At 61.7% G+C, this 56,286-nt stretch carries 54 protein-coding genes and 2 tRNA genes (2 of these 56 running past the window's edge); 16 read left to right on the top strand and 40 right to left on the bottom strand.

Annotation, left to right across the window (positions count from 1 at the left end):
* Both IQ25_RS14775 and gyrA read right to left on the bottom strand, forming a co-directional pair.
* Positions 1–224, bottom strand: partial view of a DUF952 domain-containing protein gene (locus tag IQ25_RS14775; RefSeq protein ID WP_144907046.1) — the 5' portion only. It extends 130 nt beyond the left edge of the window; the window shows 224 of its 354 coding nt (coding positions 1–224); the start codon lies at positions 222–224; its stop codon lies beyond the left edge, outside the window.
* On the bottom strand, positions 221–2,950 hold the full coding sequence (gyrA, locus tag IQ25_RS14780; protein ID WP_144907047.1) for a DNA gyrase subunit A: 2,730 nt from the start codon (positions 2,948–2,950) through the stop codon (positions 221–223). The genes IQ25_RS14775 and gyrA overlap by 4 nt, the downstream gene beginning before the upstream one ends.
* Positions 2,951–3,266: 316 nt before the next feature.
* Here gyrA and IQ25_RS14785 point away from each other — a divergent pair, with 316 nt between their 5' ends.
* On the top strand, positions 3,267–4,577 hold the full coding sequence (locus tag IQ25_RS14785) for a tetratricopeptide repeat protein (RefSeq protein ID WP_144907048.1): 1,311 nt from the start codon (positions 3,267–3,269) through the stop codon (positions 4,575–4,577).
* An 85-nt stretch (positions 4,578–4,662) separates the two neighbouring features.
* Here the strand turns inward: IQ25_RS14785 and IQ25_RS14790 are convergent, their stop codons facing one another.
* Positions 4,663–5,313, bottom strand: coding sequence for a carbonic anhydrase (locus IQ25_RS14790; RefSeq protein WP_144907049.1), 651 nt, complete (start codon positions 5,311–5,313; stop codon positions 4,663–4,665).
* A gap of 66 nt (positions 5,314–5,379) precedes the next feature.
* Here IQ25_RS14790 and lipA point away from each other — a divergent pair, with 66 nt between their 5' ends.
* Together lipA and IQ25_RS14800 are read left to right on the top strand one after the other, a co-directional pair.
* Positions 5,380–6,324: a lipoyl synthase gene (gene lipA, locus IQ25_RS14795; RefSeq protein ID WP_144907118.1), complete on the top strand. Its 945-nt coding sequence runs from the start codon at positions 5,380–5,382 to the stop codon at positions 6,322–6,324.
* Between the two features lie 2 nt (positions 6,325–6,326).
* Positions 6,327–6,788 carry a type II toxin-antitoxin system RatA family toxin gene (locus IQ25_RS14800; RefSeq protein WP_144907050.1) on the top strand — a complete coding sequence of 154 codons (462 nt, stop codon included), beginning with the start codon at positions 6,327–6,329 and terminating at the stop codon, positions 6,786–6,788.
* Here IQ25_RS14800 and IQ25_RS14805 read toward each other — a convergent pair.
* Genes IQ25_RS14805 through IQ25_RS14815 form a run of 3 tightly spaced genes read right to left on the bottom strand, consistent with a single transcriptional unit; the run spans position 6,749 to position 8,997 of the window.
* Positions 6,749–7,252, bottom strand: coding sequence for a CinA family protein (locus IQ25_RS14805; RefSeq protein WP_144907051.1), 504 nt, complete (start codon positions 7,250–7,252; stop codon positions 6,749–6,751). The two genes, IQ25_RS14800 and IQ25_RS14805, sit on opposite strands and share 40 nt — an antisense overlap.
* Positions 7,253–7,262: 10 nt before the next feature.
* Complete coding sequence (locus tag IQ25_RS14810) at positions 7,263–7,814, bottom strand: hypothetical protein (RefSeq protein ID WP_144907052.1); 552 nt, start codon at positions 7,812–7,814, stop codon at positions 7,263–7,265.
* Positions 7,815–7,836: 22 nt separating this feature from the next.
* Positions 7,837–8,997 carry a bifunctional 2-C-methyl-D-erythritol 4-phosphate cytidylyltransferase/2-C-methyl-D-erythritol 2,4-cyclodiphosphate synthase gene (locus IQ25_RS14815; RefSeq protein ID WP_144907053.1) on the bottom strand — a complete coding sequence of 387 codons (1,161 nt, stop codon included), beginning with the start codon at positions 8,995–8,997 and terminating at the stop codon, positions 7,837–7,839.
* A 115-nt stretch (positions 8,998–9,112) separates the two neighbouring features.
* On the opposite strand from IQ25_RS14815, the gene dusB reads away from it, so the two are divergent.
* The 7 genes from dusB to hflX all read left to right on the top strand — a co-directional run bounded on the left by dusB (position 9,113) and on the right by hflX (position 18,522).
* Entirely contained in the window at positions 9,113–10,159 is a 1,047-nt protein-coding gene (gene dusB, locus IQ25_RS14820; protein ID WP_144907054.1) for a tRNA dihydrouridine synthase DusB, read from the top strand.
* A complete protein-coding gene (locus tag IQ25_RS14825; protein WP_144907055.1) occupies positions 10,156–11,274 on the top strand; it encodes a two-component system sensor histidine kinase NtrB in 1,119 nt (372 codons plus the stop codon). Before dusB ends, IQ25_RS14825 begins: the two co-directional genes overlap by 4 nt.
* The gene (locus IQ25_RS14830; protein WP_144907056.1) at positions 11,271–12,713 is read left to right on the top strand and encodes a sigma-54-dependent transcriptional regulator; all 1,443 of its coding nucleotides are present in this window, start codon (positions 11,271–11,273) and stop codon (positions 12,711–12,713) included. Before IQ25_RS14825 ends, IQ25_RS14830 begins: the two co-directional genes overlap by 4 nt.
* Positions 12,714–12,823: 110 nt before the next feature.
* Positions 12,824–15,019 (top strand): sensor histidine kinase, encoded by a 2,196-nt coding sequence (locus IQ25_RS14835; RefSeq protein ID WP_246415571.1) that lies wholly within the window; start codon positions 12,824–12,826, stop codon positions 15,017–15,019.
* Between the two features lie 13 nt (positions 15,020–15,032).
* On the top strand, positions 15,033–16,418 hold the full coding sequence (gene ntrX, locus IQ25_RS14840) for a nitrogen assimilation response regulator NtrX (RefSeq protein WP_144907058.1): 1,386 nt from the start codon (positions 15,033–15,035) through the stop codon (positions 16,416–16,418).
* A gap of 179 nt (positions 16,419–16,597) precedes the next feature.
* Positions 16,598–17,173, top strand: a complete 576-nt coding sequence (gene hfq / locus IQ25_RS14845) for an RNA chaperone Hfq (RefSeq protein WP_144907059.1) — start codon at positions 16,598–16,600, stop codon at positions 17,171–17,173.
* A complete protein-coding gene (gene hflX / locus IQ25_RS14850) occupies positions 17,170–18,522 on the top strand; it encodes a GTPase HflX (protein WP_144907060.1) in 1,353 nt (450 codons plus the stop codon). Before hfq ends, hflX begins: the two co-directional genes overlap by 4 nt.
* On the opposite strand, the gene mazG is transcribed toward hflX, so the two are convergent.
* From mazG to IQ25_RS14895, 10 genes are all read right to left on the bottom strand, one after another.
* Positions 18,479–19,276, bottom strand: coding sequence for a nucleoside triphosphate pyrophosphohydrolase (mazG, locus tag IQ25_RS14855; RefSeq protein WP_144907061.1), 798 nt, complete (start codon positions 19,274–19,276; stop codon positions 18,479–18,481). The genes hflX and mazG overlap by 44 nt on opposite strands.
* A gap of 113 nt (positions 19,277–19,389) precedes the next feature.
* On the bottom strand, positions 19,390–19,560 hold the full coding sequence (locus tag IQ25_RS21050; RefSeq protein ID WP_158637758.1) for a hypothetical protein: 171 nt from the start codon (positions 19,558–19,560) through the stop codon (positions 19,390–19,392).
* A 9-nt stretch (positions 19,561–19,569) separates the two neighbouring features.
* On the bottom strand, positions 19,570–20,337 hold the full coding sequence (locus IQ25_RS14860; RefSeq protein WP_144907062.1) for an MBL fold metallo-hydrolase: 768 nt from the start codon (positions 20,335–20,337) through the stop codon (positions 19,570–19,572).
* Positions 20,334–21,110 carry a TatD family hydrolase gene (locus IQ25_RS14865; RefSeq protein WP_144907119.1) on the bottom strand — a complete coding sequence of 259 codons (777 nt, stop codon included), beginning with the start codon at positions 21,108–21,110 and terminating at the stop codon, positions 20,334–20,336. The genes IQ25_RS14860 and IQ25_RS14865 overlap by 4 nt, the downstream gene beginning before the upstream one ends.
* The gene (gene metG / locus IQ25_RS14870) at positions 21,110–22,675 is read right to left on the bottom strand and encodes a methionine--tRNA ligase (RefSeq protein ID WP_144907063.1); all 1,566 of its coding nucleotides are present in this window, start codon (positions 22,673–22,675) and stop codon (positions 21,110–21,112) included. Before metG ends, IQ25_RS14865 begins: the two co-directional genes overlap by 1 nt.
* Positions 22,676–22,724: 49 nt before the next feature.
* On the bottom strand, positions 22,725–23,696 hold the full coding sequence (locus IQ25_RS14875) for a DNA polymerase III subunit delta' (protein ID WP_258537045.1): 972 nt from the start codon (positions 23,694–23,696) through the stop codon (positions 22,725–22,727).
* Positions 23,693–24,319 (bottom strand): dTMP kinase, encoded by a 627-nt coding sequence (gene tmk, locus IQ25_RS14880; protein WP_144907064.1) that lies wholly within the window; start codon positions 24,317–24,319, stop codon positions 23,693–23,695. Before tmk ends, IQ25_RS14875 begins: the two co-directional genes overlap by 4 nt.
* A complete protein-coding gene (locus tag IQ25_RS14885) occupies positions 24,316–25,506 on the bottom strand; it encodes a D-alanyl-D-alanine carboxypeptidase family protein (RefSeq protein WP_258537046.1) in 1,191 nt (396 codons plus the stop codon). Before IQ25_RS14885 ends, tmk begins: the two co-directional genes overlap by 4 nt.
* Before the next feature lie 42 nt (positions 25,507–25,548).
* On the bottom strand, positions 25,549–26,364 hold the full coding sequence (locus tag IQ25_RS14890; protein ID WP_246415572.1) for an SPOR domain-containing protein: 816 nt from the start codon (positions 26,362–26,364) through the stop codon (positions 25,549–25,551).
* A 121-nt stretch (positions 26,365–26,485) separates the two neighbouring features.
* Positions 26,486–27,514, bottom strand: coding sequence for a lytic murein transglycosylase (locus IQ25_RS14895; protein WP_181447257.1), 1,029 nt, complete (start codon positions 27,512–27,514; stop codon positions 26,486–26,488).
* A gap of 117 nt (positions 27,515–27,631) precedes the next feature.
* Here IQ25_RS14895 and IQ25_RS14900 point away from each other — a divergent pair.
* A tRNA-Ser gene (locus IQ25_RS14900) sits at positions 27,632–27,721 on the top strand.
* 14 nt (positions 27,722–27,735) lie between these two features.
* Here the strand turns inward: IQ25_RS14900 and IQ25_RS21055 are convergent.
* Positions 27,736–27,879, bottom strand: coding sequence for a hypothetical protein (locus IQ25_RS21055; RefSeq protein ID WP_158637759.1), 144 nt, complete (start codon positions 27,877–27,879; stop codon positions 27,736–27,738).
* A gap of 78 nt (positions 27,880–27,957) precedes the next feature.
* Between IQ25_RS21055 and IQ25_RS14905 the strand changes: the two genes are divergently transcribed.
* Complete coding sequence (locus IQ25_RS14905) at positions 27,958–28,686, top strand: hypothetical protein (protein ID WP_144907067.1); 729 nt, start codon at positions 27,958–27,960, stop codon at positions 28,684–28,686.
* Positions 28,687–28,773: 87 nt separating this feature from the next.
* Here the strand turns inward: IQ25_RS14905 and lpdA are convergent, their stop codons facing one another.
* Genes lpdA through IQ25_RS14920 form a run of 3 tightly spaced genes read right to left on the bottom strand, consistent with a single transcriptional unit; the run spans position 28,774 to position 31,910 of the window.
* Positions 28,774–30,189 (bottom strand): dihydrolipoyl dehydrogenase, encoded by a 1,416-nt coding sequence (lpdA, locus tag IQ25_RS14910; protein WP_144907068.1) that lies wholly within the window; start codon positions 30,187–30,189, stop codon positions 28,774–28,776.
* A gap of 13 nt (positions 30,190–30,202) precedes the next feature.
* Positions 30,203–30,589 (bottom strand): acyl-CoA thioesterase, encoded by a 387-nt coding sequence (locus tag IQ25_RS14915; RefSeq protein ID WP_144907069.1) that lies wholly within the window; start codon positions 30,587–30,589, stop codon positions 30,203–30,205.
* A gap of 22 nt (positions 30,590–30,611) precedes the next feature.
* Positions 30,612–31,910 (bottom strand): pyruvate dehydrogenase complex dihydrolipoamide acetyltransferase, encoded by a 1,299-nt coding sequence (locus IQ25_RS14920; RefSeq protein ID WP_144907070.1) that lies wholly within the window; start codon positions 31,908–31,910, stop codon positions 30,612–30,614.
* 169 nt (positions 31,911–32,079) lie between these two features.
* Between IQ25_RS14920 and IQ25_RS14925 the strand changes: the two genes are divergently transcribed.
* On the top strand, positions 32,080–32,538 hold the full coding sequence (locus tag IQ25_RS14925; protein WP_144907071.1) for a universal stress protein: 459 nt from the start codon (positions 32,080–32,082) through the stop codon (positions 32,536–32,538).
* Here the strand turns inward: IQ25_RS14925 and IQ25_RS14930 are convergent, their stop codons facing one another.
* The 9 genes from IQ25_RS14930 to radA all read right to left on the bottom strand — a co-directional run bounded on the left by IQ25_RS14930 (position 32,539) and on the right by radA (position 43,633).
* A complete protein-coding gene (locus IQ25_RS14930) occupies positions 32,539–34,821 on the bottom strand; it encodes a ribonuclease R family protein (RefSeq protein ID WP_144907072.1) in 2,283 nt (760 codons plus the stop codon).
* A gap of 39 nt (positions 34,822–34,860) precedes the next feature.
* The gene (locus IQ25_RS14935) at positions 34,861–36,180 is read right to left on the bottom strand and encodes a M28 family peptidase (protein ID WP_144907073.1); all 1,320 of its coding nucleotides are present in this window, start codon (positions 36,178–36,180) and stop codon (positions 34,861–34,863) included.
* Positions 36,181–36,259: 79 nt separating this feature from the next.
* On the bottom strand, positions 36,260–37,807 hold the full coding sequence (gene proS / locus IQ25_RS14940; RefSeq protein WP_144907074.1) for a proline--tRNA ligase: 1,548 nt from the start codon (positions 37,805–37,807) through the stop codon (positions 36,260–36,262).
* 72 nt (positions 37,808–37,879) lie between these two features.
* Positions 37,880–38,431, bottom strand: a complete 552-nt coding sequence (gene phaR, locus IQ25_RS14945) for a polyhydroxyalkanoate synthesis repressor PhaR (RefSeq protein WP_144907075.1) — start codon at positions 38,429–38,431, stop codon at positions 37,880–37,882.
* 78 nt (positions 38,432–38,509) lie between these two features.
* Complete coding sequence (alr, locus tag IQ25_RS14950; RefSeq protein WP_338112205.1) at positions 38,510–39,580, bottom strand: alanine racemase; 1,071 nt, start codon at positions 39,578–39,580, stop codon at positions 38,510–38,512.
* On the bottom strand, positions 39,564–41,165 hold the full coding sequence (locus IQ25_RS14955) for an MFS transporter (protein ID WP_144907122.1): 1,602 nt from the start codon (positions 41,163–41,165) through the stop codon (positions 39,564–39,566). The genes alr and IQ25_RS14955 overlap by 17 nt, the downstream gene beginning before the upstream one ends.
* Positions 41,166–41,269: 104 nt before the next feature.
* Complete coding sequence (locus tag IQ25_RS14960) at positions 41,270–41,698, bottom strand: iron-sulfur cluster assembly scaffold protein (protein WP_181447258.1); 429 nt, start codon at positions 41,696–41,698, stop codon at positions 41,270–41,272.
* The gene (locus IQ25_RS14965) at positions 41,699–42,253 is read right to left on the bottom strand and encodes a CvpA family protein (RefSeq protein ID WP_144907077.1); all 555 of its coding nucleotides are present in this window, start codon (positions 42,251–42,253) and stop codon (positions 41,699–41,701) included. It abuts the gene before it with no gap.
* A 12-nt stretch (positions 42,254–42,265) separates the two neighbouring features.
* On the bottom strand, positions 42,266–43,633 hold the full coding sequence (gene radA / locus IQ25_RS14970; RefSeq protein WP_144907078.1) for a DNA repair protein RadA: 1,368 nt from the start codon (positions 43,631–43,633) through the stop codon (positions 42,266–42,268).
* A gap of 132 nt (positions 43,634–43,765) precedes the next feature.
* On the opposite strand from radA, the gene IQ25_RS14975 reads away from it, so the two are divergent.
* Positions 43,766–44,272 carry a hypothetical protein gene (locus IQ25_RS14975; RefSeq protein WP_144907079.1) on the top strand — a complete coding sequence of 169 codons (507 nt, stop codon included), beginning with the start codon at positions 43,766–43,768 and terminating at the stop codon, positions 44,270–44,272.
* A 12-nt stretch (positions 44,273–44,284) separates the two neighbouring features.
* On the opposite strand, the gene IQ25_RS14980 is transcribed toward IQ25_RS14975, so the two are convergent.
* The 3 genes from IQ25_RS14980 to efp form a co-directional block, all read right to left on the bottom strand.
* Positions 44,285–44,368 (bottom strand) — tRNA-Leu (locus IQ25_RS14980).
* 40 nt (positions 44,369–44,408) lie between these two features.
* Entirely contained in the window at positions 44,409–45,233 is an 825-nt protein-coding gene (locus IQ25_RS14985; protein ID WP_144907080.1) for an inositol monophosphatase family protein, read from the bottom strand.
* 3 nt (positions 45,234–45,236) lie between these two features.
* Positions 45,237–45,800 (bottom strand): elongation factor P, encoded by a 564-nt coding sequence (gene efp / locus IQ25_RS14990; protein WP_144907081.1) that lies wholly within the window; start codon positions 45,798–45,800, stop codon positions 45,237–45,239.
* Between the two features lie 102 nt (positions 45,801–45,902).
* Between efp and IQ25_RS14995 the strand changes: the two genes are divergently transcribed.
* A complete protein-coding gene (locus tag IQ25_RS14995) occupies positions 45,903–46,280 on the top strand; it encodes a hypothetical protein (protein ID WP_144907082.1) in 378 nt (125 codons plus the stop codon).
* On the opposite strand, the gene IQ25_RS15000 is transcribed toward IQ25_RS14995, so the two are convergent.
* The 3 genes from IQ25_RS15000 to thiE all read right to left on the bottom strand — a co-directional run bounded on the left by IQ25_RS15000 (position 46,277) and on the right by thiE (position 50,148).
* A complete protein-coding gene (locus IQ25_RS15000; protein WP_144907083.1) occupies positions 46,277–48,226 on the bottom strand; it encodes an OPT family oligopeptide transporter in 1,950 nt (649 codons plus the stop codon). The two genes, IQ25_RS14995 and IQ25_RS15000, sit on opposite strands and share 4 nt — an antisense overlap.
* Positions 48,227–48,290: 64 nt before the next feature.
* Positions 48,291–49,448, bottom strand: coding sequence for a L,D-transpeptidase family protein (locus tag IQ25_RS15005; protein WP_144907084.1), 1,158 nt, complete (start codon positions 49,446–49,448; stop codon positions 48,291–48,293).
* Positions 49,449–49,503: 55 nt separating this feature from the next.
* Entirely contained in the window at positions 49,504–50,148 is a 645-nt protein-coding gene (gene thiE, locus IQ25_RS15010) for a thiamine phosphate synthase (protein WP_144907085.1), read from the bottom strand.
* Between the two features lie 80 nt (positions 50,149–50,228).
* Here thiE and IQ25_RS15015 point away from each other — a divergent pair, with 80 nt between their 5' ends.
* The gene (locus IQ25_RS15015; protein ID WP_144907086.1) at positions 50,229–50,591 is read left to right on the top strand and encodes a hypothetical protein; all 363 of its coding nucleotides are present in this window, start codon (positions 50,229–50,231) and stop codon (positions 50,589–50,591) included.
* Positions 50,592–50,654: 63 nt separating this feature from the next.
* Here IQ25_RS15015 and IQ25_RS15020 read toward each other — a convergent pair whose 3' ends face one another.
* The 5 genes from IQ25_RS15020 to tkt form a co-directional block, all read right to left on the bottom strand.
* Positions 50,655–51,560 carry a fructose bisphosphate aldolase gene (locus IQ25_RS15020; protein ID WP_144907087.1) on the bottom strand — a complete coding sequence of 302 codons (906 nt, stop codon included), beginning with the start codon at positions 51,558–51,560 and terminating at the stop codon, positions 50,655–50,657.
* 174 nt (positions 51,561–51,734) lie between these two features.
* Positions 51,735–52,922, bottom strand: a complete 1,188-nt coding sequence (locus IQ25_RS15025; RefSeq protein WP_144907088.1) for a phosphoglycerate kinase — start codon at positions 52,920–52,922, stop codon at positions 51,735–51,737.
* Positions 52,919–53,389 carry an MOSC domain-containing protein gene (locus IQ25_RS15030; protein ID WP_144907089.1) on the bottom strand — a complete coding sequence of 157 codons (471 nt, stop codon included), beginning with the start codon at positions 53,387–53,389 and terminating at the stop codon, positions 52,919–52,921. Before IQ25_RS15030 ends, IQ25_RS15025 begins: the two co-directional genes overlap by 4 nt.
* A gap of 12 nt (positions 53,390–53,401) precedes the next feature.
* On the bottom strand, positions 53,402–54,409 hold the full coding sequence (gene gap / locus IQ25_RS15035; protein ID WP_144907090.1) for a type I glyceraldehyde-3-phosphate dehydrogenase: 1,008 nt from the start codon (positions 54,407–54,409) through the stop codon (positions 53,402–53,404).
* Positions 54,410–54,430: 21 nt separating this feature from the next.
* Positions 54,431–56,286 carry the 3' portion of a transketolase gene (gene tkt / locus IQ25_RS15040; protein ID WP_144907091.1) on the bottom strand. It continues 112 nt past the right edge of the window, so 1,856 of the gene's 1,968 nt are visible here — the last part of the coding sequence; its start codon lies off the right edge, out of view; the stop codon is at positions 54,431–54,433.

Below are 56,286 nucleotides of genomic sequence, written 5' to 3' on the forward strand. Positions count from 1 at the left end.
TTCACCGCATCACCAAGCACGGCGAGATCGACTGCCACGACGTGCAGATCAGTCTGTCCGGCGAAGTGCTTGTCGACAGTCTCGGTCAGTTGCGCTTCGGTCGAAAGGTGAATGTAGCCATCCGCAAGATCGATCGGCGCGCCCTTGAACACCCCATTGGTTTCCAACTGCGCCATCTGCGGCGCGGTCAGCACCTTGTAGGCAATGAGCGGAAAATCGCTCATTCGTTGACGGTGTCTTCGCCTTCAGCAGTATCGACCGCACCGTCCTCGGAACCCTCTTCATCCGCAAGGCGCACGGCGCTGACCACGTGCTCGTCGCCGGAAACGTTGAACAATCGGACACCTGCCGAGCCACGACCGATCACGCGCAGTGTCGTCAAGGGCAGACGGATGAGTTTGGCCTGATCGGTGACAAGCATGAGCTGGTCAGCCTGCGTTGCAGGGAAGCTCGCCACAACCGGCCCGTTGCGGGCGATGTTGTCGATATTCGTAATGCCCTGTCCGCCACGACCGGTGCGACGGTATTCATAGGCTGAGGAGAGCTTGCCGTAGCCATTGGCACAAACCGTGAGGATGAACTGCTCGCGCGAGGCAAGTTCTGCCATGCGCTCGGCTGGTGTCGTGGGCTCGCCTTCCTTCTCACCCTTCCAGGGGGCGAAGCGGAGATAATCCTCTCGTTCCTCCGGACTGGCGCCGACGCGGTGGAGGATCGAGAGCGAGATGACCTCGTCGTCACCCTTGAGCGTCATGCCGCGCACACCGGTGGAAGTGCGGCTTGTGAATTCTCGGACTTCATCACCGGCGAAGCGGATGGCTTTACCCGAGCGGGTCGCCAGCAGAACGTCGTCGCTAGCTTCGAGCAACGCGACACCGATCAGGCGATCATCGCTGTCCTCTTCGAACTTCATCGCGAACTTGCCGTTCGACGGGATGTTGGCGAAGGCGTCCATCGAGTTGCGGCGGACATTGCCCTTTGCCGTAGCGAAAACCACCGAGAGCTTGCCCCACTCGGCTTCGTCTTCCGGCAACGGCAGGACAGTGGCGATTGTCTCGCCCTGATCCAATGCCGGCAACATGTTGATGACAGGTCGCCCGCGCGTGGTCGGCCCACCTTCGGGAAGGCGCCAGACCTTGAGGCGATAGACCTTGCCTGCGGTCGAGAAGAACAGGACCGGCGTGTGGGTGCTGGTGACGAACATCGTCGCCACGGCATCCTCGTCCTTCGTCGCCATGCCCGAGCGGCCCTTGCCGCCACGGTTTTGCGCGCGGAATGTCGAGAGCGGGGTGCGCTTGATGTAGCCGTCGAGGGTGATGGTCACGACCATGTCCTCGCGCTCGATCAGGTCCTCGTCCTCGATGCCATCAGCAGCAGGCGCGATCTCCGATAGTCGTGGCGTTGCAAAGGCCTGACGAACCGCAACCAGTTCGTCGCGCATCACGCCGTAAAGCTTCACGCGGTCAGACAGAATCTCAAGCAGCTCTGCAATCGTGCGAGCCAGGCCTTCGAGTTCCTCGCCAATCTCGTCACGGCCGAGCGCAGTGAGGCGATGCAGGCGCAGGTCGAGGATGGCGCGCACTTGCACTTCGGAAAGGCGATAGGTTGCGGAATCAACCGAACCCATGTCCTCGATAGCCTCGACCAGCCTGATGTACGGCGCAATCTCGCCCATCGGCCATTCGCGCGAAAGCAGCGCTTCACGGGCGATGGACGGGTTCGAAGAGCCACGGATGATGCGCACGACTTCGTCGAGATTGGTCACCGCGATGACCAGGCCCAGCAAGATATGGGCCCGATCGCGCGCCTTGTTGAGTTCGAACTTGGTGCGGCGGGTGATCACTTCCTCGCGGAAGCGGACAAAGGCCTCGATGATGTCCTTGAGGTTCAGGACCTCCGGGCGACCGCCGCGGATTGCCAGCATATTTGCCGGGAAGCTAGATTGCGCAGGCGTGTTGCGCCAGATCTGGTTCAAGACCACTTCGGGCGTCGCATCGCGCTTGAGATCGATGACTACGCGTACGCCTTCGCGGTTCGATTCATCGCGGATATCCGAAATGCCTTCGATCCGCTTGTCCTTGGCGGCTTCGGCAATCTTCTCGACAAGACCAGACTTGCCCACCTGATAGGGAATGCTGGTCAGCACGATCGAGCGGCGATCGCCCCGCGTTTCCTCGATCTGGTGCCGTGCTCGCATGATGATCGAGCCGCGGCCTTCATGATAGGCCTTGCGCGCGCCGGAAAGGCCAAGGATCAGCGGTGCCGTCGGGAAGTCAGGTCCCGGAACGATCTGGATCAGCTCATCGATCGTGATCAGCGGGTTTTCAATGTAAGCGAGGCAGGCGTCGATCACCTCGCCAAGATTGTGCGGCGGAATGTTCGTCGCCATGCCGACGGCAATGCCGCCCGCGCCATTGACCAGCAGGTTCGGGAAGCGTGCCGGGAGGACCTGCGGTTCATGCTCCGAACCATCGTAGTTCGGAATGAAGTCGACCGTGTCCTTCTCGATGTCGGCCAGCAGCGAATCTGCGACCTTGGCAAGACGCGCTTCGGTGTAGCGCATCGACGCCGGCGGATCGGGGTCCATCGAGCCGAAGTTGCCTTGGCCGTCGATGAGCGGAAGCCGCATCGACCAGTCCTGCGTCATCCGCGCCAGTGCATCATAGATCGCACTGTCGCCATGCGGGTGGTACTTGCCCATGCAGTCGCCAACGATACGCGCGGACTTGCGATAGGCTTTGGTGGAGACGAACCCGTTCTCGTGGCTGGTCCACAGGATGCGACGGTGGACCGGCTTCAGGCCATCACGCACATCGGGTAGCGCGCGGCTGACGATCACGCTCATCGCGTAATCGAGGTAGCTGGTCTTCATCTCGTCGACGATGTCGATCCGCTGGAACTCACCTTCGGGCGAGGGGGCAGGGGGGTCGATGATCGTGGTGTCGTCGCTCACGGGAACTGCTTTTCGTTATAGAGACAAAGGGTGGATAACGGCCCTAGGACAATTGCCGTGCGATAGCCAGCAAGAGGGGCTCGATCGCCCGGAAACGTCTATGGTTTTCCACACCTGCGACCAAGTGCATGAATATTGGGACGAGGTGCCATTCAATCGCGGTTCACCGTGAAAAGGGTAGCGCACAAACCGTTGCCAAGGGCCAAATTCCGCGCCACTAGCGGGATCGACCAGAGGTGAGAGGACACCGGGGTGCGAAGGTGTCGGGGCAGGGTCGCTCCCGCGGACGCATCCGGTCGAACAGGAGACGATTTCTATGCGTGCTACTTTCGGACTGATTGGCAAGACGGCCATGGCCCTCGCGCTTTCGGCCGGCGCACTGTCGGTCACGTCGACCGCGGCTTTCGCCAAGGACAAGGAACCCAAGGCTGAGAAGGCCAGCTACTCCAAGGAATTCGTGACCGCAGCAGGACCAATTCAAAAGACTGTCACTGCATTGGATGAAGCCAAGAAAAAGGGCGCGGATGCCGGTGCACAGAAGGCTCTTCTGGCCAATGCTCCGGCTGAACTTGCAGCAGCCGAAGCCGCAGTGAAGACCCCGCTCGACCGCATGGCAGCCGGGGGCTGGGCAGTGAGCATCGGCGGCGTTCTCAATGACGTTGCGATGCGCCAGCGCGGCATTCAGAACATGCTCGACAGCGGTCAGGTACCTGCAGCAAACGTTACCGAATACCAGTTCTATCTCGGTAACTTCGCATACTCGAACAAAGATTTCGCAACCGCTGTAAAGGCGCTGACGTCAGTTGTTCAGGCAAACTACAAGGATGACACGGCGGCAGAGCTCCTTGCGGACTCCTATGCGCAGCAGGGCCAGAACCCGCAGGCTCTCGAAGCGCTGAAAATGGCAGTTGCAGCGCGCAAGGCCGCAGCGCAGCCGGTACCTGAAGGCTGGTTCAAGCGTGCAAACCTGATTGCCTACAAGAACAAGCTCGGGCCGCAAGCGATCGAATGGTCGACCCTGATGGTCGAGAACGACCCGACGCCGCTCAACTGGCTCGGTGCCGGTCAGCTCGTCCGCGAGTTCAGCCAGTTCACCAACCAGGAATCGCTGGATCTCGGCCGACTGCTTCTGCGTTCGGGCGGTTTCCAGAATGATCCGAAGTACGTCGAGCGCGAATACGTCGAGTACATCGAGGCAGCTGACCCTCGCCGTCTGCCGGGCGAAGTGCTCAAGGTTGCGAATATGGGCGTGCAGGCCGGTATCCTGAAGGCAAGCGATCCTTTCGTATCCGACGCAATGAGCCAAGCCAAGGGACGCATCGCGCCCGACAAGGCTTCGCTCCCTGCGCTCGACAAGGAAGCTCGCGCCGCCAAGGACGGCAAGAGCCCGATGGCCATGGCTGATGCCTACCTTTCGTACGACGAAGCCGCAAAGGCCGAGGAGTTCTACAAGATGGCGATCGAGAAGGGCGGCATCGACAAGGATCGCGCCCTGACCCGGCTGGGCATCGCCCAACTCGATCAGGACAAGTTCACTGATGCCAAGGCGACATTCGCCCAGGTCGGAGGCGCTCGCGCAGCCCTTGGCCGTCTGTGGCTCGCCTACGCGAACACCCAGGCCCAATGATCGCCGCGGGCGAGTAAACTGAACAACGAAAGGGCGGCCCGAAAGGGTCGCCCTTTTTCATTTCCTGCTACAGTTCTTCTATTGATCAGCTCGCTGGCGAGAACTCTCCGCTAGCTTCATCCAGGACGTGAAGGATGCCGTCCGAGATTGCGAAGAACGCACCTCTCAACCGCAGTTCGCCACTGGCTTCCTTGCGACGAATGCAGGGGAACGTGCGCAGGTTGGTGATACTGGCACGGACTCCCGCCTGCTCCATCGCGCGCTCCGCCCCGCGACCTTCGGTGCCGTAATTCGCCACGACTTCTTCGCGAACGTCATCGAGCAACGCGATCCAGTCGGCGACGAAACCGCCTTCGCCCGGCTCGGTCCCTTTGAGGCTCTGTGTCAGCGCCGCCTTGCAGCCACCGCACATCCCATGCCCCATGACCACGACTTCCTTGACCTTGAGCACCTGTACTGCGAACTCGAGCGCCGCCGAGACGCCGTGGTGGCCAGGAGTGGTTTCGAACGGCGGGACCATGGCAGCCACGTTGCGCACGACGAAGATTTCGCCGGGGTCGACATCGAAGATCTGGGCGGGATCCACCCGGCTGTCGGAACAGGCGATGATCATCACCTGCGGCTCCTGACCTTCGCGAAGTTCGCGCCAGCGTTCCAGCTTCGGCGTCCAGCCATGTTCGCGGAAACGGCGGTAACCTGCGAGCAGGCGGTCGAGTTCGGGTGAAGGCTGGGTCATGACTGCGGCTAATGGCGGTATAGATTGGGTCTTTCAAGTGGTGGCGTAACGGCTTATCTGGTCGCCATGAACGAGCCGGCCCAGAACCTTCGCCCTGAACGCCAACGCAAGCCTGACTGGATCCGCGTAAAAGCGCCAACCAGTAAAGGTTATGGCGAAACTCGCGCCCTAATGCGTGAGCTTGGCCTTAACACCGTGTGCGAAGAAGCAGCCTGCCCGAACATCGGCGAATGCTGGACCAAGAAGCACGCCACCGTGATGATTCTTGGCGATGTCTGCACGCGTGCTTGTGCGTTCTGCAACGTCAAGACCGGCATGCCTCGCGCCGTGGACCCTATGGAGCCACTCAATGTGGCGACCGCTGCGGCCAAGATGGGGCTCGAACACATCGTCATCACATCGGTCGATCGTGACGATCTGCCCGATGGCGGGGCGGGTCATTTCGTCAAGGTGATCAAGGCCCTGCGCGATCTCACGCCCAATACCACGATCGAAATTCTGACTCCGGACTTCCGCAACAAGATGGAAGCTGCTGTTGAATCGATCGTCGACGCGGGGCCCGACGTCTACAATCACAACCTTGAAACGGTGCCGCGCCTTTACCCAACCATCCGTCCTGGTGCGCGGTACTACGCCTCACTGCGCTTGCTCGAACAGGTAAAGCGCCACGATCCACGCATCTTCACAAAGTCAGGTATCATGCTCGGCCTTGGCGAGGAGCGACTCGAAGTACATCAGGTGATGGACGATATGCGTTCGGCACAGATCGACTTCCTGACCATGGGTCAGTATCTCCAGCCTACCCCGAAACATGCCAAGGTGATCGACTTCGTGACGCCAAAGGCGTTCGAGGCTTATGGCTCGATTGCTCGCGCGAAGGGATTCTTGCAGGTCGCAGCCAGCCCGCTGACCCGGTCGAGCTATCACGCTGGCGATGATTTTCGGCAGATGCGCGCAGCGCGCGACGAGCAACTCTCCAAGCTCGCCCAGAAAGCCGAAGCACAGGCCTGAGCTTGCCCCGCATAACCGAAACCCGCACCCTGCAGTGGTCGGCCGAACAGATGTTCGACCTCGTTGCAGACGTGCGCCGGTACGCAGAATTCCTGCCTTGGGTCGTTGCTACGCGGATCAAGTCTGACAGCGAACGTGAAATGATTGCCGACATGCTTGTGGGCTTCAGCGCTTTGCGCGAAAAGTTTACCTCTCGCGTGCTCAAGGAGCGGCCTCGTTCGATCAAGGTCGAATACATCGAAGGTCCGTTGAAGCGCCTCGAGAACGACTGGACTTTCCGCAGCAATCCCGAAGGCGGCTGCACGATTGAGTTCTGCGTCGACTTCACGTTCCGAAGCGCGATCTTTGAGAAGCTTGCAGGTCAGTATCTCGACGCGGCATTCCGCAAGATGGTCGCCGCGTTCGAGAAGCGTGCAGAACAGCTTTACGGCAGCAACAGTTCCAGCGCTGTAAGCGTCGCCTGAAAGCGCACTTCGGCGCGCGTGCTCTCAGGATCGAAGCTCTTCAATTCGGCATTGGTCGCCTCGGGGTCCTCGCCACGCTTGGCGCAGGCGAACACGACCGTGCCAACTGGCTTTTGATCAGAGCCACCATCGGGTCCGGCGACGCCGGTAATGGCCACGGCGACATCTGCGCCTGACTTCTTCAGCGCGCCCTGCGCCATGGACCAGGCAACGGCGATCGAGACTGCGCCGAAGGTGTCGATCAGATCTTCCGAAACACCGAGAAGCTGGTTTTTCGCCTCGTTCGAATAGGTTACGAAACCACGGTCAAGTACGGCTGAACTGCCCGGTACTTCCGTCAAGGCGGCAGCGACAAGCCCGCCGGTGCAACTCTCGGCTACAGCTACCTTGCGTCCGATTGCGGAATTCTCTTCGACAACCCGGCGCGCGAGAGCACCGATTTCGACGGGAAGCAGGCTGTCCATTGGCATGGTCTCAGGCCGCCGTTTTGCAGATGGGGAAAGACGATGCTTTGCCGGGCTTCGGCTTGTCTGCCAGCACGAGAACGAATGTAACGAGTTCAGCCGTGTTCTCCGGCGGCAGCGGAGAAAGCAGGCGTACTCCGCGCTCGATCGCAGTGCACTGCTGGGGCTTGATCTCGCCGCTCACCAGTTCGCTAACCATCGCCTCGACGAAAGGCTGTACCGCGTTGTCGGGCAGGTTCTTCATCATATCGGCCATCTTCGGGTCCTTGCTCCCGCCAAGCTTGAGGAACGCCGTTTTGGCCATGGGCCAGTTATCGTCCTTGCGCGCAGCATAGCGGTTCAGGAATTCGTTGCCGCGCGTCGCGAAGTATCCGTTCGCTGAAAGATGTGGCTTGCAGCTCTTGATGGTGCCGTCGATCACCGAGGGCAGGGCATAGCCGACAAGGGCGGTCACTTCGCCTTCGCTCAGGCACGGTGCAGATTCAGTCGCGGCATTCGCGACCTGTCCCTGAGCCATAGCCAAGGCGGCAATTGCTGCAGCGGCTCTACGATTTGACATCATGATTCGTCTGCTCCTGCGGTGATCAGCGTGCAACAACTGTTGCAACGGCCTGTGCGGCGATACCTTCGCCTCGGCCAGTCAGGCCCAGACGCTCCGTGGTGGTCGCCTTGACCGAGACAGCGTCCAAGTCAATCCCGAGAATCCGTGCAAGCGCTTTGCGCATGGCAGTCTTATGCGGTCCGATCTTCGGTGCCTCGCAGATGATCGTGACATCCACATTGCCAATGTCATAGCCGGCATCGCGGGCAAGATGCGCCGCATGCGCCAAGAAGCGGTCTGACGAAGCCCCCTTCCACTGCGGATCTGATGGCGGGAAATGGTCGCCGATGTCACCAAGCGCGACAGCACCCAGCAGTGCATCGACCAGCGCGTGGATCGCAACATCCGCGTCGGAATGCCCCGAAAGACCTTTGCCATGCGGCACTTTCACCCCGCAGAGCCACAACTCCTCTCCCTCGACAAGCCGGTGAACGTCAAACCCAATGCCGGTGCGAGTAGCCCGTATCATGCCCTGCTCCTCGAGATCGGCGGCAAACGTGACCTTGCGTAAAGCTTCGTCACCCGTTGCCAGCAGGACTTCATGTCCCGCGGCAACCGCCACCTGCGCGTCATCACCTGCATCGGGCTCGCCCTGCCAGGAACGGTGTGCATCCAGGATAGTCGAATAATCAAAAGCCTGTGGGGTCTGGACACGATACAACTCTTCGCGTTCGACCTTTCCGGCCATTGCCCCACGTTCTCCACGGATCATGCTATCGACAACCGGGAGCACCGGAATGGTCGCAACCCCACGCTGCAACGCTTCTATCAGTCCGCCGATGACCGCTTGAGAGAGTAAGGGCCGGGCGGCGTCGTGGATCAGGACTTGCGATGGAGCGTCAGGTTCCAGGGCTTCGAGCGCCACGCGCACGGATGCCTGCCTGGTTTCACCACCGAGGACAAAACGAACATCCGCCAGCCCGCCCAGCGAAGTCGCCGCAACCTCTTCCCATCCCTCTGGAATCGCAACCATGATGGGGCGGATTCCGGCTTCGACCAGAGCTTCGACCGAGTGGCGCACGAGCGGCTTTCCCCGCCACTCAACAAACTGTTTCGGCACCATTCCGCCCGTCCGCAGCCCCTTGCCAGCGGCAACGACAACGGCTGCAGTCGATCGTGAGGAAAGAGAAAGGGCATCGGTCATCCGCCGGGCCTCTACCAGCGTCGTAGGGGAGGGGGCAACTGCGCAGACCAATCGGCTTGCCGTTTCAATTGCGATCGACTAAGCGCTGCCTGTTTTTTAGGCAGATTGATCCCCGATGTTCGATGTTCCCGCTCCGCCCGTGCTGAAGCCCATTCAGGTTGGCTCCGTTCAGGTTGATTGCCCAGTCGTGCTCGCGCCAATGACGGGCGTATCGGACCTTCCATTCCGCACGATCGTCCGCCGGTTCGGCTCGGGCCTAAACGTTACCGAAATGATTGCCAGCCCGGCGGCCATTCGCGAGACACGGCAGTCGATCCAGAAAGCTGCGTGGCATCCTATGGAGGAACCGGTTTCAATGCAGCTGGTTGGCTGCGATCCGGCGCAGATGGCAGAGGCTGCCAAGCTTGTCGAACAGCAAGGCGCTGCAATCATCGACATCAACATGGGCTGCCCGGTGCGGAAGGTGGTGAATGGCGACGCCGGCTCCGCGCTCATGCGCGACATTCCCTTGGCCACCCGGCTGATCGAGGCGACGGTCAAGGCGGTCAAGGTGCCCGTCACAGTCAAGATGCGCATGGGCTGGTGCCATGACAGCCTCAACGCCCCGGAGCTCGCGCGCATTGCCGAAGACATTGGCGCAAAGATGATTACTGTCCACGGTCGCACCCGCAATCAAATGTACAAGGGCAATGCCGACTGGGGCTTCGTGCGCCGGGTAAAGGAATCGGTCACGATCCCGGTTATCGTCAACGGCGACATCTGTGGAATCGAGGACGTTGCTACTGCCATCGAACAGAGTGGAGCCGACGGCGTGATGGTCGGGCGCGGCTCTTACGGCCGCCCGTGGCTGCTCGGCCAGATCATGCATTGGCTTCACTCCGGTGAACGTAGGGAAGATCCAACTCTACCCGAACAGTACGCGCTGATCGTGGAACACTACGAGGCAATGCAGGAACACTACGGGACTGTGACGGGGGTCAACATGGCCCGCAAGCACATCGGTTGGTACACCAAGGGTCTCCACGGATCGGCTGATTTCCGGAACAAGGTGAACTTCATCGACGACCCCAAGGTGGTCCTTGCCAACCTCGCCGATTTCTATGGCCGCGCAATCGAGCACCAGCTTGCAACCGCAGTGACGGGTCAGCGCGAGGCGGCATGATCGCTCTTCCGGACTGGCGGCGGACGGAACCCGGGCAAAAGCCCGATCCCAAGCGTGTCGTGGCCAGCCTGCCGCTTGCACTTCTTCAGCTCGATCCGGACCTGATCGTCGCTTCGGTCAATCCCGCGGCCGAGCAACTCATGGGGCAGAGCTACCGGCGGCTGATCGGCAAGTCCGTGGCAGAGCTGTTCGAGTTTGAGGAACCTCTAATCCTGGGGCGGCTTGCCGATGGCGAAGCGCACCTGTTTGCGCGCGGGGTTGGCGTTCGGATCATGGGGCAACTATCCCGCCGTTTCGATGTGATGACCAGCCCGGTGACCCACTGCCCAGGCTGGCAATTGCTGATGCTTCACGAAGGCGTCGGGGTGGAGGCGCTCTCGGGAGACGGGCACGGAGCCGGGGGTGGGGAGGGCGTTGCCCTGCGCGCGCCTGAAGTTCTGGCCCACGAAATCAAGAATCCGCTCGCCGGGATACGTGGCGCCGCCCAATTGCTCGACCGCAAGCTCAATGAGCACGACCGGGCGATGACTGGCCTGATCACGGCGGAAGTTGATCGCATTGCAAAGTTGATCGACCAGATGCAGTCGCTTTCCCGCCGCAGTGCCGAGCCGGTCCAGCCTTGCAATCTGCATGAGGCAGTCAGGCGAGCGCAGGCCGTGCTTGCTGCCGGGCATCCATCCGACGTTGCCATCGAGGAAGAGTTTGATCCCTCGCTCCCACCGATCATGGCCAACCCGGATTCGCTCGTGCAAGTCCTGCTGAATCTTTTGAGCAATGCGCGCGAGGCCTGCCAGAATCAGGCCAATCCCGGCATCGCCGTCCGCACCCGCTTTGCCAGCGGCATCCAACTTCACGCTGGCCCTGGCGGCAAACCACTGCGCCTTCCGATTGAACTGCGTGTCTCAGACAATGGCCCTGGCATCGATCCGACCCTTCGCGATCACATCTTCGAACCCTTCGTCACGGGCAAGAAAAGCGGGCAGGGGCTTGGTCTCGCGCTCGTACAGAAACTGGTGCGCGAGATGAATGGCCGCATCACGCATGACCGCGATGAAGCCAAGGGCCTCACCCACTTCCGCATCCATCTCCCCGTAGCCGGATCGGTGCCGCGATGACCAAGCGCGTCCTGCTTGTCGAAGATGACGCATCGATTGCCTTGGTGATCACCGCCGCTCTCGAGGCTGAAGGCTTTGCCATTGACCGCTGCGATTCCGTGGCTGGCCGTGACCGCTTCCTTGCTCAGAACGACTATCGCCTTTTGTTGACCGATGTGATGTTGACCGACGGCGACGGGATCGAGTCACTGGGCCCCGTACGGGACGCCCATCCGTCGATGCCGATCATCATTCTTTCGGCACAGAACACGCTAGACACCGCAGTGCGCGCAAGCGAGACCGGTGCGTTCGAGTATTTTCCCAAGCCGTTCGATCTCGAAGAACTTGTCCGCACCGTGACGCAGGCTATCGGGAAGGCGGAAGCTGCTGAGATCGACGTACCGCAGGACGTCACGCAGGGCCTGCCATTAGTCGGCCGAAGTGCAGCCATGCAGGCGGTCTATCGCATGATCACGCGCGTTCTGCGCAATGATCTGACTGTCCTGATCTTGGGTGAATCCGGCACCGGCAAGGAATTGGTGGCAGAAGCGATCCACCAACTGGGCAATCGCAGGGCAGGGCCATTCGTGGCCGTCAACACAGCTGCAATTCCCGCCGAATTGATCGAGAGTGAACTGTTCGGCCACGAGCGTGGTGCATTTACCGGCGCCGTCGTCCGCTCGATCGGCAAGTTCGAACAGGCAAGCGGCGGAACATTGTTCCTGGATGAGATTGGCGACATGCCGATGCAGGCGCAGACGCGCCTGCTGCGAGCGTTGCAATCAGGCCGCATCCGCCGTGTTGGTGGGCGCGATGAAATCACGCTCGATTGTCGCATCGTGGCGGCAACAAACCGCGACCTTCTGCCGATGATTGCCAACGGCACGTTTCGTGAAGACCTCTACTATCGACTTGCCGTGGTGCCGATCGAACTGCCGCCTTTGCGTGAGCGCGCGGACGACATTGAAGCCCTTTCACGCCACTTTCTCGCTAGCGCGGCCGCCGAGGGCCTGCCTCGCAGGCAGTTGACGCAGGCAGGGGCAGACCTGCTTGCGCAACAGCCTTGGCGCGGGAACGTGCGTGAATTGCGCAACTTCATCTATCGCCTGGCATTGCTCGCTCGCGAGGAAGTCATAGATGCGGCCTCCATCGAACCGCTTCTGGTGCACACGGAAAGTGGTGCGCAATCGCGCCTGACGCCAGAGGCAACCGAGCTTGCAGGCCCGAGCGACATGGCCAATGCGGTCGGGCACTGGCTATCCACCAACGCACCCGCGCAGGGCGAAGTCTACGACGCTGCGCTTGCAGCATTTGAACGCCCTCTGTTCATCTCGATCCTTGCGCAGACGGGTGGAAACCAGCTTCGCGCCGCGCAGATCCTCGGCATCAATCGCAATACGCTGCGCAAGCGACTGTCTGTTCTTGGGATTGCACCAGAAGATTATACCCCTCGTTATTGACGCCCCGCCGTTTAAGGCGCGTCGCCAGTCGGTTTCCTCTTGCATTTTTGCAACAGTGGTGTTGTGACCGTGCAACTATGCCGCAGGAAGAGAGAGTCACGGTCCGCAGAATGCCGCGCTGGTACAGGCGCGTTCTGGTAAGCCTGCGCCGCGCGAACGTATTCTTTCTGCTCGAAGTCGCGGCATCCACGATCCTGACCCTCATGCTGGCGGTAAGCTGGTTGACGGTGACTGCATCCAGCACCGAAGGCCAGATCCTTCCTTCGCGACTTACCTCCAGCCTGCTTATCGGCACACTTGTTCCAGCCATGGCGCTTCTGGTTCTGGCCGGTCGCCGCCTCGCCATCCGGCGTGCTGCCAAGAGCGTCTTGGGATCGAGCGGGCGGCTTCATGTTCGCCTCGTCTGGCTGTTCTCGCTGATTGCCGCAATTCCGACGTTGCTTGTCGTGGTCTTTGCTTCACTGCTGTTCCAATCAGGCGTGGAATTCTGGTTTTCGGACAATTCGCGCGGCATGCTGGAAAACGCCAACAAGCTGGCGCGCGGCTATTATGAAGACAAACTGCGCGATGTCGGCAACGAGACCGTCACCATGGCGGGCGATATCCGTGACTATCTCGATCAAGCCCCGATCACATCAACCGAGTTTGCCGAGGGCTACTCATTCCAGGTCTTGAGCCGCCAGCTCAACGAGTCTGCCATTCTTGAGCGCACGCCTGACGGAACCTTGCGGACGGCTGCCATCGTCGATCCGGAAAAGACCGACCGCCAGCAGCGCGTCACCCCCGCCGACCTCAAGCGGCTCGATGCTGGCGAGGCCGTTGTCGTCCGCGCATCGGCAGAACGGATCGAGGCGGTTACGCCGATTGACAAGAACCGCGGCATCTATCTCTTCGCCGCCCGAACCTCCAATGCACTCGCGCTGGAGCAATGGGAGCGCGCGCAGACCGTGCTCAAGGCATACGACATGCTGACGACACGGGCGAGGGCGCTGCAATTGCGCTTCAACCTTGCCCTGTTTGGCGTCAGCCTTGCACTTGTGGGCGTGGCGGTGTGGGCTGCGCTACGCTTTGCCGACCGGCAGGTTGCGCCTTTGGCAGAGCTCGTCTCGGCAGCGCGGACCATCGGCAGCGGTAACTTTGCCATGCGGGTTGCCCAAAACAGTGGGACCGATGAAGTCGGCCTGCTTGCCCGCGCATTCAACCGCATGACACGGCAACTCGAAGGTCAGACGCAGGCGCTTGTCACCGCAAATGCCCAACTTGAAGTGCGTCGCGCATTCATCGAAGCCGTGCTCGAATCAATCACTGCTGGCATCGTATCTATCGGGCGCGATGGCGCGGTGCAGCTTATCAACTCTTCGGCCCAGCGCGTATTGCTCGCCGATGGGCCGACAAGCCCGATTGGCCGTCCACTTGGTGAGGTCTCGCCGGTTCTTGCCCAACTCGTTGCCTCAGGGCAGCCCACCAACGTCATCCAGTATCCGGTCCGTGGCGACCTGCGTACCCTGGCCGTCCGTGTGGTGCAGGACAGCAACGGGCACGTGATCACCTTCGAGGATATCACCCGCCAATTGCTAGACCAGCGCCGGGCGGCATGGTCGGACGTGGCCCGCCGCATCGCCCACGAGATCAAGAATCCACTCACCCCGATCCAGCTCGCAACCGAACGCCTGCGCCGTCGCTATGGTCGCCAGATCGAAAACGATCCCGAACTGTTCGAGGAATTGACCAGCACGATCATCCGGCAAGTGGGCGACCTGCGCAAGATGGTTGACGAGTTCTCCTCGTTCGCGCGCCTGCCCAAGCCGGTGTTTCGTGCCGAGGATGCGAGCGATCTCGTCCGCCAGTCGCTGTTCCTTCAGGAAGTGGCGCATACCACCATCGATTTCAGCTTTGCCTGCGATGCTACCTCCATGCCGCTCCAGTGCGACCGGCACCAATTCGGTCAGGTCATGACCAATGTTCTCAAGAACGCGGTCGAGGCGATCGAAAGCCGCGCAAAGAGTGAAGAGATTGACTATCGCGGTCGCGTGGCGGTTACGCTCGCTGGCGATCATGAGACTGTGACGGTCAGTGTGACCGACAACGGCATCGGCCTGCCTGCCGAGAGAGACCGCATTCTCGAGCCCTACATGACCACGCGCGAGAAGGGTACAGGGCTTGGCCTCGCCATCGTCCACAAGATCGTGGAGGAGCACGGCGGCGAGATGGCTTTCACGCCCGAACCGGGCGGTGGCACTCGTGTAACCATGCGCTTCGCCCGCGATCCGCTTTCAACTTCAGACTCTCACGTCGAACAGGACTGACAGGACCCCCACCATGGCACTCGACATCCTCATCGTAGACGACGAACGCGACATCCGCGAACTGGTCGCAGGCGTGCTCTCCGACGAAGGCTATGGCTGCCGGCTCGCCGCAGACAGCACGTCGGCACTGGCCGCCATTGACGAGCGGCGGCCCAGCCTCGTTCTGCTCGACGTCTGGCTCCATGGCAGTCCGATGGATGGCCTCGAAGTTCTCGACGAAATCAAGAAGCGCGAGCCGGAACTGCCCGTGATCATCTTTTCCGGTCACGGCAATATCGATACTGCCGTCTCAGCGATCAGCCGTGGCGCAATGGACTTTCTCGAAAAGCCGTTCGAGGCCGAGCGTCTGCTTTTGCTGGTGGAGCGGGCAACCGAAACGGAACGGCTGCGTCGAGAGAACGCGCAGCTCCGTCAGGGGTTTGCCATGGCCGAGGAGTTCACCGGCAACAGCTCGGCGATCAATCAGGTCCGCGCCACGCTCAAACGGGTTGCCAATACCGGCAGCCGCCTGCTGATCACCGGACCTGCCGGATCGGGCAAGGAAGTTGCAGCGCGCCTGCTCCATTCGTGGAGCCCGCGTGCGCAAAGCCCGTTCATAACGGTCAACTCGGCGCGCATCACGCCAGAACGCTTCGAGCAGGAGCTGTTCGGCGAGGAAGTGGACGGCAAACTCGTGCGCGCCGGCCTTCTCGAAATGGCCGATGGCGGCACGCTGTTCCTCGATGAAGTGTCGGACATGCCGGCCTCCAGCCAGGCCCGCATCCTGCGCGTACTGACCGAGCAATCCTTTGCCCGCGTTGGCGGTCATCGCCAGTTGCGGGTGGATGTGCGCGTCGTATCCTCGTCGTCACGCCCGCTCGAAAAGGAAATTGCCGAGCGACGGTTCCGCGAAGATCTCTACTACCGACTCAACGTGGTCCCAGTGGCGATCCCCTCGTTGACTGATCGGCGGGATGACATTCCGCCACTGGTCGATCACTTCTTCACCCGCTACGCCAACGAACAGGGCGTCGCGCCGCCTGCGATTTCGCCCGAAGCGATGGCTGCGATGCAAAGTTATGACTGGCCAGGCAACGTGCGCCAGCTCCGCAATGTGGTGGAGCGCACAGTGATCCTCGCGCCGCGTGACAGGTTGGCAAGGATCGATTCGGACATGCTCCCATCCGAGATTGTAAGCACACCTATCGGCGGGGACTCGGGCGGATCTGCCCTGATGGGCGTACCGTTGCGGGAAGCCCGCGAGAATTTTGAGCGCGAATACCTGAAGGTCCAGATCCGTCGCTTTTCCGGAAACATTTCCAAGACGGCAAGCTTCATCGGAATGGAACGCTCGGCACTTCATCGCAAGCTGAAGCTGCTCGGCATGGCGGAGCGGCGGGAGGACGAGGAAGAGGAATGATGCCGAGTTCGGAATTGTGAATACGCATTTATTCGGAACCCAGTGCATTTTCCCATGTTTACGGATGGGGCGCGGGAACATAAACTAGCCATCGAACCCGGCCCGAGTGTTTCTGCACGAAGGCCAGATCGCGAAAGCCCGTTACAGGGTCGAGCCAATATAAAACGGAGTCACGTGAAATGACCGGCAAGACGCTTTCCGCCCGCCCTCGGCCCAAGGCCGAACCAGCCCCAGTTGCAGACGTTCCAGCTCCTGTAACCGGCCCTACCGGCGGGAAAGGGCAGAATCTCCAGGACCTCTTCCTCAATCACCTGCGCAAGAACAAGATCCCCGTCACGATGTTTCTCGTGAAGGGCGTCAAGCTGCAGGGCATCGTCACGTGGTTTGACAACTTTTCGATCCTGCTGCGCCGCGATGGCCAGTCGCAGTTGGTCTATAAGCACGCAATCTCGACGATCATGCCCGGACAGCAGCTTTCGGTTGCACACTTCCAGTCGGGTGGTGAAGAAAATGGCAAGAAGGCCCGCCTTCTACAGGAAGTTTTCCTGTCCAGCGTCCGCGATTCCGGCGTCCAGGTGACGATGTTCCTCGTGAACGGCGTCATGCTTCAGGGCAAGGTCGCGTCCTACGATCTCTTCTGCATGCTGCTTGAGCGCGAAGGCTACGTCCAGCTCGCCTACAAGCATGCAGTTTCTACAATTCAGCCTGCCGGTCACGTTGATCTTACCGGCGACTGGGATGGCGAGGATTCCTGAGCACTTTTGAATTTGGCAACAACACCGGCGAAGTTGCCGGTGAAGTCACGCGTGGCGCGCGCGCCGTAGTCGTCCTTCCCGACATCAAGCAACGGGGAGGGGGGCTCGGCGTAGACGCTGAAGCCCGGCTCGAAGAAGGGCAGGGGCTCGCGCGCGCGATTGGCATCGAAGTGCTCGATGCTTTCATTCTACCAATCCGTGCGGTGAGGCCCGCTACCCTGTTCGGCGAAGGACAGGTTGAGCGAATTGCCATTGCCTGCAACCAGTCAGATGCGGAACTGGTCATTGTCGACGGGGCGCTTTCGGCGATCCAGCAGCGCAACCTCGAGGACAAGCTCAAACGCAAGGTCATCGATCGCACCGGGCTGATCCTCGAAATCTTTGGCGAGCGCGCTGCAACAGCTGAAGGCCGCCTGCAGGTGGAACTCGCGCACCTCGATTATCAGGCAGGACGCCTTGTTCGTTCATGGACCCACCTTGAGCGCCAGCGCGGTGGCTTCGGCTTCCTTGGTGGCCCGGGTGAAACGCAGATTGAAGCCGACCGCCGCCAGATCCGCGGCCGCATGGCACGCCTGCGCAAGGAGCTTGAACAGGTCCGCCGCACCCGCGGCCTACATCGTGAGCGGCGCCAGCGTGCGCCTTGGCCGGTGATTGCGCTGGTAGGCTATACCAATGCAGGGAAATCCACCCTGTTCAATCGCCTGACCGGGGCCGATGTAATGGCCGAAGACCTGCTCTTCGCCACGCTTGACCCCACGATGCGGGCTATCCGCCTACCTGGCGTTGAAAAGGCCATCCTGTCCGACACCGTAGGGTTCATCTCAGACCTGCCGACCCAACTCGTCGCTGCTTTTCGCGCGACACTGGAGGAAGTGACTGCTGCCGACGTGATCGTCCACGTTCGCGACGTTGCGAACCCGGCAACCGCCGATCAGAAGGCGGAAGTTGAGCAGATCCTTGCGGACCTCGGTGTCAACGGGGAAGGGGGGCCTCTCATCCCGATCATCGAGGCCTGGAACAAGTGGGACCTTCTTTCGACCGAAGATCAAGCCATGCGGCGCGATCTGATCGCTGCCAAAGTTTCCGAGATTCCGGTGGTTCCGCTATCTGCGCTAACCGGAGCAGGTGTGGACGCGCTGTTGGACAAGCTTGGCGAAATCCTGACAGGCGGTGCACAGACGCTCGAACTGACCGTTTCTCTCTCAGATGGACAGCGCTTGGCATGGCTTCATGCCCATGGCGACATCATCGAGGAAACGCAGGTAAATGACCAAGATACCCCAGCCATGCGCATCAAAGTCCGCCTTACTCCTCGTGAGCTTGGGCGGTTTGCTTCTCTGACCGCTTGACCGCCTGCCAGAGTTCTTCCTGCTCGTCTAACGACAGATCGGCGAAGCGTCCGGCGGCAAGGCCTTCCATACCACGGAAGCGCCGCTCGAACTTGGCATTGGCAGCCCGCAATGCATCTTCAGGCGCAACGCCGTGCTTGCGCACTACGTTCACTGTCGCGAAAAGTAGGTCTCCGGCTTCCTCCGTGCGTTCAACATCTGAAGTTGCAGCGTCAAGCTCTTCTATTTCTTCAATAATTTTCGCAGATGCGGTATGCGGGTCTGGCCAATCGAAGCCTTGCCGTGAAGCGCGCTTCTGGAGCTTTTCGGCACGCATCAACGCAGGCAGCGCCAATGCGACACCATCCATGGCGCTCTGTGCTCCTTTCGATGCCCGCTCGGCCGCCTTGGCCGTTTCCCAACGATCCTCGCGCGATCGGCCTTCGTCTCTTGCATCACCGAAGACATGGGGATGGCGCGCTTCCATCTTTTCGGAGATTGCGGCGGCCACGTCGTCGAAGGCGAACAAACCTAGTTCCTCGGCCATCCGGGCATGGAACACAACCTGAAGCAAAAGATCGCCAAGCTCTTCCTTGAGCGCGTCCATGTCGCCACGGGCGACGGCATCGTCAACCTCATAGGCTTCCTCGATCGTGTAAGGCGCAATCGTTGCAAAGGTCTGCGCGCAATCCCATTCGCAACCACGCTCCGGATCACGCAGACGCGCCATGATGCCGAGCAAGCGTGAGAGATTAGGCGACAATTCTGGTTCCATCGTAATCGCGTCCATGAGTGTGTGAGGGGACCTAAGGACCGTATCAGCAATATCAACAATTCAGATTTGATAATAAGTATTATGTAAATTGCGGACAGAGCCCGCTTATATTTTCACCACCCCAGAACAGAAAAAACTAACGTCACTGTCACGATCAGGAAACCCCACAAGGCAGCCATTCTAAAGCCGTCTGACAGTCCGATGCGTTGTCCACGTAGATTGGCAACCACCAACACAAGCGCCATTGCTATACCTATCAGGCGGACGACGTCGTCATTACTCATGCCGCGCTCCTAAAGGACGATCTCCATCCCGTCATACGCCGGCTCGACGTGTTCGGGCGTCTCGCCACACAATGTCCGGTAATCCATGGACTTGTCGAGATGCGTCAGGACGCCACGACCCGAACGTGTGGCATCGATCAGTTCCAGCGCCATGCCCAAATGCGAGTGGGTCGGATGCGGTTGGCGGCGCAGACAATCCACCACAAGCACGTCGACCTTGTAGAAAAGATCGATCATCTCAGCGGTTATTTCGCTGAAGTCCGTGGCGTAACCAATTGTCCTTCCGCCCTGATCAAAGCGATACGCCGTCGACTGTGCTGGCCCGTGCGGCATCTGGCAATGTGCGATCCCGATCCCGCAGATCATTCGGACGCGGTCGAGATTGTCCAGTTCACAAATCGTGTGATAGCCGTGCTGCCCGGCGAAGACATAGCCGAAACGCTGGCGCAACCGCCGTACGGTTTCCGAGGCCGCATAGCCGGGGATTGGACCGCCGCGGCCATAGCGTAGCGGACGCAGGTCATCGATCCCGTGGCAATGGTCGGCATGGTCATGCGTCCAAAGCACGCCATCGACACGATCAATCTCGCAGGCCAGAAACTGGTGGCGCAGATCCGTCGGCGTATCGACCAGAAGGCGGCTGCCATCTTCGCCCTCGATGACGATCGCCACGCGCGTCCTTCGGTTCTTTGGCTCGTTCGGGTCGCAATCGCCCCAGTCATTGCCGATCCGAGGCACACCTGTCGATGTCCCAGACCCGAGAATCGTCAGCTTCACAGTGTAGCCTTGCCGAACAGGCGGAAGAAGTTAGCGCCCGTCGTGTCAGCCAGAGTTTCGCACGGTGTGCCCCGCAAGCTCGCGACGAAGGCACATGTGTCAGCAACAAATGCTGGTTCACATGTCTTGCCCCGATGTGGCACCGGTGCGAGAAACGGCGCATCCGTTTCAACTAGCAGCCTGTCTTCAGGAACACTGGCAGCAATAGCTTGCAAGTTCTTGGCATTCTTGAAGGTAACAATGCCAGAAAGTGAGATAGACAACCCGAGTTCCAGCATCCTCGCGGCAAACGGCGCCGAAGCGGTGAAGCAGTGGATCAGCGCCGGAAAGGCCCCCTTTCCCATCTCGTCTTCAATGATCCGGGTCGTATCATCTTCGGCATCGCGGGTATGTACGATCAGCGGCAGACCTGTCTGACGCGCCACGCGGATGTGGACGCGGAACAGGTCCTGCTGCACCTGGCGGTCTGAGTGATCATAATAGTAGTCCAGCCCGGTTTCGCCGATGCCGATAACGCGGGGATGCGCGGCAGCTGCAAGCAGTGCGCCCTCGCCCAGATCGGCGTGGGCATCGGCCTCATGCGGATGGATGCCGATGCTCGCCCAGACATCTGGCTCACGCTCAGCAGTGGCGACTATGTCGGCCCATTCACGCTCCCGGGTCGAAATGTTGAGAAACCCGCGAACTCCGCTTTCCCTTGCACGACCAAGAACTTCAGCCTGATCCTCGACCAGGCCTTTGTAGTTGAGATGGCAATGGGAATCGATGAGCATCATGCCGCGGCATCCTCGGTCGGCAGTTCAAGCCTTGGGAATGCCGGTACCGGCTGAGCAAGCCGCTCTCCGGTTGCCACACGCGCCATATACCAGTCTGCATCAGTCAAGGCGCTGAACCCGCGCTCTTCCACCGGAATCCCGATCTGGTCGAGTACCTTGCCCGCGGCAGTCGGCACGACGGGTGAAATCGCGATGGTCAGATCACGGATGGCCATGAACAGCGTCAACAGAACGGCTTTCATCCGCTCGGGATCGGTCTTGCGCAGCGCCCAAGGAGCTTGCTCATCGACGTAGGCATTGCAGGCAAAAACCGCGCGCATCCACTCCTCGACTCCGGCCGAGAAGTTAAGCGCGCCAAACTCCCTCGGCAGTTCCTCGCGGCAGGCAGAGAACACGTTAGCCAAGAGGACGTCATCGGCCTCGACAGTCTCAAACTTCTGAAGTTCACCATCCATATTCTTGAAAATCATGGACAGAGTACGTTGAACCAGGTTGCCGTAACTGTTCGCCAATTCAGCATTGCAGCGAGTGACGACCGCTTCCGGCGAATAAGAACCATCTTGCCCGAAAGCCACTTCGCGCATCAGGAAATAACGCAGAGGATCGACTCCGAAGCGCTGCGCCAAATCCATCGGGTCCGTCACGTTGCCAAGCGTCTTTGACTCCTTCTGCCCGCGATTGAGCAGGAAGCCGTGCCCGAAGACCTGACGCGGAAGTTCGATCTTCGCGCTCATCAGGAAAGCAGGCCAATAGACCGTGTGGAACCGGACGATATCCTTGCCGATCAAGTGGAGGTTCGCAGGCCAATACCTTGCAAAATCTCCGCTTTCCTCAGGAAAGCCAAGGCCAGTGATGTAGTTGGTCAGTGCATCGACCCACACGTACATCACGTGCCCGTCGCTGCCCGGAACCTTCACGCCCCAGTCGAAGCTGGTCCGCGAAACTGACAGATCGCGCAGGCCACCCTCGACAAAGCGCATCACCTCATTGCGACGGCTGTCTGGCTGGATGAATGTAGGGTTCTCGTCATAGAACTTCAAAAGCGGCTCGGCGTACTTTGAAAGGCGGAAGAACCAGCTCTCCTCGACGGTCCATTCCACGGGCGTCCCCTGAGGCGAGAGTTTCTCCCCCCCTTCCCCGGCGACCAGTTCGCTCTCGTCATAGAACGCTTCGTCGCGGATCGAGTACCAGCCCTCGTAGCGATCGAGATAGAGATCGCCACTGGCTTCCATCCGCCGCCAAAGTTCCTGTGTCGAGGCGTGGTGCCGCTCCTCGGTGGTTCGGATGAATACGTCATATGAGATGTTCAGTTCATCGCACATCTTGATGAAATGCGATGACATTTCGTCCGATAGCTCGCGCGGCGTCACACCCATATCGCGCGCCTTCTGCGCCATCTTCAGCCCGTGCTCGTCGGTGCCTGTCTGGAACCTTACATCACGGCCCATCGCACGCTGGAATCGGGCAATCACGTCGGCGGCAATCGCCTCATAGGCGTGACCAATGTGCGGCTTGCCGTTGGGGTAGGAAATGGCAGTGGTGATATAGAAGGGTTCGCCCATCGGGCCGGTCGCTTTCTCGAACTGTCTGGCAGTCCGGGAATCCGGACGCCTATCGCGCCCCTTCCCTAGTCGGCGCGGCCGATGCCAGCAAGGAGCCGATTTCCATCATCAGCATGCTTGGATCGAAGTTGTAGATAGGCGCTTCACCCGCAAGCCTGACCAATCGGGCATGGGCTTCGGCAAGGCGGAGCCTCCCCGCATCGTCGACCTTGGAAAGCGCACCGACCACGGTCATCCTGGCAGCCTCGATCGCAGCGGCAAGGCGTTCTCGGTCAGGTCGGGCCCCGATCGCGCCCGAGAGCGCGCCGCGCAATGACAGGTCATGGTCGCCATGTTCGATGATTCGTGCATATAGAGCCTGCGCCTTGCCAAGGTCCTGCTCGGCAAAGGCCAGCGCGGCCCCGGGCGACCCGCCTGCAACGGCCAATGCAGCCCGCCGCGTTTCGATGTCCAATCCCGGTGCTGCCAGATCCAGTGCACGCGCCACTTCTGCTTCGGACAGCGGATGGAATCGCACCACCGTGCAGCGTGAGCGAACCGTCGGCAGCAACCTGCCGAGGGCATGAACCACCAGCAGGAAAAACGTACCGACCGGCGGTTCTTCAAGGCTTTTGAGCAGAGCGTTGACAGCTCCCTTCTCAAGCAAGTCTGCCGAATCGATGATCACCGCGCGGCGGCGCCCCAAAGTCGGGCGCGTGGTCAACCTTCGCTGGATCTCGCGCACCTGATCGACCGAAATGTTGCGCTTGAGCAGATACGGTTTCCCGTCGTCGCGCTTTTTGGCTTCATCGTCGTTGGCAGGAAGCGGCGACAGGGTGAGGATATCGGGATGTGATTCGATCGGAGGCTGCGGCACACCCGGTTCCGCCACCAGTTCAGCCGCTGCGCCACGCGCAAAACTTGCCTTGCCCAGCCCCTCGCGTCCGGCAAGTATCCAGCCATGGTGCGTGCGCGTGCCGGCAATGGCCGAGCGCCAGACACGCCACGCTTCGTCGTGTCCGATCAAGTGCTGATTGCTCACAGGTAGCGCTCCGCCAGCGCCGCCATGACGCGTCCATGCACCTCATCGGGCGAACCTTCGGCATCGATCAAGGCAAAACGCTTGGGTTCGGCTTGCGCAAAAGCCCTGAACGCAGCGGCCACTCTCGCATGATAGTCCGACCCACGCCCGCCGATCCGGTCAGCCTGTCCGCCGTCGCGCAAGGCAAGCCGCTCAGCTGAAACTTCGGGACGCACCGCGAGCAAGACAGTGAGATCGGGCAGCAGCCCCTCGCTGCCGATCCGGTGCAGATCCAATACGTCGGCATCCGACAATCCGCCTCCGCCGCCCTGATAGGCACGACTGCTGTCGACGAACCGGTCGCAGATCACCCAGGCACCGCCCGCCATGGCAGGACGAATCAGTTTATCGACGTGATCCGCTCGCGCCGCTGCGAAGAGCAAGGCCTCTGCTCGCGGGCTCCAGCCATCGCCCTCGGTGCTGAGAAGCATCGAACGGATCGCCTCGGCTCCTGTTGTACCGCCGGGCTCACGGGTCGTAACGACATCAAGCCCGCGCGCGCGAAGTGCGTCCGCCAGAAGCCTTCCTTGCGTCGATTTCCCGACGCCCTCCCCACCTTCCAGCGCGATGAATCGCCCGGTCACAGGCCGACAAGCCCCATCGTCCCATCGCGAAGGCGCGAAAATACGCCCCCTCGCTCGACGTCGGCGCCGGCGACCAGCGGCAGCACATGCACCGGTTCGCCCGGAACACGAACCAGCAGGCTCGCCACCGTCTCGCCCTTTGCGATAGGTGCTTTCAACGGACCCTTGTAGCGCACAGAAAGCGTGTACTTTGTCGCCACCCCTCGCGGCATGGTGATGGTCAGATCACGCGGAGCGACCAGCGACACAGTGCGCTCACCCCCGCCTTGCACCGCCGCAACTCCAACGTTAGCGCCTTTTGCGAACAGCGGCTTGGCGTCCCACGCGGCAAAGCCCCATTCAATGAAGGCGCGGGACTGATTGGTCCGGTCGATCGGCCGGTCATAGCCACCAAGCACCATGACGAGACGCCGTCCCTTGCGCTCGGCCGATCCGACGAAACCGTATCCGGCCTCATTGGTGAAGCCGGTCTTCACCCCGTCCGCCCCCTCGACATGGCCATAGAGCGGATTGTGGTTGGGCTGGGTAATCCCACCCCATGTCATTTCCGAGTGACCGTAGAAGCGGCGGTAGAGATCGGGAAAGCGCGTCATCAGCGCCCCGCTCAACGTGGCAAGGTCGGCGGCCGTCACGTAGGTCTGCCCTTCGTCCATCCATCCATTGGGCGTGTTGAAATGGCTGTCGCGCATGCCGAGGCCTGCTGCCGCACCATTCATCAGCGCGGTGAAGGCCGAGACAGAGCCGGTTGCTCCCTCCGCCAGCACCACACAGGCATCGTTGGCTGAGACGGTGACAATGCCCTCGATCAGTTCGGCAACCGTCGGCTGCGCCTCAGCGGGGAGGAACATCGTGCTGCCGACATTGCGCCACTTGCGGAAGGTCTCGCGCCGGATCGGGATGCGCTGGTCCAACCGCAGCTTGCCCTTGGAAATCAGGTCGAACGCCACGTAACTGGTCATGATCTTTGTGATCGAGGCGGGCACGAAGCGCCGGTGCGGATCGCGCGAGAACAGCACCCGTCCCGAACCGACGTCGACCATCAATGCGATCGGCGCATCTATCCGGGGCATGCTGCCGAGCGGATCGGCCACGCCCGTCTGAAGTGTTGAGGCTTCAGGCGCAGCGGCCTGCGCCGGCATTCCTGCCAACACTGCCCCCATTGAAATCGTCACGAACTTCAGACGCAAGAACAGTCCCCGGACAAAACCGGTCGCCCAGCGCCCATCAAGTCACGGCGCGGTCACGACCATTGCGTCGGCATAGCCGCCCGCGCGCACCTTCGCCAGCGCCGCATCGGCTTGTCCACGATCCTTGTGCGGCCCAACCCGCACGCGCCACAGCTTGCCCGACGCCGTCACCGTTCCGCCGACAGCCTTTGCCGCCGCATCGGCGCGTGCCCGCGTCGAATACGCCCCTACCTGAACGTAGAGTCCCTTGCTGGAAGTCGTAACAGGTGCCTTCACTGGCTCCGCGGGCTTGGGTGGTGCCGCAGGCTTCGGCGCTGTTACTGGCGTGGCAACCGTCTTGGGTTCAACCTTGGTAGCCGACTTCGGCTCAACCTTGGCAACCGGCTTCGGCTCGACCTTTGTCGGCGCAGGCGTTGCAACCTCCATCACGACCGGCGGAGCAACCGCAAGACCGAGCTTGCGCTTCAGCGCTGCCAGCAATCCCGGCGGCGTATCCATCCGCGCCGGAGCCTGCCCGCCGCTGCGCAAGAGCGTCCGTTCGGCTTCGGGCGGATTGACCCGCCGCACTCGTACCGGCACCCGCGCTCCCGACTTGGCACCAAGCTGCGTCCATGCTCCGGCTGAGAGCGACACAAGATCGCTACCCGTCATCGGCCCGCGCTGCGTCAACCGCACGAGGATCGTCCGTCCCGTTTCCAACGAAGTGACTTCGACGTAGCTCGGCAGTGGCAGCGTGCGATGCGCGCCACTGACACCATCTCCTTCGCCGATCTGCGCATAGCCAACCGAATCGTAGTTCATCACATCGACGGGTGTGTAGGTCACGCCATCAATGACGAACGGCGCTCCCAAAACCATCGGGTAATCCCCCGCTGGCCCGCGCAAGGATGCTTGAGAAGGCGCGGTTTCACGGGCAATGCCCGCCCCTTGAAACGCAAGAAGCAGGGCCGCGGCAATCGCGATTCGGCTCACTGACCGGCTAACGGCTGATCTCATCTGCAAGAAGTCCCACGGACAGAGCGTAAAAGTTCGAGCAGTTGTAATCGAGGATAACCCTATAATTTCCGGTTAGCAGATAGGCAGTTCGGCCGCGCCCGTCTGGTTCGAGCAGACTGGCCATGACATTGTCTGCAGGCCAGCGCCCAGATTGGGGCACGATTCCCAGCGCGCGCCATTCGGCAATGCTCTTCCATCCAGTATGGCGGTCAAACACGCGGGGACAACGCGGGCTCTTCAGGGTTGTGCCAAGACTGGCACGGTCGAGGTCAGCAGGTACGTTTACCGCCACGCCCCACGGCTGCCCAGTGCGCCAGCCTGCGTCGCGGAAGTAGTTTCCGATGGAGGCCAGCGTATCCGTCCTGCTAGACCAGATATCGGCAAATCCGTCCCCATCGCCATCCTGCGCCACGCGTAGGTAGACAGATGGCAGGAACTGCGGATTGCCGAATGCGCCCGCCCAACTGCCTACGAGCTTCGAGCGCGGCACCCCCCGGTCGACCATCTTCATCGCCGCCACGAATTCGTCGGCAAACAGTTCCCGGCGTCGCCCCTCATAAGCGAGCGTTGCCAGAGCCCGCGGAAGATCGAAGTTGCCGGTATATCCGCCGTAGTCGGTCTCGTGCCCCCAGATCGCCAGCATGATCGACCCGGGCACACCATATCGCTGCTCGATCGCACCGATTTGCCCGGCCACAGCAGCGTAAGTCCGCCGTCCTCGGGCAATCCGCGAAGCATCGACGTGCTGTCGGCGATAGGGCTCGAACGCGGGAATGGCTCCAGAAGCAGAGCCGGGCTGCGCGCGATCCAGTTGGATCACTCGCTGGTTGAGCGTCAGGCCTTGCGTCATCTGCGAAATCGTCGATTCGCGAACGCCTTCTGCGCGCGCCCGAGCCGCCAGCAACTGCAGGTATCCCTGGAAACCGGCCTCCTCGGCATCAACCTGCCCCACGGCAGGTCCGGCCGCCAGCAAGGCAAGTGCTGCTACGCCCGCAGCCCGAAACCCTCTCATTCGTTCAAGAAACTTCATGGAAAGGATGTCGCATGGATGGACAACGATGGGAATCCCCTTTGCGACCGATGAAGAACTCGCTAACGGCGAGCCGATCACCGCATTCGAGTGATACGCGGACAGGTGGCCGAGTGGTTTAAGGCAGCGGTCTTGAAAACCGCCGTGGGTGCAAGCTCACCGTGGGTTCGAATCCCACCCTGTCCGCCATAGCTCACAGAGCATCACAGTTCCTCCGATTCGGGAATTTCAATGGCCATGACGCACATGTCGTCACCGTCAATTGACCTGCCCGGCAAGGCCACCTTCCGCCGCCATTCCACCTCCCATGGATTCGGATTGAATGGCTCTTCGATTTCGAATTCCACTGAACCTCTCCTCGCCGAGAGAAAGCGCGGCAAGTTGAAGTCGTTCCGCGGGCGCAATCATCTCGTCGAATTCTGTGCTTGTTTTTCGACAAGTCGTGTGGAACTTCGTCCTGGGCAACAGGAAGGGAAATTTCAGTAATGCTTCGAACAACATTTGCGGTGGCTGCAGTTATTGTGGCCGCGCCCTCAGTTGCGTCTGCCCAAGACGCGTCTTCGGCACCCACCGTTGCGACCACCTCTGCAGTATCCGTTCCTGTTGCACCAGCAGCACCAACGATGCGCCAGATCGTGCTGCCGCCCAATTCAGAGGTTGTCGTTACCCCGAACGATACGCTGACCACGAAAGGCAAGAAGCTGAAGGAAGGTTACAAGTTCCGTATCTCCACCGTGTTTGACGTGATGCAGGACGGCTACGTGATGATTCCCAAGGGAACCATGGGAGAAGGCACTGTCACCTGGATGACAAACAAGGGTGCCTTCGGCAAATCGGGCAAGATGGAAGTGTCTTTCGATTGGCTTGAAATGGCCGGAAAGCGCGTCTCGCTCACTGGCAACCATCGCCAGGAAGGTGAGGGCAATACAGGAGCCACAGTCGGCACCGCAGTTGCAGTGGGCGTGTTCTCTGCCTTTGTCACAGGCCGGTCGGCAACGATCGCGAACGGCCAGCAGCTGCGCGCCCGCACTGCTGAACCGTTGAACTTCATGATTCCGGATTCGGCTGCACGCGTAATGTCCGGAACGCTTGTTTCAACGCCGGTCGCATCCCCGGCTCAGGCCGAACCGGTGGCAATGCCTGCGGCAAACTGACCACCGCGTCGGACAGGCAAAGCAAAATGGCGCTGACAGGTCTTTCTGTCAGCGCCATTTTCTTGTCCGGAACCCCGACGGCAATCCTCAGATGTGGATTGCCCGCCCGTAAGCCGCAAGCACGCTTTCGTGCATCGATTCGCTGATGGTCGGATGCGGGAAGACCGTGTGCATCAGTTCAGCTTCCGTGGTTTCGAGCGTCTTGCCCACCACATAGCCCTGGATCATCTCGGTCACTTCGGCGCCAATCATGTGCGCGCCCAGCAGTTCGCCGGTCTTGGCGTCGAATACGGTCTTCACGAAGCCTTCGGGCTCGCCCAGCGCAATCGCCTTGCCATTGCCGATGAACGGGAAGGTGCCAACTTTCACTTCGTAACCCGCTTCCTTGGCCTTGGCCTCGGTCAGCCCAACGCTGGCAATCTGCGGGTGGCAATAGGTGCAGCCCGGGATGTTGCCGCGATCCATCGGGTGCGGATGGACGTCCTTGTTGCCAAGCTCAGCCGCGATTGTTTCAGCGGCAATCACGCCTTCGTGGCTAGCCTTGTGCGCCAGCCAAGGGCCATCAGTCACGTCGCCGATTGCCCAGATGCCGCCAACGTTGGTCCGGCCATAGCCGTCCGTCTTGATGTGGAAGCGCTTGTCAGGATCGATCCTGCACTCCTCGAGGCCAATATTCTCGACATTTGGAACGATGCCGACTGCAACGATGACATGGCTGAAGTCAGCCTCCAGAACGCTGCCATCCTTCTTGGTGATCGCAGCCTTCACTCCGTCCTTGCCCACGGCGAGGGACTTGACGCCCGCTTTGGTCAGGATGGTCATGCCTTGCTTTACCAGCGCCTTCTCTAGGAAGGCCGAGACGTCCGCGTCTTCGACCGGGACGATGCGGTCCATCATCTCCACGACAGTGACCTTGGAGCCCATGTCATTGTAGAAGCTGGCGAACTCGATACCGATTGCGCCAGAACCGATCACCAGCAGGTTGGACGGCAGTTCCTTTGGGGTCATCGCGTGGCGATAGGTCCACACGCGCTCGCCATCAGCCTTGGCGAAAGGCAGATCGCGCGCCCGCGCGCCCGTGGCGATGATGATATGCTTGGCCTGGAGAACTTCCGTGCCCTTGTCGCTCGTCACTTCAAGCTGGCCCGGTGCCTTGAGCTTGCCGTTGCCCATGTGCACGGTAATCTTGTTCTTCTTCATCAGGTGCGTGACGCCCTGGTTGAGCTGCTTGGCCACCCCGCGCGAGCGCTTGACCACCGCGTCGAGATCCGCGCGAATGTTGTCTGCAGCAAGACCATAGGCTGCCGCGTGCTTCATGTGGTTGAGCACTTCGGCCGAGCGCAGCAGCGCCTTGGTCGGGATGCAGCCCCAGTTAAGGCAGATGCCGCCGAGGTTCTCTCGCTCTACAATCGCGGTTCTCAGGCCGAGCTGCGCGCAGCGGATCGCCGCGACATAGCCGCCGGGGCCCGATCCGAGGACGATGACGTCATATTGGTCAGCCACGCAAATGCTCCTGTCAGTCTGTCTGCGGCAAAGGCCGCGGTTTGCGTTCGTCGTCTATGGCGACGAAGAAGAATTTCGCTTGCGTCACTTTCTGGCGATCTTCGCCGGTCCGTGCCCGCCGCCAGGTTTCCACGTCGATCGTCATCGAAGTGCGGCCGGCCTTGGTGAGGTGCGCATAGACGGAAACTTCGTCGCCGACGTGCACCGGGTGATGAAAAGTCATGCCTTCGACAGCAATCGTTGCGGCACGGCCCTTGGCCCTTCGTGCCGCAACAATGCCTGCTGCCATGTCCATCTGGGCCATCAGCCATCCGCCAAAGATATCGCCGGCAGGATTGGCATCAGCTGGCATGGCCGTGATGCGGATGGCCGGTTCCCCTGTCGGTAGCGGATCGGCCATCTCTTCACCCCTGCGAATAGGATCAGGCTACGAGACCAAGCGGGTTCTCGATCAGGCTCTTGAATGCCTGCATCAGTTCGGCGCCATCTGCGCCATCAATTGCGCGGTGGTCGAAGCTGCCGGTAGCCGACATCACGGTTGCGATGCCAAGTGCACCGTCAATCACATAGGGCCGCTGCTCGCCGGCGCCGACCGCCATGATCATCGCCTGCGGCGGGTTGATTACCGCATCGAAGCTCTTGATCCCGAACATGCCGAGGTTCGAAAGCGAAGCCGTGCCACCCTGGTATTCATGCGGCTGCAGCTTGCCTTCGCGCGCCTTGCCAGCCAGCGCCTTCATTTCGGTGGCGATGGCCGAGACCGACTTGGCTCCGGCATCCACGATGATCGGCGTGATCAGGCCCGAAGGTGCGGCAACGGCCACCGAAATGTCGGCGCGCTTGAAGCTGCGCAACTCTTCGCCTGCAAAGCTGACGTTGCACTTGGGCACCTGCACCAGCGCCTTGGCAAGCGCCTTGATGATCAGGTCGTTCACCGAGAGCTTCACGCCCTGCGCTTCGAGTGCCTTGTTCAACTGGCCACGCAGCTTGAGCAGCGCGTCGAGCTGGATGTCGACTGTGAGATAGATGTGCGGGATTGTCTGCTTGGCCTCGGTGAGGCGACGCGCGATGGTCTTGCGCACGTTGTTCAGCTTGGCCGCTTCGTAGGGGATGCCGAAGTCGGGAACTGCAGCGGTTGCCGGTGCGCTTGCACGAGTGGTCGCAGCTGCAGGAGCGGGGGCGACTGCGGGTGCAGTTGCTGGAGCCGCCGCCGGAGCAGCGCCGGGCTTTGCAACTTCGACATCGGCCTTCACGATGCGGCCGTTCGGACCCGAACCTGCAACGCCCGAAAGATCGACGCCCTTGTCGGCAGCGATGCGCTTGGCGAGAGGGCTCGCGACGATTCGATCGCCCTTGGCAGCCGGAGCAGCAGCAGCCACCGGCGCGGCAGCAGGTGCGGGTGCCGGCGTCGGCGCAGGGGTTGGCTTTGGCGCTGCTGCCGGAGCCGCCGCCTTGGGAGCAGGCGCGCTGGCATCCTCGTCTTCGCCCGCGATCATCGCGATCACGGTGCCGACCTTCACCCCTTCCGAACCTTCGGCCACGTCGATCGACACGATCGTGCCTTCGTCAACCGCTTCGAACTCCATCGTCGCCTTGTCGGTCTCGATCTCGGCCATGATGTCGCCCGAGGAAACCTTGTCGCCCACTTTGACCAGCCACTTTGAGAGAGTCCCCTCTTCCATCGTGGGCGAGAGAGCGGGCATCTTGATGGCGATGGGCATGGGCGTTTTTCCGTGTCCTGATGGCGTGAAGCAGAGGTGCCGTAGCGGAAACCTCTCCTGCATCTTTTGTCAGGCCCATTTCACCAGCATGGCGCGTCGGGTCAAGTGGCTTGCCGCTTGCACCGCATACGAATTTGCCGATACGAGGGTTTCGAGAGGAAAAAGGGACATGTCGCAGCGCATCTATCTGGTGATCATGGACGAGACCGACGAGGCGAAGGCTGCCTTGCGTTTCGCTGCACGCCGCGCCGTCCGCACCATCGGCGCCGTTCATATCCTCGCGCTCGTGCCGCAACAGGAGTTCGTTGCATTCGGCGGAGTGCAGGCCACCATCGAGGAAGAAGCGCGTGACCGGGCGGAAGTTCTCGCCATGACTGCCGCCGGAAGTCTCGCCAGCGAATCCGGGCTGACCCCGGTGATCGCCGTCCGCCAGGGCGATGGGCCGAAGGTCGTGCGCGAATACCTTGCCGAGCATCCGGAGATCTCGGCGCTCGTCCTTGGCGCTTCGGGCGGCAACAACCCCGGTCCGCTGGTCACGCACTTTGCCGGGATTGCTGGCCAGCTACCCTGCCCGCTGATGATCGTGCCCGGTGCCCTGCCCGACGAGGAAGTCGACCGCTTCAGCTGATCACTTCTTCTTGCGCCCTTGGTGGCGGATGTTTGACGGCCGTCCGCGCTTGCCGGGCACATAGTTGCCTTGCCGCTTGGGCTTGTGGCCCAACTTCTCGCCCCTGCGTTCGATCCGCTGCACGCCTTCGGCCACGTCGACCGGTTCGAACTTCAGCGCCCCGGTCAGTGGGTTCGCTTCAGCGAGCCGCAGCTTGAGAATCTGCCCCATGGCAAATTCCTCGCCGCTAAGTTCCCCGATCAACCGCTGCGCCTTCTCGTCATAGTTGAACCGCTCGGCCCCCAGCGTCGAAATCGGCACCAGTCCGTCCCCGCCAAGCCCGATAATCGTCGCGAACAGGCCGAATTTCTGCACCCCGGTAATGCGCGTGTCGAACACCTCGCCCACCTTGCCCGAGAGCCATGCGGCCACGTAGCGATCGATGGTATCCCGCTCGGCTTCCATCGCCCGCCGCTCGGCATTGCTGATCGCCTCGGACACGCGCGCCAGATCACCGCGGTCTCGGTCCGAAAGCCCTGACGTCGGCGGCAGGTCTGCCTTCGGCCGCGGCTGCTCCAGCCCATAGGCATCCACCAGCGCGCGATGCACCAGAAGGTCGGAATAGCGCCGGATCGGCGAGGTGAAGTGTGCGTAGGACCCCAGCGCCAAACCGAAATGCCCCGCATTGCGCGGCCCGTAATAGGCCTGCGTCTGGCTGCGCAGCACCGCCTCCATGATCAGCGCCTTCTCCGCCTCGTCAGAGATATCCTTGAGCATCCGGTTGAACAGCGATGGCGTCACCACCTGCCCCAGCGTGAACTTGCGCTCGAACGTGGCGAGATAGTCCTTCAGCGCCACCAGCTTCTCGCGGCTCGGCGGCTCGTGGATGCGATAAACTACCGGCGCGACCTTTGCCTCCAGCGCCTTGGCCGCCGCCACGTTTGCCGCGATCATGAAGTCCTCGACCACGCGGTGCGCATCGAGCCGCTCGCGAATCGCGATCTCGGCAATCTTGCCCTGGTTGTCGAGCACCACACGCCGCTCTGGCAGCTCAAGGTTCAGCGGATCACGCGCATTGCGCGCCTTCTCCAGCAGGCGCCATGCTGCCCACAGGTTCTGCAGGTGCGCCTCGGCCTCGTCCGCATCGATCCGCCGCTGCGCCTCCTCATAGGCGATCACTTCGGCAATCCGAACGACTGCGCGGGTAAACCGCCATTCCCGGATATGGCCAGAACTGTCGATGGACAGATGGCAGGCCATCGCCGCCCGGTCCGCCCCCATCTTCAGCGAACACACTTCCGCCGAAAGCACTTCAGGCAACATCGGCACGACGCGATCGGGGAAATAGACCGAGTTCCCGCGCTTCCTTGCCTCACGATCCGTCTGCCCACCCGGCCGCACGTAGAAGCTTACGTCCGCAATCGCGACAACCGCACGGAAGCCCCCTTCCCCGTCAGGCTCTGCCCAGATCGCATCGTCATGGTCACGCGCATCGGCAGGGTCGATGGCCACGATCGGCAGATGGCGCAGATCCTCGCGAGACTCCTCGCTCACCGGCAGCTTCGCCGCCAATTCCGCCTCGGCAATTGCACCTTCGGGGAACACGAAGGGAATGCCGTGCTTGTGGATCGCGATCAGACTGAAGGCTCGGGGCGCCAACGGATCACCCAGCACCGCTACGACCCGCATTCCGGATCGCGGCGAACGACCAGCAGGCTCGGCCAAGACCAGCTGCCCCTCTTCTGCACCGCCAAGGTCCGAAATCGGCACGGCATTGCGCACCCGCTTGTCCACGGGAGCGAGCCATCCCTTGCCGGTGCCGTCCAGTTCGACGACGCCCATCATCTGCTCTTCGCCGCCCTGCAGCTTCTTCATCGGATGGGCAATCCAGCCCTTGCCCGCCTCCTCGGTGCGCGCCAGCACGCGGTCGCCTACACGCAGGGCGGCGTTGCGATCCCGCTGCTTGCCCCGCGGCTCCACCACCCGCAGGCGCGGCGGCGGGCTGGCATCTTCCGGGCTCCAGCTATCAGGAATGGCCACCGGCTCGCCCTCGTCGATTTCGACGATACGCAGCACGGTCACCTTCGGCACCCCGCCCATCGCATGAAACGCGCTGCGATTGCCGTCGATCAGCCCTTCCTCGGCCATGTCCTTGAGCAGCGCCTTGAGTGCGATCTTCTCCGCCCCCTTCAGTCCGAAGGCCTTGGAAATCTCGCGCTTGCCCGCAGGCTCGTCGGACTGGGCGATGAAATCGAGCACCTGCTGGCGCGTCGGGAGACCTTGCGGAAACTTGAATTTTGCCATCCCGGGCATGTGGTCCCTAAGCCCCGGGATGGCAAGCGCTCATGGCTTGGGCAGCGGACCGAACTGACCACCCGGAACTGCCGAGGCAACCGGGCTTTCGCTGCCATCCGCCGCCACTGCGCTCACGCCGAACAGCCAGTCGTCGGCCCGAACGCCCGGGAGGCTGGCCTTGACCTCTGCCGTCTCGAGCACCCGCGTCTCCCACATCGGCGCATCCGTCCGCCGCTGCCACAAGACATAGCGTACCGCGCCCGGCACAGCCTGCCATTCCACATCGGTGCTCGGCTGCACCGCGCCCTTGACCGCGGGAGCAGGCGGCATGGGCGTGCGGGCCAGCTTCGCAAGAGCCTGAACATTCAGACGCGTCACTCTGGCAAGATAGGGAAAATCCATCTCGTCCACGGTATCGCCGAACTTCACTCCGCCTTCGCTGCGCAAGTCCTGGTGCTGGTGCTCATAGTCCTCGACCGCCACCGTAAAGCGTACCGCCGGATAGCCCTTGTCCGAGAACGGCAACTGGTCCCCGCCCCGGCCCAAACGGTCAGCCCGCCAGATCTGCCGCACCGCCAGTCCCTTCCCGTCCTTCTCGGCAAGCTTGGCCACCCAGCGCGAGATATTGCGCGAAGGACTGTCGTTCTCCCCGCCAAACCTGCGCATCTGCGCCCGCAAGGCGTCAGTCGAATCGGCGCGCGGCCCTTCGGAAAGCAGGCGCACATGCGCATCGTCCCTGTATCCGTCCGATCCGGTCGAGCCGCCGACGATGTCGTTGTTGAGCACGGCCTTCACCGTCCAGCCCTGCTGCGCACCGTAGTCCGCCAGCAGCTTGCCCCCGAAAAGACCCTGCTCCTCACCGGAAAGCGTGGCGTAGATGATGGTCGTCGGAAACTTCTCTTTCGACAGCACACGCGCCGCCTCCAGGACAAGCGCCGTGCCCGAACCGTCATCGTTCGCCCCGGGCGCATCCTTGACCGCATCGAGAGGGTCCGAAACCCGGCTGTCGATATGGCCCTGCACGATCACGACTTCGTTTGGCCGCTCACTGCCGCGCTGGATCGCCACCACGTTCACAAGTCGCGTCGGCACCGGCACCCGGTCTCCGCTCACAACCGTTTCAGGCAGCACGATCTCGAGGCAGCCCCCACAAGCCGCAGATGTCTTGCGAAACTCGCCTTCAGCCCATTTGCGCGCCGCGCCGATGCCGCGCTTCGGGTCGGTCTGCGAAGACAGCGTATGCCGCGTGCCGAAGCTGACAAGCTTCTCGACATCAGCCCGCAACCGAGCCTCGGAAATCGCCTCCTCGGGCGCGGCAAGGGCAGCGGTGGAGGCCAGCAGCGGGAACAGAAGAATAACGCTTTTCATGGGGCAAGCTTACCCTGCGCATCGCCCGCGCCAAGAGCCCCTGACAAAAAGGGTGGCAATCGCTTGCCACCCTCTTCGTTCAATAAGACCTTGCGATCAGGATCTTCTCGACCGCAGGATCGCCGGTGAACGGACAGACCCCTTCGGGCTTTGCAGCATCCAATGGCGTGTTGCGGATCGTCAGCTTCAGGGCCTTCAACTGCTCGACGACCTTGTCCAGCGCGTCTCCGGTCGGCTTGCTCCAGCCCATCTCCACCCAGCCCGGATACTTGTTGCCTTCAGCAAAATAGGTCTTCAGCCCGGCAAGGTCGGTCACATCGCGCACGATCTGCGCATCGCGACGGGCTCGCGCCTCTTCGTAGAGTGCAGTCTGGATCGCCTCCAACTCGGCAGCCGCCGAGGCAATGAATTCGTCCTTCGCCTGCCCAACGAAGTTCGGCTTGGCGTCGGCGCGCCACAGCTTGTCACGACGAAGAGCTGAAACCATGCCGCCTTCAGCATCGCGTCCGCCGATCTCAAGAATCAGCGGCACGCCGCGCTTTACCCAGGCCCAACGCTTCTGCGTGGCCTTGCCCGGCCGCTTGTCGAGCAGCACGCGCACGCGCTCACCAAAGGCAGATTGCTTGGCCAGAGCCTTGCGGATCTCTTCGCAATAGGCGAGCAGAGCCTCGTCACCGTCGTTGTCGCGCAGCATCGGCAGGATGACGATCTGCTGCGGTGCAACCTGAGGCGGCACGCGCAGGCCATCGTCGTCGCCATGCGTCATGATCACGCCGCCGATCAGGCGCGTCGAAACGCCCCAAGAGGTAGTGTGCGCCAGTGCCTGCTGGCCTTCCTTGTCCTGATAGCGGATGCCCGCAGCCTGCGCGAACGTGGTCCCGAGGTAATGCGAAGTGCCGGCCTGCAAGGCCTTGCCATCCTGCATCATCGCTTCGATCGAGAACGTCTCGACCGCGCCGGGGAAGCGCTCGTTCTCGGGCTTGGGCCCGGCGATCACCGGCATGGCCAAAGGACCTTCGGCAAAGGCGCGGTACATTTCTAGCGCGCGCAGTGTTTCCTGCATCGCGTCCGCCTCGTCGGCGTGTGCCGTATGACCTTCCTGCCAGAGGAACTCGCTGGTGCGCAGGAACATGCGCGTGCGCATTTCCCAACGCACCACGTTGGCCCACTGGTTGACCATCAACGGCAGGTCACGCCACGACTGGACCCAGCGCGCCATCGCCGCGCCGATCACTGTTTCGGACGTCGGGCGGACAACCAGCGGCTCTTCCAGCTTCGCTTCGGGATCGGGCGTCAAGCCGCCCTTGCCATCGGAAATCAGGCGGTGGTGCGTAACGACCGCCATTTCCTTGGCAAAGCCTTCGACGTGCTCGGCTTCCTTGGCGAAGTAAGACAGCGGAATGAACAGCGGGAAGTAGCAGTTTTCGACGCCCGCTTCCTTGATCTCGGCATCCATCAGCTTCTGGATGCGTTCCCAGATGCCGTAGCCCCACGGCTTGATCACCATGCAGCCACGCACGCCGGATTCCTCGGCAAGCTCGGCCTCGGCGATCACGGCCTGATACCACTGGGCGAAGTCGTCGGCGCGCTTCACATTGAGCGCGTGCTTTATTGCGGGCTGGTTCATGGGCTTGCGCGTTAAAGCGCAAAACGCCTTCCCGCAATGCCCGGTGTTGGGCTTGCGGGAAGGAAAAGGGGGTTACTTGGAAAGCTGGTCGAGCTTCTGCTGCATCTCGGCCATCTGCTTGCGCAGAGCATCCAGATCATCGCCTTCAGTGACAGGCTTGGCTTCGTCCTTCACCGCGCCACCGGGAACGAAAGCTGCAGCAGCGGCCTTGAACATTTCCATGTTGCGCTGGGCGATCTGGGCCAGAGGGTTTGCCCCGATGCTTTCTTCAATGGCCTTGCGCATCTTGGCCTGATTATCGCGGAAGTGATCCATCGATGCTTCAAGGTAACCCGGCAGGAATGCCTGCATCGAATTGCCGTACATCGAGATCAGCTGGCGCAGGAAGTTGGTCGGCAGCATCTGCTCGCCTGCGGACTCTTCTTCCATGATGATCTGGGTCAGGATGGCATGGGTGAGGTCCGCGCCTGTCTTGGCGTCAATCACCTGAAAATCCACATTGTCCTTCACCATCTGGGCAAGATGGTCCAGCGTGATGTAGCTTGAAGTGCTGGTATTGTAGAGGCGACGGTTGGCGTATTTCTTGATTATCACCGTGCCGCCATTCTTGGAATCACTGGCCATGTTGGAGCCCCCGCTGCGACGTTAAAAACCTTTTAGCATGTGCAGCATGTGCGGCGCAACAAATCTTGACCAGTCCTATCAATCACCACTTTGACGCAAAAAGCGTTTTCCCATCAGGGTCAGGAGTTCATATTGGGAAAGGCCGGTTTGCCGCGCCGCAGACGGCAGATCGTAATCGGCGGCTAGCCAGTCTCCTTCCTTGCAGTCCGGCATTTCCGAGAGGTCCACGATCGTCAGGTCCATCGAAACGCGCCCGAGAACACGCGCTTTCCGGCCCTGCCAATCGAAGCTGCCGATGCCTGACCAGCAGCGCAGATAGCCATCGGCATAGCCCATCGCGAGTACACCCACGCGGAGCGGCGATCTGGCCGTAAACAGCGCATTATAGCCGACCTTGTCGCCTGCCTGCAGTTCTCGGACCTGTAGCACTGCAGCCTCGGGCCGAACGACCTGCGCAATCTTGCCGTCGAGTTCCGCACGCGCCACGCCGCCATATAGTGCGATGCCGGGCCGCGTCAGGTCTTCATGGAAAGCTCTCCCCAGCGCAATCCCCGCGCTGTTGGCCAAGCTGTAGCGACGCGCACTGACCTGCTCCCTCGCCACCTCGAATCGCTCCCGCTGCTCCTCGTTCTGCGCAACGTCCTCGTCCGCACTTGCGAGATGGCTCATGCATACGTCAACGTCGAGCGCGGCCAGTGCGGGGTCGGAGAGGTCCGACAAAGATAGTCCGAGTCGGTTCATTCCGGTGTCCACCATCAGGTGGCACGCACCGCCCCCGCTCTCCTGCCAGACACGAACCTGATGCAAACTGTTGAGCACGGGGCGCACACCGGTCGCGCGAGCGAAGTCCGCTTCGGTGGCATTTGCCGGCCCGTGGAGGACGGCGATGTTCTCCGGAGGAACAAGCCCCAGAATATCAGGGACTTCAGACCAATGCGCGACAAAGAAATCGCGACATCCTGCTGCCGCCAGAACCGGCACGACCCGCGCCGCGCCAGTGCCATAGGCATCCGCCTTGACCGCAGCACCCGCAGCCGCCTTGCCGGACAGGTGATCGAGCGTGCGCCAGTTTGCGGCGAGGGCCTCGGCATTGAAACCGAGGCGCAGGGAGGCAGGTGGTGGCGGGGTGATGTCAGTCGTCCGTGAAATCGGTGGGAAGCCCCGGCTTCAGTCCCCATAGCGCGACGAGAAATGCAAGCAGAACAATGACCCAGGTGTACCAGAGGCCGGCATAGGGATCGCCGGTTCGCGCCACGATGTAGCTCGAAATCAGCGGCAGGAAACCCCCGAAGTATCCCGTCCCGAGATGATAAGGGATCGACATCGAACTGTAGCGAATGCGCGGCGGGAACATCTCCGACAAGAGCGCAGCCACCGGCCCGTAAGTCGCGCCCGACATCGCCATTAGCAGGACGAGGGCAACCAGTACGACGGCGAGGCGTCCGGTCGAGGGCTTCACCTTGGCGAAATCGTAGCCGTAGGTGGAGAGTTCCGCCTGAAGTGCCTTGGCGCGTTCTGCGGCTTTGCCAGTCCATGGATAGCTGTCGAGAGTTAGTGCTTTGCCTCCGACAGTTGCGGTGAAGTTGCCCGTTTGCCTCAGAGAGTAGGAGATTCCCGACGCCGAGAGATCGGCGAGCAATTTTCCGCATCGGCTGCTCTGTTCGGCAGCGAAAGGACTGTAATCACAGTCAGAACCGGAAACCACCACCGGATTCCTCTCTGCCGCTGCCGCAAGCTCGGGATTCGCGGCAGAGCCGAGGAGCCAGAACGTTGGAAAGAGCAGAAGGAGGGTTACGGCATAGCCGATCACTATGGGCTTCTTGCGCCCGATGCGGTCGGACAGGGCGCCGGCGATCAGGTAGAACACCATGCCGATTGCACCGCCGATGCCGACGATGACCTCAGCCGTCGTGTCATCCATCCGCATGGCGGACTTGAGAAATCCGAGGCTGGAAAACATCGCCGTGTACCAGATCACGGTCAGCCCCGCCGCGATTCCGAAGAGCGCGATGAAGATCCGGCGCTTGTTGCCCGGGTAGGTGAAACTTTCCACGAACGGGTTACCGGCGAGCTCGCCCTGCTCCTTCATCGCCTTGAAAACAGGGCTTTCCGACAGCTTGAGCCGCATCCACAGCGATACACCAAGCAGCGCGAGACTGACGAGGAAGGGCACTCGCCAACCCCACGCATTCCACACCGCCTCGCTCATCAGCCCCTTGCTGGAAAGCACCACCACCAGGCTGAGGACGAATCCACCGACAACACTGGCCTGGATGTAGCTGGTGTAATAGCCACGACGACCGCCGGGGGCGTGCTCGGCCACGTACACCGCCGCACCGCCATATTCACCGCCGAGGGCAAGCCCTTGAAGAACCCTGAGAAATATGACGATCGCAGGTGCCAGCAAGCCGATGCTGTCAGCGGACGGGATCAGGCCGACCCCTGCCGTGGCGATGCCCATCAGAGTTACGGTGACAAGAAAGGTGTATTTGCGGCCCAGCCTGTCACCCAGGTAGCCGAACAGCACCGCGCCCAAGGGGCGGAAGCCGAAACCGACTGCAAAGCCTGCCCAGACAAGCAGGAGTTGCAAGGTTGCGTTGTCGGACGGGAAAAAGGTCCTGCCGATGATTGCAGCGAGCGTGCCGTAGATGAAAAAATCGTACCATTCGAACACGGTACCGGCAGAACTTGCAGCAATAACAAGGCGGATTTCCGAAGCGCTCGGCTCAGGCATCTGCCCCTTGGCAATTGTGGACGACACGCAGAATTCCCCCGACACATATTTCTTGGTTGGTGCTGTAGCGAAGCGGCGTCGCCTGCGGCAAGCCCTGCATTGTTTCAGGCCGCCACAGGTGCCGGAAGCGCAACAAGCGCTGCCTCCCACGCCAGCAGGATAGCCGCGTGCCGGGCCGGATAGCCAAGCGCTGGGGCAAGCAGATCAATTCCGGGCCACTCAGGCCCCCCCCCTTCACCCGCCAGCCACTGAGCGATGGCGTCACGAGCCGCGGCGATCTCGGAGCGGCTCCGACCTCGAGCACTCCGGGCGAAGATGTTGGCAGCGGCCTGCCCGACCGCACAGGCGTGGGGGCGCAACGCGAGGCGATCGATCGATCCGGCGGCATCGGTGGACAAAGCAAGTTCGATGGCGCTGCCACAACTGCGCGACCGGGCCGAGCCTTTCAGTGGCAGGCTCTCATCCCACGGAAACTCGGCAAGGCCCATGGCGCCTGCCAGAATTTCGGGCGTGTAGAGCCCGCGAGTGCTCATTCAGTCGCCCAGAACTTGCTGGCGGGCCTTGCGCCTCGCCACTTCACGGGCCTGCTCTGCCGCAGCATCGCGCCGTTCCGAAATCAGGGTCAGCAGTTCCTCGCTTGCGGCGTTGAGGAAGGGATAGGTGCGGGATTCAACGATCCATTCGGGCCGACCGTCCTCACCCCAGACAAGATCGTATCCGAAGACCACGATGGAATAGCCCAACACGACGATGATGAAGCCTTTCACCGCGCCAAAGCCGAAGCCGAGCAGGCGGTCAATCGGGCCGATGACGGAATCGCGGCTGGCACTGCCCATGCACCGCGCAATCATGCGGGTTCCGATGTAGGGCACAAGGATCAACAGAAAAAACGCGAGAACCCCTGCCCCCGTCTCAGTCGGCAGGTGATCGGCCAGCCAAAGCGTGAGCGGCTCGTGAAAGTAGTGCACCGCGAGCAGCGCAAGGCACCACGCGGCCAGCGACAGGACTTCTTCGACAAAGCCGCGCATGAAGCCACCGAAGGCGCCAATGCCGACAAGGATGAGAACTACATAATCTAGGCCGGTCATATGCAAGAAAACCTATGAGCCGCCCATCACCCGGTCAATCAGATTTGGCAGGAGCTTGAGCGGGGAGTAGCGCAGGCCTTCCACCTTTTCTGCTCCGGCTTCCGGCCCGCAACCCAGCGTAAAGCCGAGCTTGGCAGCCTCGCGCAGGCGCACCGGCGTATGCGCCACTGGGCGGACCTCACCGGCGAGCGAAACCTCGCCGAACCAGATCGACGATTGCGGCAGGGGACGATCCGACAGGGCCGAGATCAGGGCGGCCGCCACGGCCAGATCGGCGGCAGGATCGGTCAGGCGATACCCACCGGCAACGTTCAGATAGACTTCTGCAGTCGAGAAGCTGAGCCCGCAACGGGCCTCAAGCACGGCAAGCAGCATCGCAAGGCGGCCGCTGTCCCAACCGACGACGGCACGGCGGGGCGTTGCACCACTGGCAAGGCGCACGGTGAGTGCCTGTATTTCGACCAGAACTGGGCGGGTGCCCTCAAGTGCTGGGAATACTGCACTTCCCGCCACCTGATCCTCGCGCCCTGAAAGGAACAGCATCGAGGGATTGCCGACTTCCTCCAGCCCAGCTCCGGCCATGGCGAAGACGCCGATCTCGTCCACAGCGCCGAAGCGATTCTTGAGGGCGCGAAGGATTCGGTACTGGTGGCTGCGCTCACCCTCAAAGCTCATGACCACGTCGACCATGTGCTCGAGCACGCGGGGGCCAGCGATGGAGCCGTCTTTGGTGACGTGGCCGACCAGAACGAGCGCAACGCCATTTTCCTTGGCATAGCGTATCAGTTCGAAAGCGCAGCCGCGCACCTGGCTAACCGTGCCCGGAGCACCCTCGATCTGGTCGGAATGCATGGTCTGGATCGAATCGATCACCAGCAGCGACGGCGGGTTCATCGAGCCGAGCGTCGTCAGGATATCGCGCACAGATGTGGCAGCAGCGAGCTGGATGGGCGCCTTGCCCAGTCCCAACCGGTCAGCCCGCAGGCGTACCTGATCGGACGCCTCTTCGCCGCTGATGTAGATCGCATCGCCTCCCGCCATGGCCACCTTGGCAGATGCCTGCAGCAAGAGCGTGGACTTGCCGATGCCTGGATCGCCGCCCATCAGAATTGCGCAACCGGGAACCAGACCTCCACCCAATGCGCGATCAAACTCCGCGATACCGGTGGACCGGCGGACCGGGAGAGCAATGGGAGCATCGAGCGGGACGAAGGCTACGCGACGGCCCCCGCTCGACAGATCATGTTTTGACGAGAAGATCGTTTCGGGCGCTTCTTCGGCGAGCGTGTTCCACTCACTGCAATCGGCGCACTGGCCCTGCCAGCGGTTGGTGACGCTGCCACAGGCCTGGCAGACGAAGCGACGTTTGGGTTTGGCCATGTTCGCCAACTATCAGAACATAGATGGAACGCAAGCCATGTCCCCCCGAAATGGCACCGTTTGCCGGTAGCGGTTTGCTAACCATGCTGTCTGGGATCATCCTTAACGGAGGATCAGGTATGTCCCTTATCCATGGCCGCGCCGACAAACCCTTTTCTTGGCATCGAACCCAAGATGTACCGCCACTTTGCGGTCATCACCGTAGCCCTGTCCACGGTCGTGGCGGTGTTTGCCAATGGCGATGCGCAGGAAGCCATGGCGCAGAGCCAGAGGGTGGCCAAGCATAACGCAGCGGAAACGCGCGCTGCCAAGGCCAAGCTGACCGACAAGCGATCCGACAAGCGGAGATCCGGCGGCGGTTTCAGTGGCCCCTATGGCGCGCCGATGGATGGCGGTGGTGGCGGTGACAGCAGCTACATTCCGGCGGGAATGGTAGTGACGCCTGCCCCGATCCTCATCGAGGTCGACCAGAAGGCGCTCGCGCGGATGACACCCGCACAGCGGGCCGCCTACCTGCGCAAGCTGGAAGAGGAACGGCAGAAGCGGATGGCGCAGGGGCCGATTCTGCCAACCCAGCAGCAGATAAGCGCGTTGGCCGAGCAGTCAGCCGCTCGGTCGGGGTCAGACAGTATCGACTGACATTGGAGGGAATGGTGCCCCTGGCCCGACTCGAACGGGCACGTATTTCTACAAACGATTTTGAGTCGTTCGCGTCTACCATTCCGCCACAGGGGCACTTCAGGGCACCGGCCTTAGCCAGTGCCCTTACAAAAGGTCAAGCGCCGCGAAGCGCTCCAGCAAGAAGCTTGTGCAACTTCGAGTGCAGTGCGTCGTTTCCGGCAAGGATAGTCTCGTCGCAGATCGGCTGCGAGCGGCCCTTGTAGTCCGACACGAAGCCACCGGCCTCACGGACCAGCAAACAACCGGCAGCCGTATCCCAGGGATAGAGGCCCGATTCCCAGAAGCCATCGAAGCGACCGGCAGCCACCCACGCAAGATCGAGCGAGGCAACGCCAAAGCGGCGAATCCCGGCGATGCGCGGACCGAGTTCGGCATAGATCCTGGCCCACTCGTTGATGTCACCGCGGCCCGCGAAAGGGATACCGGTGGCGATCAGCGCTTCGTCCATGTGGCGACGCGCCGAAACGCGCAAGCGACGGTCCTGCAACCAGGCACCCTGGGCCTTTTCGGCCCAGAAGCTTTCGTCCGTGATCGGCTGATAGACCAGCGCTGCAGTAACTTCGCCCCAGCCCTTTCCGTCCAGCGTCGGTTCCTGCACGGCGATCGAAATCGCGAAGTGCGGGATGCCGTGGAGGAAGTTGGTCGTGCCATCGAGCGGATCAATGATGAAGCGGGGCTTGCCCGGTTCGCCAGCGATTTCGCCGCCCTCTTCCATCAGGAAGCCCCAGCCCGGACGCGCAGCGCGCAGTTCGTCCCACAGGGTACGCTCGGCGTGCTGGTCGGCCTTCGAGACGAAGTCTGCCGGGCCCTTCTTGCTGACCTGAAGATGCTCGATCTCACCGAAGTCGCGGCGCAGGCGGCCACCCGCCTTGCGCGCCGCGCGCTCCATCACGCGCATCAGGCCGGAAATGGCTGCCATCGATCAGCCCACCTTGCCGACGTAGGTACGTTCGTAAACGTCGACGATGATGCGGGTGCCGCTGCCGATATGCGGCGGAACCATCACGCGCACGCCGTTGTCGAGAATGGCAGGCTTGTAGCTGGACGAAGCAGTCTGGCCCTTCACCACGGCATCGGCCTCGACGATGGTCGCTTCGACCTGGTCAGGCAGTTGCACCGAGATCGGGCGCTCGTCGTACATTTCGAGAAGGACGGTCATGCCATCCTGCAGGAATGCGGCGGCATCGCCGAGAAGATCGGACGGCAGCGTGATCTGGTCGTAGGTTTCGACATCCATGAACACCAGATCATCGCCCTCGGCATAGAGGAACTGGAAGTCCTTGGTGTCGAGACGGACGCGCTCGACGGTGTCGGCGCTGCGGAAGCGGACGTTGGTCTTGCGGCCGTCGATGAGGTTCTTCATCTCGACCTGCATGAAGGCGCCGCCCTTGCCGGGCTGGGTATGCTGGGTCTTTGCGACCTTCCAGATGCCCTTTTCGTATTCCAGGATATTGCCCGGACGGATGTCCACGCCGCTGATCTTCATGATGGAAAGAGCCTTACCGTGAGTAGGGAAGCGCGGCCCTTAGCGGTTCGGCGGCGAAGCTTCAAGCGTGATTGCCTGATGCGGGCACGGCGTGCTAGCGCGATGACCATGAAGCGCGCATTGATCCTTGCCGTTGGAGTTCTTGGCCTTGGTGGCGTGGCGCAAGCCGTGCCCGGGGGCCAGCTTATGGTTCTGCCCAAGGGTGGATGGACCTGCGAGATACCGGGTGACGCTGCCGTAACGCCAGTAGCCAAGCCGGAGCTTAGCTTCGAGACGATTGCCGACTCGTCGTACGTGGCGCCGGATGGATCGCGGGGGAGCTATCTGCGCCTTGCAGATCGTCTGACGCTGACCAGCGGGGTATTTTCCGGGCGGCGGTTCCTCATGGATGGTGAGGAAATCCTGCGGGAATTGGGAACTGACGATACCCCCACCGGCCTGCGCTGCGTTCACGCAGGACCGCTTTCCCTTACGGTTTAGGTCACGCTTACGCTGTCTCTGCGCATGCGCCAGTAAGCGTAGGCGATGATCCCGGCAAAGGCGAAGATGCCGACAGGGAGCGCGGCAGGGAAGCCGTCACCTATGGCGAGGGCGTCGGGATTGTCAGTCCCGGCGACGATTGCCGCGTAGGCGATATTGAAAAGGCTATCGCCGACGATCAGGCCGGTTGCGGTGAGCACGCCCATCCGCTCGGCAAACTCGGGCGCGGACTGTCGCGCGGCCCACTTGTTGTAATGGTGGCCAAGGATGGCGCCGACGATAACCATCGCGGTCACCTGCGTCGGCAGGTACATGCCCATGCCCACGGCCAGCGGAGGGAGCGACCCGCGCCCTGCACGCTTCAGCAGTTCGTCAACGAACACCACGCCCGCGCCGATGGCAGCACCGAGACCGACGAGATACCAGTCGAGACTGCCGCCGAGCACACCCTGTGCGATGGCCGAGATGAGCGAGGCTTGCGGAGCGGAAAGCGCGTTCTCCCCAGCCCCGGGCGCGCCTTGGAAGCCGAAGGTGGAGTTGAGCAAGTCCAGAATCGGCGGGATCACCAGTGCGCCGAACAGCACGCCGAGGATCAGGGCCACCTGCTGTCGCCACGGCGTCGCGCCGACGAGTTGGCCAGTCTTGAGGTCCTGCAGGTTGTCATTGGAAATCGTGGCGACGCCGAAGACTATGGCGGTCACGAAGAGCGCGAAGGCGACTAGCGCCTTGGTGTCTGCTTCGCTGCCCCCTTGCCCGAACAGGCCGAGCAGCAAAAGCGAGATGCCGAGCGCGGCAAGAATGCCCACGCCAGAGATCGGGCTGTTCGACGCGCCGATGAGCCCCGCCATGTAGCCGCAGACCGACGCGATGATGATGCCTGCCACCAGCACGTAGATAACTGAAGCCGTCAAAGTCAGGCCGAGAGCGCCTGCCACCGGGCCACCTACGGCGAAGTCCGCAAGCAGCAGGGCTATCGGGACCATTGCGAGGATAATCGTGCCACCAACTATGCCGATCGGAATGTCGCGCTCGGTCAGTTCGAGGCTGGCCATTCCGGCTCCGCTACGAGCGCGATTGGCGGCGATGGCAGCGGTGATGCCGCGCACGATCGGGCCAATCACGCGCAGGAGAGTCCAGATCGCGGCGATGCCGATAGTCCCTGCGCCGATGAAGCGGATCTTCTGGCGGAACACTGTGCCGATGAAGTCAGCCAGTTCCGTCCCAGCGGGAATTCCCCCTGCCGTCAGTTGCGGGAGGAGTACGCCGAAGCTGATGACGATGCCCACGAGCATCGCAATACCGACGGCGAGCCCGACAAGATGCCCCACACCGACTAGAGCAAGCGAGAGACCACCGAACAGCATCGATCCGCCCGAGCCGACCTTGAACGCGCCGCCCACTTCCTCGACTGCGAGCTTCATCTTGGCGAGCAACGGATAGAGTGCAGCCAGCAGGCCTCCGGCAGTTACGGCAGCGAGGCCCTTGCGGTTCTCCTCCGCTCCGCCCACACCAGCGCCAACCTTGAGCACTTCCGCGGCGGCGACGCCTTCGGGGTATGGCAGGTCCGAGCCTGTCACCAGCGCGCGGCGCAGAGGGACCGAGTACATCACACCGAGGATGCCACCGACCGCGATGACCGCGACCGATTCCCAATATGGGAAGTCCACCCACCACCCTACCATGACGAGGCCGGGCAAGACGAAGACGATAGCCGAGAGCGTGCCCGCAGAGCTGGCGATGGTCTGGACGATGTTGTTTTCCTGGATGGTCGTCCCGGAAAAGGCGCGCAGCACGGCCATTGAAATCACGGCTGCGGGAATCGACGTCGCAAACGTCAGGCCGATGCGCAGGCCCAGATAGACGTTGGCGGCGGTGAACACGACCGTGAGGATCGCGCCCAGCACCACGCCGCGAAGTGTCAGTTCCCTTGGGGCAATTCCGCTCATTCGTGCTCCGTGCGCTGAAACAGAACTTCTGTCTTGCACGGGCAGCCGCGCATGGGAAGCCGCATCAGCTTACAAACGAAACCTTCGTCGAGCCCGAGACCATTTGAGCAAGGCGCGCAGCGTCCCAGTTCGTCAGGCGCACGCAGCCGTGGCTTTCAGCTCGGCCGATTGTCTGCGGTTCGGGCGTGCCGTGGATTCCATAATGCTCCTTCGACAAGTCGATCCACACCACGCCGACGGGGCCATTCGGGCCAGGAGGAAGAAGATGCTCTCCCTTGCTGTCGGGCACGTCCCAGAACAGACTGGCATCATAGGAGAACTCAGGGTTGTATGACTTGCCGTTGATCTTCCAGTCGCCGAGCGGGAGCGGATCCTTCTCCGATCCGGTCGTAACCGTGAACACGGCAACGAGCTTGTCGGCCTTGTCGTAGGCCATGAGCGTACCCTTGGACTTGCTGACCACGATCCGTGCTGCTTCAGGTTGTGCATCGCTGACGCCCAGCGTCGCCAGTGTTGAAAGCCAGCCCTTGTTCTCGACCCTGGAAGGATCGATGCGATTGCCTCCGGTGTTTGGTACGCGAAGTTGAGTACCGGCGCGATAGGGCTCGGGCGGAAGCGGATTGGCCGTTGGCGGACTAAGTGCGCCGCGCTCCTTGGCAGCGTTCGCGCGCGCTTCTGCCTGCCGGGCGATCGTCGGATTAAGGCCACGGAGAACCTCTGGTGTCGTGTGGAAGCGCTCTGCCAGCTTTTCTTCCAGCGAGGTGTATCCGATTTCCGGAAGCTTGGCCTGCTGCGCGGGATCCTTGGGCAATGGCTCGAAGCGCCCCGCAGCGAAGTCATCAGGGATCGTGACAACACGCGTTGCCGCGATGTTCGACCATTGCGCGAGCGCCTGCATTGTCGGCGCATCAAACTTGCCTGTCACCGGCAAGCCGTTCGCCTTCTGGAAACCGCTGACAGCATTCGTTGTCGAAAGACCAGTCTTGCCGTCGATCACGCCAGGCGAGAAACCAAGGCGTTCGAGCACGACTTGCGCTTGCATCACCGGCCTTGCGGCATCTTCAGTCGCTGCGGGTTGCCCCGGTGCCGGATCTTTCGAGGCCATCGGAACAACGAAGGCGGGAGCCGCTGCAACTGCTTCAGTCGGGGCGGGATCGGGCTTCTGGGAATTACAGGCGGTCAGCGCAAGGGCAGCAAGCGCGGCAGCAGAGAAACGGGGCATCAGGATTCCATCATGGTTTCCCGGACAGAACCCCCTGCCCCCTCAGGTCGTTCCCTCAACCTTCTTCGTTCACGCGTGGATTGGCGCGGATGGCTTCAAAGAAGGCGGCGACGTTTGCCGCTTCGTCACCGTTCCACACGGCATTGCTCACTGCGAGGAAGTCAGCGCCTGCCTGAACCAGCGGGCCACAATTGGCAGGCGTGATGCCACCAATGGCAACGCAGGGCAGTTCGAAGATCGACTGCCACCATTCAAGCAGGTCAAGACCGGCAACGTGCTTGGTGTCCTTGGTGCTCGACGGGAAGAAAGCGCCAAACGCAACATAATCGGCACCCGCATCGCCAGCGTCCATCGCCATGTGGCGGCTGTCATGGCAGGTAACGCCGATCTGGGCGTTGCGACCTAGCCGATCACGAGCGTCCTTTACGTCGCCATCGTCCTGACCCAGGTGGACGCCGTCAGCTCCGAGGCGCTTGGTCAGACTGATGGAATCGTTGACAATGAAGGCCACGTCCCGGTCCGCGCAGATGCGTTGGAGCGGCTCGGCAAGAGCCGCTGCGGCGTGCTCATCAATGCCCTTCACCCGGAACTGGAACGCAGCAACGGGACCGGCATCCAGTGCCCGTGCGAGCCTGTCAGGAAAGGTGCCGCCGACGTCGAGCGGGGAGATCAGGTAGAGTTCGGAGGATAGCTTGGCCATGGCGGGCGCCTTATAGCCTCGAAGCCCAAGCTGCAATGTCGGTTCCGGAACGGTTCATGCGCCGACCGCATTGTCGGAGCATGACGAAAACACTCCTTGCCCTGATCCCCGCTATCGCGCTCGCTTCCTGCGCCGTGATTCCCAAGGTCGAACGCAGCGACGGCTTCGCAATGATCGGCGAAACCACACTGGTCGGCAGCACCAAGGTTCGGCCAGATGCCCTGATCGAAGACAGTCGCTGCCCGATGAACGCGCGCTGCGTCTGGGCCGGACGGGTGATCGTCGAGGCCACGGTCATGCGTGGGGGGACCTTCGAAACCCGCAGATTTACCTTGGGCGAACCGTCGGATGGGCTGATGCTCGATACGGTCGAACCGGGTCGGATGACCGATACGCAGCTCGAGGCTGCGGATTACCGTTTCCACTTCAGCGTGGCCCGATGAAAACGCCCCGCCCCGGCTGTGCCGGTGGCGGGGCGGCCTTTCCGTCCTCTCAAACGGTAACTTTTACGCGGCCACGAGGGTCTTCTGCGTTGAACCGGTGTAGATTTCGTCAATCGCAGCGCCAAGAGCAGCGTCGAACTCAGCGTCCGTCATCTGGTGACGCAGATCTTCGAGAAGGGCACGGCTGAAGCTCGCAATGATGCCGGTGTTCTTGGCGAGCTCTACGCAAGCCTCGGGACGCTTGTAGCCACCCGAAAGCGCGACGACGCGCAGCACCTTGGGGTGCGCAACCAGCGGATCGAACGTGCAAGGTACGATCGGAAGCGAGAGCTTGAGCATGACCTGCGTGCCCTCGGGCAGGGCATCGAGGGCCTTGAGGATTTCGTCGAGCAGGATCGCGTCGCACTCGGCGCGGGTCTCGCTCTTGATGTTCACTTCGGGCTCAATGATCGGCATCATGCCGTGGCTGAGCACCTGCTTGCCCACTTCGAATTGCTGGGCGACGACGGCGGCAATGCCTTCACGGTTGGCCGAGTTGATGACCGAACGCTCCTTGGTGCCATAGACGCCCATGGCCTTCGAACGGGTCAGAAGATCGTCGAGCGTCGGCATTGGCTTCATCAGTTGAACGCCGTTGGCTTCATCTTCGAGGCCCTTGTCGATCTTGATGAAAGGCACCACGCCCTTTTCGATCAGCGCCTGCGGAACCGACTTGCCATCCACAGTCCCGTCCATGGTGCGTTCGAACAGGATCGCGCCGATCACCTTGTCGCCATGGAAAACGTCGGACCGGATGATGCGCGCGCGCATATCGTGGATCAGGCCGAACATTTCCTCTTCGGTGGTCCAGGCATCTTCGGTCACACCGTACCCCGCCAGCGCCTTTGGCGTTGACCCGCCTGACTGGTCAAGAGCGGCAATGAAGCCATTTCCGGAGGCCATCTTCGCGGTCATTTCGGTCGTGTTCATCAGCCCGTCCTGTTCTGGCGGAAAGCCCGGAATACCGGCTCCGCATACCTATGCGCAAATGCGCCTTAAAAAGACGCTCAGCGTTTGAAGCGAGCGTCCGAACTGGCGCATTCCTATGCGGATACGCGCCATAAAGGAGCGCGTGCCGCAGTGCAACACGCGCTCCAGAATTTTTTACGCTTCGAGAGCGGCTACGCCAGGAAGCACCTTGCCTTCCATCCATTCAAGGAAGGCACCGCCTGCGGTCGAAACGTAGGAGAAATCGGCTGCAACGCCGGCATGGTTCAGTGCTGCAACGGTATCGCCGCCACCTGCTACAGAAACCAGCGACCCCTCCTTGGTCAACGCGGCTGCTGTTTTCGCGAGAGCAACCGTTGCGGTGTCGAAAGGCTCGGTCTCGAACGCACCCATCGGTCCGTTCCAGACAAGCGTACGGCAGGTCTTGAGCGCATCGGCCAGCGCTTCAACGGCAGCAGGCCCGACATCGAGGATCATCTCGTCGGCGGCCACTTCGTGCACGTTGCAGGTGCGAAGCGAAGGCGGATTGGCGGCGAACTCCTTCGATACGACGACATCGTAAGGCAGATGCACGGTGCAGCCAGCCTTGTCGGCGTTGTCGAGAATCTCTTCGGCGGTGGCCTTGAGATCATGCTCGCACAGCGACTTGCCGACATTGACCCCGCGCGCGGCGAGGAAGGTGTTGGCCATGCCGCCGCCGATGATGAGGTGATCAACCTTCGAAACAAGGTGCTTGAGTACGTCGAGTTTGGTAGAAACCTTGGCCCCGCCCACTACTGCGGCAACCGGACGCTCCGGTTCGCCCAGTGCTTTCTGCAGCGCCTTGAGTTCAGCCTCCATTGCACGGCCGGCATAGGCCGGAAGCTTGTGAGCAAGGCCCTCGGTTGAAGCGTGCGCACGGTGGGCCGCAGAAAAGGCGTCGTTGACGTAGATGTCGCCAAGGCTTGCGAAGCGCTCGATCACCGCAGGATCGTTTTTCTCTTCGCCGCCGAAGAAGCGGGTGTTTTCCAGAACGGCAATCGCGCCGGGCTCGAGTGCCGCAACCGCAGCCTTGTCGCCTTCCCAGTCAATGTAGCTGACAGCACGACCCAGCACGTGCGAGAGCGGTTGTGCGAGCTTCTTAAGCGAGAACTCTTCGGAGGGCTGCCCCTTGGGGCGACCGAAGTGGGCGAGAACGAGGACCTTGGCACCCTTGTCCGACAGTTCGTTGAGCGTCGCGATCGTGGCGCGCAGGCGGGTGTCGTCGGTAACGACGCCATCGGCCATCGGCACATTGAGGTCTTCGCGCACCAGCACCGTCTTGCCGGTCAGGTCGCCGATGTCGTCAAGCGTCTTGAAGCTCATTCCTCGATCCTCACTTCGTCGCCAATGGCAATATCGCCATCGCTGATGACCCGGCCGAGCACGCCGCCACGCCAGTCTGGCATGAGCGCGAGTTTCAGACCGGGGTGGATTTCGTCCATGCGGTTGCACGGGTCGCATTCGCAGGTCGTTTCGATGCGCAGGCTCTGGCCGATGGCAATGATCTTGCCAGCTTCACGCGGAAGCCGAATGCCCTGCACGAGCAGATTTGCCCTTCGGACGTGCCAGAGCAAATCGTGATCGGGCGCAGGCTGAAGTTCGGCAAGCGCCGCTTCCCAGCTCTCGGCCTCGATCAGAGAGATCTGCCGACGGCCCGACTTGCCGGGACGGATCGCCCCGCGCAGGTCGCCGCGAACGCCAAGCTCGCGGGTCACTGAAACGTGATCGAGCGTCTCAATGGCTCCACGCGGCCTGTCGTGCCGTGCAATGCCACCGAGACGCCCTCTCATCTTACCAGGTCCTCAGAGGAACTTTGCCATCGCGCCCGCAGTGTCGAGCATGCGGTTGGAGAAGCCCCACTCGTTGTCGTACCACGAAAGGACTCGGACCAGCTTGCCTTCGAGAACCGCGGTTTCGAGGCTGTCGATGGTCGACGAGTGCGAATCGTGGTTGAAGTCGATCGAGACCAGCGGCTCTTCGGTGTAGCCGAGCACGCCCTTAAGAGCGCCTTCGGCCGCTGCCTTGAGGACACCGTTCACTTCTTCAAGCGTGGTGTCGCGCTTGGGCGTGAAGGTCAGGTCGACGACCGAGACGTTCGGGGTCGGCACGCGGATCGAAGATCCGTCGAGCTTGCCCTTGAGGTCGGGCAGCACTTCACCCACGGCCACGGCAGCACCGGTGCTGGTCGGGATCATGTTCATCGCGGCGGCACGGGCACGGCGCGGATCGCTGTGGATCTGGTCGAGGATCTTCTGGTCGTTGGTGTACGAGTGGATCGTGGTCATCAGGCCACGCTCGATACCGATGGCTTCGTGCAGGACCTTGGCCATCGGCGCGAGGCAGTTGGTGGTGCACGATGCGTTCGACACGATCTTGTGGTCAGCGGTCAGCTTGTCATGGTTCACGCCATAGACAACCGTGAGGTCGACGTTCTTTGCAGGTGCCGAGATCAGCACGCGCTTGGCGCCAGCGTCGATGTGCTTCTGGCCGCCGTCGCGGTTGGTGAAGAAGCCAGTGCATTCCAGCGCGATGTCGATGCCGTTGGCTGCATGCGGCAGGTTCGCAGGATCGCGCTCTGCCGTAACCTGGATGCGCTGGCCATTGACGATCAGGTCATTGCCATCGACCGAAACTTCGCCCGAAAATGCTCCGTGGACGCTGTCGCGCTTGAACAGCAGGGCATTGGCCTTGGCGTCCGCCAGGTCGTTGATCGAGACCAGCTCAAGGCCGCAATCGGGCCGTTCGAGAATGGCGCGGGCAACATTGCGCCCGATGCGTCCGAAACCGTTGATTGCAACCTTGATCGCCATGTCAGGTGTCTCCTGTTTGATTTACGAAACCCGCGAAAGGATTTGCGGGACAATCTTTTCGGCGGTGATGCCGAAGTGGTCATAAAGAACGTCGATAGGGGCAGAAGCGCCGAACGTGTCGATGCCGATCGACAGGCCATCGCCGATATACTTCTGCCAGCCAAGCGTAACACCCGCCTCAATCGAGACCTTGAGTGCGTCTGCCGGAAGCAAGTCAGCCTTGTAGGCGGCGTCCTGTTCGTCGAACAGTTCCCAGCAGGGAACCGATACGACGTCGGCACCGAGGCCCTTCTCTTCAAGTGAGGCAGCGACCTTCATCGCGACCTCAACTTCAGAACCGGTCGCCAGAAGCACGACCTTGCGGGCCGCGCTTGCGGTCACGAGGCGATAAGCCCCCTTGGCACTCTTCATTTCGCTGTCGAAGCGAACCGGCGGCAGGTTCTGGCGTGTGAGTGCGAGAACCGAAGGGCGGTCCTTGTTGGCGAGCGCCAGCGCCCATGCTTCGGCAGTTTCGATCGCGTCGGCCGGACGGAACACGAGCAGGTTCGGGATCATGCGCAACGACATCACGTGCTCGACCGGCTGATGGGTCGGTCCGTCCTCACCGAGGCCGATCGAATCGTGCGTGAACACGTAGATCGCGCGAACATGCTGCAGGGCAGACATGCGCACGGCGTTGCGGCAGTAGTCCGAGAACACCAAGAAGGTGCCTCCATAAGGAATGATCCCGCCGTGCAGCGCCATGCCGTTCATCGCGGCGGCCATGCCGAATTCGCGGATGCCATAGTAGACGTAGCGACCGTCATAGCTGTCCGGCGTGAACGGCGCGGTCGACTTGGTCTTGGTGTTGTTCGAGCCAGTGAGATCGGCCGAACCACCGACCATTTCCAGCACGTTAGCGGTGAACGCCTCAAGGGCCATCTCGCTTGACTTGCGGGTGGCAACCTTGGGCGGATTGGCGATCAGCGACTGGACATAGGCGTCGAAGCCGGTCTCAGCCGGAAGGTCACCTGCCATGCGGCGGGCAAGCTCAGCGGCCTGCGGGTTCGCCGCGGCGCGCTTTTCCCACTCGGCACGGGCATTCTTGCCCAGCTCGGCCGAAGAACGCCAGTTGGCCAGAATATCTGCCGGGACTTCGAATGGCGCCGAGGTCCAACCCAGATATTCGCGTGCAGCAGCGATTTCATCGGCACCGAGCGGGGCGCCATGGACGTTGTGGCCGCCTTGCTTGTTGGGCGCACCCTTGCCGATGATCGTGCGGCAGGCGACCAGCGACGGGCGCGGATCGGCCTTGGCTTCGGACAATGCACGGGCGATATCAGCGAAATCATGGCCGTCGCACGAAGTAACGTGCCAGCCCGATGCGGCGTAGCGGCCGAGGATGTCCTCGGTGGTCGAAAGCGAGGTGTCGCCGTCGATCGTGATCTTATTGTCGTCCCAAAGTACATTGAGACGGCCGAGCTTTAGCGTGCCGGCAAGGCCAACCGCTTCGTGGTTGATCCCTTCCATGAGGCAGCCATCACCTGCAACCACCCAGGTATGGTGATCCACCAAGTCGTTGCCGAACTGCGCATTGAGATGCCGTTCAGCCATCGCGAAGCCGACGGCCATGGCAAGGCCCTGCCCCAGCGGACCGGTTGTCAGTTCCACGCCTGGGATGAGGAAGTTCTCAGGGTGGCCTGCGCAAACGCTGTCGATCTGGCGGAACTTGCGGATGTCTTCCATCGTCGGGCTTTCGTAGCCTGTCAGGTGAAGCAGCGCATAGATCAGCATCGAGCCGTGGCCGGCCGAAAGGATGAAGCGATCGCGATCGGACCAATTGGGGGCCGCCGGATCATGCTTAAGGAACTGGGTCCATAGCACGGTCGCCACGTCAG

It is taken from the genome of Novosphingobium taihuense (genome assembly GCF_007830315.1).
GTDB classification, from domain to species: Bacteria; Pseudomonadota; Alphaproteobacteria; order Sphingomonadales; family Sphingomonadaceae; genus Novosphingobium; species Novosphingobium taihuense.

Excerpts from the sequence above, each read along its gene's own strand:
- IQ25_RS14865 (WP_144907119.1), bottom strand. The coding sequence starts at position 21,110 with ATGCTCATCGATTCCCATTGCCATCTCAACTACAAAGGCCTGGTCGAG.
- ntrX (WP_144907058.1), top strand. The coding sequence starts at position 15,033 with ATGGCACTCGACATCCTCATCGTAGACGACGAACGCGACATCCGCGAA.
- IQ25_RS14920 (WP_144907070.1), bottom strand. The coding sequence starts at position 31,910 with ATGCCCATCGCCATCAAGATGCCCGCTCTCTCGCCCACGATGGAAGAG.
- IQ25_RS14890 (WP_246415572.1), bottom strand. The coding sequence starts at position 26,364 with ATGGTTTTGGGAGCGCCGTTCGTCATTGATGGCGTGACCTACACACCC.
- IQ25_RS14810 (WP_144907052.1), bottom strand. The coding sequence starts at position 7,814 with ATGATGTCAAATCGTAGAGCCGCTGCAGCAATTGCCGCCTTGGCTATG.
- IQ25_RS15000 (WP_144907083.1), bottom strand. The coding sequence starts at position 48,226 with ATGAGCGGAATTGCCCCAAGGGAACTGACACTTCGCGGCGTGGTGCTG.
- IQ25_RS14935 (WP_144907073.1), bottom strand. The coding sequence starts at position 36,180 with ATGAAAAGCGTTATTCTTCTGTTCCCGCTGCTGGCCTCCACCGCTGCC.
- mazG (WP_144907061.1), bottom strand. The coding sequence starts at position 19,276 with ATGGAACCAGAATTGTCGCCTAATCTCTCACGCTTGCTCGGCATCATG.
- gap (WP_144907090.1), bottom strand. The coding sequence starts at position 54,409 with ATGGCGATCAAGGTTGCAATCAACGGTTTCGGACGCATCGGGCGCAAT.
- IQ25_RS15030 (WP_144907089.1), bottom strand. The coding sequence starts at position 53,389 with ATGAGAGGGCGTCTCGGTGGCATTGCACGGCACGACAGGCCGCGTGGA.
- IQ25_RS14985 (WP_144907080.1), bottom strand. The coding sequence starts at position 45,233 with ATGGCAGCCATTTCCGGCCTGATGCGCGTGATGGAGCGCGCGGCGCGC.
- IQ25_RS14815 (WP_144907053.1), bottom strand. The coding sequence starts at position 8,997 with ATGACCGATGCCCTTTCTCTTTCCTCACGATCGACTGCAGCCGTTGTC.
- radA (WP_144907078.1), bottom strand. The coding sequence starts at position 43,633 with ATGGCCAAACCCAAACGTCGCTTCGTCTGCCAGGCCTGTGGCAGCGTC.
- IQ25_RS14955 (WP_144907122.1), bottom strand. The coding sequence starts at position 41,165 with ATGCCTGAGCCGAGCGCTTCGGAAATCCGCCTTGTTATTGCTGCAAGT.
- IQ25_RS14895 (WP_181447257.1), bottom strand. The coding sequence starts at position 27,514 with ATGAGAGGGTTTCGGGCTGCGGGCGTAGCAGCACTTGCCTTGCTGGCG.
- IQ25_RS14915 (WP_144907069.1), bottom strand. The coding sequence starts at position 30,589 with ATGGCCGATCCGCTACCGACAGGGGAACCGGCCATCCGCATCACGGCC.
- IQ25_RS14930 (WP_144907072.1), bottom strand. The coding sequence starts at position 34,821 with ATGGCAAAATTCAAGTTTCCGCAAGGTCTCCCGACGCGCCAGCAGGTG.
- IQ25_RS14960 (WP_181447258.1), bottom strand. The coding sequence starts at position 41,698 with ATGAGCACTCGCGGGCTCTACACGCCCGAAATTCTGGCAGGCGCCATG.
- hfq (WP_144907059.1), top strand. The coding sequence starts at position 16,598 with ATGACCGGCAAGACGCTTTCCGCCCGCCCTCGGCCCAAGGCCGAACCA.
- IQ25_RS14805 (WP_144907051.1), bottom strand. The coding sequence starts at position 7,252 with ATGGACAGCCTGCTTCCCGTCGAAATCGGTGCTCTCGCGCGCCGGGTT.
- efp (WP_144907081.1), bottom strand. The coding sequence starts at position 45,800 with ATGAAGATCAGCGGCGTGGACATCCGTCCGGGCAATATCCTGGAATAC.
- metG (WP_144907063.1), bottom strand. The coding sequence starts at position 22,675 with ATGGGCGAACCCTTCTATATCACCACTGCCATTTCCTACCCCAACGGC.
- IQ25_RS14925 (WP_144907071.1), top strand. The coding sequence starts at position 32,080 with ATGTCGCAGCGCATCTATCTGGTGATCATGGACGAGACCGACGAGGCG.
- dusB (WP_144907054.1), top strand. The coding sequence starts at position 9,113 with ATGTTCGATGTTCCCGCTCCGCCCGTGCTGAAGCCCATTCAGGTTGGC.
- IQ25_RS21050 (WP_158637758.1), bottom strand. The coding sequence starts at position 19,560 with ATGAGTAATGACGACGTCGTCCGCCTGATAGGTATAGCAATGGCGCTT.
- phaR (WP_144907075.1), bottom strand. The coding sequence starts at position 38,431 with ATGGCCAGTGATTCCAAGAATGGCGGCACGGTGATAATCAAGAAATAC.
- IQ25_RS15005 (WP_144907084.1), bottom strand. The coding sequence starts at position 49,448 with ATGCCCCGTTTCTCTGCTGCCGCGCTTGCTGCCCTTGCGCTGACCGCC.
- IQ25_RS14975 (WP_144907079.1), top strand. The coding sequence starts at position 43,766 with ATGGCCGCGCCGACAAACCCTTTTCTTGGCATCGAACCCAAGATGTAC.
- IQ25_RS15025 (WP_144907088.1), bottom strand. The coding sequence starts at position 52,922 with ATGAGCTTCAAGACGCTTGACGACATCGGCGACCTGACCGGCAAGACG.
- lipA (WP_144907118.1), top strand. The coding sequence starts at position 5,380 with ATGAACGAGCCGGCCCAGAACCTTCGCCCTGAACGCCAACGCAAGCCT.
- IQ25_RS14965 (WP_144907077.1), bottom strand. The coding sequence starts at position 42,253 with ATGACCGGCCTAGATTATGTAGTTCTCATCCTTGTCGGCATTGGCGCC.
- IQ25_RS14995 (WP_144907082.1), top strand. The coding sequence starts at position 45,903 with ATGACCATGAAGCGCGCATTGATCCTTGCCGTTGGAGTTCTTGGCCTT.
- IQ25_RS15015 (WP_144907086.1), top strand. The coding sequence starts at position 50,229 with ATGACGAAAACACTCCTTGCCCTGATCCCCGCTATCGCGCTCGCTTCC.
- IQ25_RS14785 (WP_144907048.1), top strand. The coding sequence starts at position 3,267 with ATGCGTGCTACTTTCGGACTGATTGGCAAGACGGCCATGGCCCTCGCG.
- proS (WP_144907074.1), bottom strand. The coding sequence starts at position 37,807 with ATGAACCAGCCCGCAATAAAGCACGCGCTCAATGTGAAGCGCGCCGAC.
- IQ25_RS14830 (WP_144907056.1), top strand. The coding sequence starts at position 11,271 with ATGACCAAGCGCGTCCTGCTTGTCGAAGATGACGCATCGATTGCCTTG.
- IQ25_RS14790 (WP_144907049.1), bottom strand. The coding sequence starts at position 5,313 with ATGACCCAGCCTTCACCCGAACTCGACCGCCTGCTCGCAGGTTACCGC.
- IQ25_RS15020 (WP_144907087.1), bottom strand. The coding sequence starts at position 51,560 with ATGAACACGACCGAAATGACCGCGAAGATGGCCTCCGGAAATGGCTTC.
- thiE (WP_144907085.1), bottom strand. The coding sequence starts at position 50,148 with ATGGCCAAGCTATCCTCCGAACTCTACCTGATCTCCCCGCTCGACGTC.
- IQ25_RS14835 (WP_246415571.1), top strand. The coding sequence starts at position 12,824 with ATGCCGCGCTGGTACAGGCGCGTTCTGGTAAGCCTGCGCCGCGCGAAC.
- IQ25_RS14825 (WP_144907055.1), top strand. The coding sequence starts at position 10,156 with ATGATCGCTCTTCCGGACTGGCGGCGGACGGAACCCGGGCAAAAGCCC.